Annotated in this window: 55 protein-coding genes (2 of these 55 only partly in view); 36 read left to right on the top strand and 19 right to left on the bottom strand. The window is 66.2% G+C overall.

From position 1 onward, the window contains the following. The 5 genes from ARADN35_RS0112660 to phhA all read left to right on the top strand — a co-directional run. Positions 1 to 559: the 3' portion of an esterase/lipase family protein gene (locus tag ARADN35_RS0112660; protein WP_010462662.1), read on the top strand. 383 nt of this gene lie to the left of the window's left edge; the window shows 559 of its 942 coding nt (coding positions 384–942); the start codon falls outside the window, past its left edge; its stop codon occupies positions 557 to 559. 3 nt (positions 560 to 562) lie between these two features. After that, positions 563 to 1,552 (top strand): lipase secretion chaperone, encoded by a 990-nt coding sequence (locus ARADN35_RS0112665; protein WP_010462664.1) that lies wholly within the window; start codon positions 563 to 565, stop codon positions 1,550 to 1,552. Positions 1,553 to 1,738: 186 nt separating this feature from the next. Then, positions 1,739 to 2,851: a 4-hydroxyphenylpyruvate dioxygenase gene (gene hppD, locus ARADN35_RS0112670; RefSeq protein ID WP_010462666.1), complete on the top strand. Its 1,113-nt coding sequence runs from the start codon at positions 1,739 to 1,741 to the stop codon at positions 2,849 to 2,851. A 74-nt stretch (positions 2,852 to 2,925) separates the two neighbouring features. Next, positions 2,926 to 3,894: a Bug family tripartite tricarboxylate transporter substrate binding protein gene (locus tag ARADN35_RS0112675; RefSeq protein WP_010462668.1), complete on the top strand. Its 969-nt coding sequence runs from the start codon at positions 2,926 to 2,928 to the stop codon at positions 3,892 to 3,894. 65 nt (positions 3,895 to 3,959) lie between these two features. Next, on the top strand, positions 3,960 to 4,799 hold the full coding sequence (gene phhA, locus ARADN35_RS0112680) for a phenylalanine 4-monooxygenase (protein ID WP_010462670.1): 840 nt from the start codon (positions 3,960 to 3,962) through the stop codon (positions 4,797 to 4,799). Positions 4,800 to 5,112: 313 nt separating this feature from the next. Here phhA and ARADN35_RS0112685 read toward each other — a convergent pair whose 3' ends face one another. After that, positions 5,113 to 6,009 (bottom strand): esterase/lipase family protein, encoded by an 897-nt coding sequence (locus tag ARADN35_RS0112685; RefSeq protein WP_010462673.1) that lies wholly within the window; start codon positions 6,007 to 6,009, stop codon positions 5,113 to 5,115. Positions 6,010 to 6,102: 93 nt separating this feature from the next. Here ARADN35_RS0112685 and ARADN35_RS0112690 point away from each other — a divergent pair, with 93 nt between their 5' ends. The 10 genes from ARADN35_RS0112690 (at position 6,103) to ARADN35_RS27940 (ending at position 16,858) form a co-directional block, all read left to right on the top strand. After that, the gene (locus ARADN35_RS0112690; RefSeq protein ID WP_010462675.1) at positions 6,103 to 6,843 is read left to right on the top strand and encodes an FFLEELY motif protein; all 741 of its coding nucleotides are present in this window, start codon (positions 6,103 to 6,105) and stop codon (positions 6,841 to 6,843) included. A gap of 80 nt (positions 6,844 to 6,923) precedes the next feature. Then, positions 6,924 to 8,606, top strand: a complete 1,683-nt coding sequence (locus tag ARADN35_RS0112695; RefSeq protein ID WP_010462676.1) for an AMP-binding protein — start codon at positions 6,924 to 6,926, stop codon at positions 8,604 to 8,606. A 350-nt stretch (positions 8,607 to 8,956) separates the two neighbouring features. Further along, positions 8,957 to 9,910: a sugar ABC transporter substrate-binding protein gene (locus ARADN35_RS0112700; RefSeq protein WP_010462678.1), complete on the top strand. Its 954-nt coding sequence runs from the start codon at positions 8,957 to 8,959 to the stop codon at positions 9,908 to 9,910. A 184-nt stretch (positions 9,911 to 10,094) separates the two neighbouring features. After that, on the top strand, positions 10,095 to 11,759 hold the full coding sequence (locus tag ARADN35_RS0112705; RefSeq protein WP_035197116.1) for a sugar ABC transporter ATP-binding protein: 1,665 nt from the start codon (positions 10,095 to 10,097) through the stop codon (positions 11,757 to 11,759). Then, complete coding sequence (locus ARADN35_RS0112710; RefSeq protein WP_010462683.1) at positions 11,756 to 12,751, top strand: ABC transporter permease; 996 nt, start codon at positions 11,756 to 11,758, stop codon at positions 12,749 to 12,751. Before ARADN35_RS0112705 ends, ARADN35_RS0112710 begins: the two co-directional genes overlap by 4 nt. A gap of 46 nt (positions 12,752 to 12,797) precedes the next feature. Continuing rightward, positions 12,798 to 13,847, top strand: coding sequence for a LacI family DNA-binding transcriptional regulator (locus ARADN35_RS0112715; protein ID WP_010462686.1), 1,050 nt, complete (start codon positions 12,798 to 12,800; stop codon positions 13,845 to 13,847). After that, positions 13,844 to 14,809, top strand: a complete 966-nt coding sequence (gene rbsK / locus ARADN35_RS0112720; RefSeq protein WP_010462688.1) for a ribokinase — start codon at positions 13,844 to 13,846, stop codon at positions 14,807 to 14,809. The genes ARADN35_RS0112715 and rbsK overlap by 4 nt, the downstream gene beginning before the upstream one ends. After that, positions 14,806 to 15,195, top strand: a complete 390-nt coding sequence (gene rbsD / locus ARADN35_RS0112725) for a D-ribose pyranase (RefSeq protein ID WP_010462690.1) — start codon at positions 14,806 to 14,808, stop codon at positions 15,193 to 15,195. The genes rbsK and rbsD overlap by 4 nt, the downstream gene beginning before the upstream one ends. Positions 15,196 to 15,343: 148 nt before the next feature. After that, positions 15,344 to 16,276 (top strand): MBL fold metallo-hydrolase, encoded by a 933-nt coding sequence (locus tag ARADN35_RS0112730; protein ID WP_010462692.1) that lies wholly within the window; start codon positions 15,344 to 15,346, stop codon positions 16,274 to 16,276. Between the two features lie 147 nt (positions 16,277 to 16,423). Beyond that, positions 16,424 to 16,858, top strand: a complete 435-nt coding sequence (locus ARADN35_RS27940) for a hypothetical protein (RefSeq protein WP_139019195.1) — start codon at positions 16,424 to 16,426, stop codon at positions 16,856 to 16,858. A 189-nt stretch (positions 16,859 to 17,047) separates the two neighbouring features. On the opposite strand, the gene ARADN35_RS26305 is transcribed toward ARADN35_RS27940, so the two are convergent. Further along, positions 17,048 to 17,254 (bottom strand): hypothetical protein, encoded by a 207-nt coding sequence (locus ARADN35_RS26305; protein ID WP_010462694.1) that lies wholly within the window; start codon positions 17,252 to 17,254, stop codon positions 17,048 to 17,050. A 225-nt stretch (positions 17,255 to 17,479) separates the two neighbouring features. Then, positions 17,480 to 19,465, bottom strand: coding sequence for a lytic transglycosylase domain-containing protein (locus ARADN35_RS0112745; protein ID WP_010462695.1), 1,986 nt, complete (start codon positions 19,463 to 19,465; stop codon positions 17,480 to 17,482). Positions 19,466 to 19,479: 14 nt separating this feature from the next. On the opposite strand from ARADN35_RS0112745, the gene ARADN35_RS0112750 reads away from it, so the two are divergent. The 3 genes from ARADN35_RS0112750 (at position 19,480) to ARADN35_RS0112760 (ending at position 21,193) form a co-directional block, all read left to right on the top strand. Next, positions 19,480 to 20,052 carry a 5-formyltetrahydrofolate cyclo-ligase gene (locus tag ARADN35_RS0112750; RefSeq protein ID WP_010462696.1) on the top strand — a complete coding sequence of 191 codons (573 nt, stop codon included), beginning with the start codon at positions 19,480 to 19,482 and terminating at the stop codon, positions 20,050 to 20,052. 131 nt (positions 20,053 to 20,183) lie between these two features. Next, entirely contained in the window at positions 20,184 to 20,876 is a 693-nt protein-coding gene (locus ARADN35_RS0112755) for a glutathione S-transferase family protein (protein ID WP_010462697.1), read from the top strand. Positions 20,877 to 20,884: 8 nt separating this feature from the next. Further along, complete coding sequence (locus tag ARADN35_RS0112760) at positions 20,885 to 21,193, top strand: NIPSNAP family protein (protein ID WP_010462698.1); 309 nt, start codon at positions 20,885 to 20,887, stop codon at positions 21,191 to 21,193. Positions 21,194 to 21,217: 24 nt separating this feature from the next. On the opposite strand, the gene ARADN35_RS0112765 is transcribed toward ARADN35_RS0112760, so the two are convergent. Beyond that, positions 21,218 to 21,673, bottom strand: coding sequence for a hypothetical protein (locus ARADN35_RS0112765; RefSeq protein ID WP_010462699.1), 456 nt, complete (start codon positions 21,671 to 21,673; stop codon positions 21,218 to 21,220). A gap of 45 nt (positions 21,674 to 21,718) precedes the next feature. Here ARADN35_RS0112765 and ARADN35_RS0112770 point away from each other — a divergent pair, with 45 nt between their 5' ends. Continuing rightward, on the top strand, positions 21,719 to 22,969 hold the full coding sequence (locus ARADN35_RS0112770; RefSeq protein ID WP_010462701.1) for a multifunctional CCA addition/repair protein: 1,251 nt from the start codon (positions 21,719 to 21,721) through the stop codon (positions 22,967 to 22,969). A 111-nt stretch (positions 22,970 to 23,080) separates the two neighbouring features. Beyond that, positions 23,081 to 23,572: a GNAT family N-acetyltransferase gene (locus ARADN35_RS0112775; protein ID WP_010462703.1), complete on the top strand. Its 492-nt coding sequence runs from the start codon at positions 23,081 to 23,083 to the stop codon at positions 23,570 to 23,572. A gap of 34 nt (positions 23,573 to 23,606) precedes the next feature. Here the strand turns inward: ARADN35_RS0112775 and ARADN35_RS0112780 are convergent, their stop codons facing one another. Both ARADN35_RS0112780 and ARADN35_RS0112785 read right to left on the bottom strand, forming a co-directional pair. Continuing rightward, a complete protein-coding gene (locus ARADN35_RS0112780; protein ID WP_010462705.1) occupies positions 23,607 to 24,248 on the bottom strand; it encodes an NrsF family protein in 642 nt (213 codons plus the stop codon). 1 nt (position 24,249) lies between these two features. Continuing rightward, the gene (locus ARADN35_RS0112785; protein ID WP_010462707.1) at positions 24,250 to 24,879 is read right to left on the bottom strand and encodes a sigma-70 family RNA polymerase sigma factor; all 630 of its coding nucleotides are present in this window, start codon (positions 24,877 to 24,879) and stop codon (positions 24,250 to 24,252) included. A 213-nt stretch (positions 24,880 to 25,092) separates the two neighbouring features. Between ARADN35_RS0112785 and ARADN35_RS0112790 the strand changes: the two genes are divergently transcribed. Genes ARADN35_RS0112790 through ARADN35_RS0112805 form a run of 4 tightly spaced genes read left to right on the top strand, consistent with a single transcriptional unit; the run spans position 25,093 to position 27,508 of the window. Further along, positions 25,093 to 25,380, top strand: a complete 288-nt coding sequence (locus ARADN35_RS0112790) for a BufA1 family periplasmic bufferin-type metallophore (protein ID WP_010462708.1) — start codon at positions 25,093 to 25,095, stop codon at positions 25,378 to 25,380. Positions 25,381 to 25,392: 12 nt separating this feature from the next. Then, positions 25,393 to 26,244 (top strand): MNIO family bufferin maturase, encoded by an 852-nt coding sequence (gene bufB, locus ARADN35_RS0112795; protein WP_010462710.1) that lies wholly within the window; start codon positions 25,393 to 25,395, stop codon positions 26,242 to 26,244. Further along, the gene (locus tag ARADN35_RS0112800; protein WP_010462711.1) at positions 26,235 to 27,029 is read left to right on the top strand and encodes an HvfC/BufC N-terminal domain-containing protein; all 795 of its coding nucleotides are present in this window, start codon (positions 26,235 to 26,237) and stop codon (positions 27,027 to 27,029) included. The genes bufB and ARADN35_RS0112800 overlap by 10 nt, the downstream gene beginning before the upstream one ends. Beyond that, positions 27,026 to 27,508 (top strand): DoxX family protein, encoded by a 483-nt coding sequence (locus ARADN35_RS0112805; RefSeq protein WP_010462713.1) that lies wholly within the window; start codon positions 27,026 to 27,028, stop codon positions 27,506 to 27,508. Before ARADN35_RS0112800 ends, ARADN35_RS0112805 begins: the two co-directional genes overlap by 4 nt. A gap of 10 nt (positions 27,509 to 27,518) precedes the next feature. Here the strand turns inward: ARADN35_RS0112805 and trxC are convergent, their stop codons facing one another. After that, the gene (trxC, locus tag ARADN35_RS0112810; protein WP_010462715.1) at positions 27,519 to 27,956 is read right to left on the bottom strand and encodes a thioredoxin TrxC; all 438 of its coding nucleotides are present in this window, start codon (positions 27,954 to 27,956) and stop codon (positions 27,519 to 27,521) included. A gap of 203 nt (positions 27,957 to 28,159) precedes the next feature. On the opposite strand from trxC, the gene otsB reads away from it, so the two are divergent. From otsB to otsA, 3 genes are read left to right on the top strand one after another with little or no spacing between them, the layout of a single operon-like run. Next, positions 28,160 to 28,912: a trehalose-phosphatase gene (gene otsB, locus ARADN35_RS0112815; protein ID WP_010462716.1), complete on the top strand. Its 753-nt coding sequence runs from the start codon at positions 28,160 to 28,162 to the stop codon at positions 28,910 to 28,912. After that, a complete protein-coding gene (locus ARADN35_RS0112820) occupies positions 28,909 to 30,714 on the top strand; it encodes a glycoside hydrolase family 15 protein (RefSeq protein ID WP_010462717.1) in 1,806 nt (601 codons plus the stop codon). Before otsB ends, ARADN35_RS0112820 begins: the two co-directional genes overlap by 4 nt. A gap of 48 nt (positions 30,715 to 30,762) precedes the next feature. Further along, positions 30,763 to 32,142: an alpha,alpha-trehalose-phosphate synthase (UDP-forming) gene (otsA, locus tag ARADN35_RS0112825; RefSeq protein ID WP_010462718.1), complete on the top strand. Its 1,380-nt coding sequence runs from the start codon at positions 30,763 to 30,765 to the stop codon at positions 32,140 to 32,142. A gap of 47 nt (positions 32,143 to 32,189) precedes the next feature. On the opposite strand, the gene ARADN35_RS0112830 is transcribed toward otsA, so the two are convergent. The 5 genes from ARADN35_RS0112830 to ARADN35_RS0112850 all read right to left on the bottom strand — a co-directional run bounded on the left by ARADN35_RS0112830 (position 32,190) and on the right by ARADN35_RS0112850 (position 36,486). Beyond that, positions 32,190 to 32,384, bottom strand: a complete 195-nt coding sequence (locus tag ARADN35_RS0112830; protein WP_010462719.1) for a DUF2905 family protein — start codon at positions 32,382 to 32,384, stop codon at positions 32,190 to 32,192. 127 nt (positions 32,385 to 32,511) lie between these two features. After that, complete coding sequence (locus ARADN35_RS0112835) at positions 32,512 to 33,387, bottom strand: ABC transporter permease (protein WP_010462720.1); 876 nt, start codon at positions 33,385 to 33,387, stop codon at positions 32,512 to 32,514. After that, positions 33,384 to 34,403: an ABC transporter ATP-binding protein gene (locus tag ARADN35_RS26310; protein WP_010462722.1), complete on the bottom strand. Its 1,020-nt coding sequence runs from the start codon at positions 34,401 to 34,403 to the stop codon at positions 33,384 to 33,386. The genes ARADN35_RS0112835 and ARADN35_RS26310 overlap by 4 nt, the downstream gene beginning before the upstream one ends. A gap of 14 nt (positions 34,404 to 34,417) precedes the next feature. Then, positions 34,418 to 35,473 carry an ABC transporter substrate-binding protein gene (locus ARADN35_RS0112845; RefSeq protein WP_029413988.1) on the bottom strand — a complete coding sequence of 352 codons (1,056 nt, stop codon included), beginning with the start codon at positions 35,471 to 35,473 and terminating at the stop codon, positions 34,418 to 34,420. Positions 35,474 to 35,559: 86 nt separating this feature from the next. Further along, positions 35,560 to 36,486, bottom strand: a complete 927-nt coding sequence (locus ARADN35_RS0112850; RefSeq protein ID WP_010462726.1) for a TauD/TfdA dioxygenase family protein — start codon at positions 36,484 to 36,486, stop codon at positions 35,560 to 35,562. Between the two features lie 197 nt (positions 36,487 to 36,683). Here ARADN35_RS0112850 and ARADN35_RS0112855 point away from each other — a divergent pair, with 197 nt between their 5' ends. Then, entirely contained in the window at positions 36,684 to 38,078 is a 1,395-nt protein-coding gene (locus tag ARADN35_RS0112855; RefSeq protein WP_010462728.1) for an ethanolamine ammonia-lyase subunit EutB, read from the top strand. After that, entirely contained in the window at positions 38,075 to 38,908 is an 834-nt protein-coding gene (gene eutC, locus ARADN35_RS0112860; protein ID WP_010462730.1) for an ethanolamine ammonia-lyase subunit EutC, read from the top strand. The genes ARADN35_RS0112855 and eutC overlap by 4 nt, the downstream gene beginning before the upstream one ends. On the opposite strand, the gene ARADN35_RS0112865 is transcribed toward eutC, so the two are convergent. The 3 genes from ARADN35_RS0112865 to ARADN35_RS0112875 form a co-directional block, all read right to left on the bottom strand. Then, a complete protein-coding gene (locus ARADN35_RS0112865; RefSeq protein ID WP_010462732.1) occupies positions 38,901 to 41,318 on the bottom strand; it encodes a hypothetical protein in 2,418 nt (805 codons plus the stop codon). The genes eutC and ARADN35_RS0112865 overlap by 8 nt on opposite strands. 5 nt (positions 41,319 to 41,323) lie before the next feature. Then, on the bottom strand, positions 41,324 to 42,298 hold the full coding sequence (locus tag ARADN35_RS0112870; RefSeq protein ID WP_010462734.1) for a Bug family tripartite tricarboxylate transporter substrate binding protein: 975 nt from the start codon (positions 42,296 to 42,298) through the stop codon (positions 41,324 to 41,326). A 146-nt stretch (positions 42,299 to 42,444) separates the two neighbouring features. Then, positions 42,445 to 43,563, bottom strand: coding sequence for a class I SAM-dependent methyltransferase (locus tag ARADN35_RS0112875; RefSeq protein ID WP_010462736.1), 1,119 nt, complete (start codon positions 43,561 to 43,563; stop codon positions 42,445 to 42,447). Positions 43,564 to 43,578: 15 nt separating this feature from the next. Here ARADN35_RS0112875 and ARADN35_RS0112880 point away from each other — a divergent pair, with 15 nt between their 5' ends. The 7 genes from ARADN35_RS0112880 to ARADN35_RS26315 are packed head-to-tail and all read left to right on the top strand — an operon-like array spanning position 43,579 to position 50,108. Further along, positions 43,579 to 44,364, top strand: coding sequence for an SDR family oxidoreductase (locus ARADN35_RS0112880; protein ID WP_010462738.1), 786 nt, complete (start codon positions 43,579 to 43,581; stop codon positions 44,362 to 44,364). Between the two features lie 38 nt (positions 44,365 to 44,402). Next, positions 44,403 to 44,774, top strand: a complete 372-nt coding sequence (locus ARADN35_RS0112885; RefSeq protein WP_010462740.1) for a dihydroneopterin aldolase — start codon at positions 44,403 to 44,405, stop codon at positions 44,772 to 44,774. 4 nt (positions 44,775 to 44,778) lie between these two features. Beyond that, positions 44,779 to 45,750 (top strand): tRNA 2-thiocytidine(32) synthetase TtcA, encoded by a 972-nt coding sequence (gene ttcA, locus ARADN35_RS0112890; protein WP_029413991.1) that lies wholly within the window; start codon positions 44,779 to 44,781, stop codon positions 45,748 to 45,750. Positions 45,751 to 45,805: 55 nt separating this feature from the next. Beyond that, positions 45,806 to 46,417 carry a DUF4136 domain-containing protein gene (locus ARADN35_RS0112895; protein ID WP_029413992.1) on the top strand — a complete coding sequence of 204 codons (612 nt, stop codon included), beginning with the start codon at positions 45,806 to 45,808 and terminating at the stop codon, positions 46,415 to 46,417. A gap of 30 nt (positions 46,418 to 46,447) precedes the next feature. Continuing rightward, positions 46,448 to 47,089, top strand: coding sequence for a histidine phosphatase family protein (locus ARADN35_RS0112900; RefSeq protein WP_010462747.1), 642 nt, complete (start codon positions 46,448 to 46,450; stop codon positions 47,087 to 47,089). Then, entirely contained in the window at positions 47,073 to 48,242 is a 1,170-nt protein-coding gene (locus ARADN35_RS0112905) for a DSD1 family PLP-dependent enzyme (protein ID WP_010462748.1), read from the top strand. Before ARADN35_RS0112900 ends, ARADN35_RS0112905 begins: the two co-directional genes overlap by 17 nt. A gap of 36 nt (positions 48,243 to 48,278) precedes the next feature. Then, the gene (locus ARADN35_RS26315; protein ID WP_010462751.1) at positions 48,279 to 50,108 is read left to right on the top strand and encodes a lysoplasmalogenase family protein; all 1,830 of its coding nucleotides are present in this window, start codon (positions 48,279 to 48,281) and stop codon (positions 50,106 to 50,108) included. Here the strand turns inward: ARADN35_RS26315 and ARADN35_RS0112915 are convergent. The 4 genes from ARADN35_RS0112915 to ruvA form a co-directional block, all read right to left on the bottom strand. Beyond that, positions 50,050 to 50,961 (bottom strand): hypothetical protein, encoded by a 912-nt coding sequence (locus ARADN35_RS0112915; protein ID WP_010462753.1) that lies wholly within the window; start codon positions 50,959 to 50,961, stop codon positions 50,050 to 50,052. The genes ARADN35_RS26315 and ARADN35_RS0112915 overlap by 59 nt on opposite strands. Before the next feature lie 47 nt (positions 50,962 to 51,008). Continuing rightward, positions 51,009 to 52,070, bottom strand: coding sequence for a Holliday junction branch migration DNA helicase RuvB (gene ruvB, locus ARADN35_RS0112920; RefSeq protein ID WP_010462755.1), 1,062 nt, complete (start codon positions 52,068 to 52,070; stop codon positions 51,009 to 51,011). Positions 52,071 to 52,079: 9 nt separating this feature from the next. Next, positions 52,080 to 54,002: a trypsin-like peptidase domain-containing protein gene (locus ARADN35_RS0112925; RefSeq protein ID WP_029413994.1), complete on the bottom strand. Its 1,923-nt coding sequence runs from the start codon at positions 54,000 to 54,002 to the stop codon at positions 52,080 to 52,082. Between the two features lie 71 nt (positions 54,003 to 54,073). After that, a protein-coding gene (gene ruvA, locus ARADN35_RS0112930) for a Holliday junction branch migration protein RuvA (RefSeq protein ID WP_010462759.1) crosses the window boundary here: on the bottom strand, positions 54,074 to 54,237 show its end. 412 nt of this gene lie beyond the right edge of the window; 164 of the gene's 576 nt are visible here — the last part of the coding sequence; its start codon lies off the right edge, out of view — the gene reads right to left on this strand; its stop codon occupies positions 54,074 to 54,076.

Raw genomic sequence — 54,237 nt, forward strand, 5'->3', positions numbered from 1 at the left:
GATCGCCTCGGTGACCTCGGTCGGCGGGGTCAACCGTGGATCGCGGGTGGCCGACATCATGCGCGGCGTGGCGCCCGCAGGTTCGGTCTCCGAAACCATCGCCAGCGGGGCCGCATCGGCGCTGGTCGCACTGATCAACCTGACCTCGGGCGGCTCGGGCCTGCCGCAGATGCCCACCGCAGCGCTGGACTCGCTCACCACGGTCGGCTCCGCCGCTTTCAACCGCCGCTTTCCACAAGGCGTGCCCACCTCGGGCTGCGGCAGTGGCGCAGAACTCGTCAACGGCGTGCGCTACTACTCCTGGACGGGCACCAAGACCCTGACCAACGTGCTGGATGCAAGCGACGCGCTGCTGGGCGTGCTGGGCCTGGTGTTCGGCGAAGCCAACGATGGCCTGGTGTCGGCCTGCTCCTCGCGCCTGGGAAAACACCTGGGCGACTACCGCCAGAACCACCTCGATGAAGTGAACCAGTTGCTGGGCCTGCGCGACTGGTTCTCGACAGACCCGGTGACGCTGTACCGCCAGCAGGCCAACCGCCTCAAGACGCAGGGCCTGTAAGCCGTGAAACGCGCCCGTGCCTTCGCGGCAGGAGCGGCCCTGGTCGTCGCCACGGCCGCCGTGGTCTGGTGGCTGGGTTCGCAGCAAGGCTTGCCGGGCGCGGCGGGCCTGCGCCCGGAGCCCGGCGCCGCTGCCGCGCAGGCCACCGGGGCGGGCCAGCCCCCGTCGGCACGGCCCATGGAGAGCAGCTTCTTTGCCACCCGCCGCGCCTCCGACCCCGACCGCAGTGAAGACCCCTTGCTGGTGCACGGCCTGCGCGACACGCTGGAGGCGCTGCTCACAGAAGCCCTGGAGGACGGCGCGACAGACCCCGCCGCACTCAAACAACGCCTGGCCGGGCTGGTGGGCAAGCACTTCCCCGCAGCCCTGGCCACGCGCGCATTGGCACTGGCCGAGCGCTACGTGGACTACCGCGTGGCGCTGGGCCAGCTGCGCCCTCCCCAGGACCCGAACGACCCCGGTGCCCTGCGCGAGGCGCTGGAAGCCCGCCACAAGGTACGCCAGCAGTTTTTTGACGGCCCCGAGCACGACGCCCTGTTCGCCCGCGAGGCGGAGCTCGACCGCTACACCCTGGCGCGCCTGGAAATCGAACGCAACCCCCAGCTTACCGCCGAGCAGCGCGCCCAGGCCTTCCGCGATGCAGAGAATGAATTGCCAGCAGCGCGCCGCGCCGAGCGCGCCGCCACCACCGAACACCTGAACGCCGCCGCCCAGACCGCCGCGTTCAACGCACAAAACACCGACGAGCGCACCCGCCATGCAGCACGCAGCGCGCAATACGGCGAGGCCGCTGCCCACGCCATGGCCCAGCTCGACCGGGAAGAACAACACTGGCAGCAGCGGCTTGACCAGTACAACGAGGCGCGCGGCCAACAAGGCGAAGGCCCCGCATTGCAGCAACTGCGCCAGCAGCTTTTCTCCGCCGAGGAGCAGCAACGCATCGACGCCGCCCTGGCGCTGCGGCGCCTGCCACCTGCTGCGTCAGGCTCCTGAGCTCCCCTGGCCCCACGCAAGAGACAGCCGCCACATACCGAGGTAGCGCCCTGGTCTTGCGCTGAAATTTGATCATTCACAACATTCCTGCAAATCGGAGGCCAAAGCCTCTTGATTTCGCCAGAAACATGAGGCAGGGCGCGCCTACAGTCCATGACATTCCTCAACGAATGCCGGAGACACCCCATGAACGCCGCCTTGCCGCAACAAACCGCCGCCCAGCTCGAAGCCTGGGACAACCCCATGGGCCTGATGGGGTTCGAATTCGTCGAATTCACCTCGCCCACCCCTGGCGTGCTGGAAGGTGTGTTCGAGAAGCTGGGCTTTACGCTCGTGGCCAAGCACCGCTCCAAGGATGTGGTGCTGTACCGCCAGAACGGCATCAACTTCATCCTTAACCGCGAGCCCCACAGCCAGGCCGCCTACTTTGGCGCCGAGCACGGCCCTTCGGCCTGTGGCCTGGCCTTCCGCGTGAAGGACGCCCACAAGGCCTACAACCGCGCGCTGGAGTTGGGTGCCCAGCCCATCGAGATCCCCACCGGCCCGATGGAGCTGCGCCTTCCCGCCATCAAGGGCATTGGCGGCGCACCGCTGTATTTGATTGACCGCTTTGAAGACGGCAAGTCCATCTACGACATCGACTTCGAATTCATCGAAGGCGTGGACCGCCGCCCTGTGGGCCACGGCCTGAACCTCATCGACCACCTCACGCACAACGTGTACCGCGGCCGCATGGGTTTCTGGGCCAACTTCTACGAGAAGCTGTTCAACTTCCGCGAGATCCGCTACTTCGACATTCAGGGCGAATACACGGGCCTCACGTCCAAGGCCATGACCGCGCCCGACGGCAAGATCCGCATCCCGCTGAATGAAGAATCCAAGCAGGGCGGCGGCCAGATCGAAGAATTCTTGATGCAGTTCAACGGTGAAGGCATCCAGCACATCGCGCTGATCTGCGACAACTTGCAGGACGTGGTGGACAAGCTGGGCATGGCCGGCGTCTCGCTGGCCACCGCGCCCAACGACGTCTACTACGAAATGCTGGACACCCGCCTGCCCGGCCACGGCCAGCCCGTGCCTGAACTGCAGGCGCGCGGCATTCTGCTCGACGGCACCACCGCCGATGGCACGCCGCGCCTGCTGCTGCAGATTTTCTCCACCCCCATGCTGGGGCCGGTGTTCTTTGAATTCATCCAGCGCGAAGGCGACTACCGCGACGGTTTTGGCGAAGGCAACTTCAAGGCGCTGTTCGAATCGCTGGAGCGCGACCAGATCCGCCGCGGCGTACTGAACACGTAAGACATCAGACATCCATGGGTTAACCCTGAACAGATGCCTATACTGCGCGCTCCCCGGAACTCAAAAGGATCCCGATGTCGCTCCGTAGCACCCTGTTCAGTGTTGGCCTGACCTGTGTGGCCACCATTGCCATGGCCCAAAGCCCCTCTGCCCCGCTCACCATCGTGGTGCCCTACCCCGCTGGTGGTCCGCTGGACATCTCGGCCCGCATCGTGGCCGAAGGTGCTGCAGCCCAGCTTGGCTCCATTACCGTGGAGAACAAACCGGGGGCGGGTGGTAGTACCGGCGCCGACCAGGTCGCCAAAGCCGGGAAGACCAGCAACCAGGTGCTGATGGGCGCCGTGGCCACCCACGCCGTCAACCCCTGGCTGTACAAGAACTTCCCCTACAACGCGCTCAATGACTTCAAACCCATCGCCCTTGTGGCACGCACGCCCAACGTGCTGGTGGTGAATGCCGAGCAGGCCGCCAAGCTGGGCATCAAGACGACGCCGGAGCTGGTGCAGTACCTCAAGAAGAACCCGGACCAGGCCAAGTACGGCTCGGGCGGCAACGGCAGCATCGGCCACATCTCGGCCGAGATGTTCAAGTCGCTCACCAACACCAGGATGGGCCACACGCCGTTCCAGGGCTCCAAGCCCGCACTGGCTGCGCTGGAGTCCGGCCAGGTGCTGATGGTGTTTGACAACCTGGCATCGGCGCTGCCGCAGATCCAGTCGGGCAAGCTGCTGGCGCTGGGCGTGACCACCTTGAGCCGCAATGAGGCGCTGCCCAACGTGCCGAGCATCAACGACAGCGTGCAGGGCTTCAACGTGTCGACCTGGTTCGGCCTGTTTGCGCCCGCCTCGCTGCCCGACGCCGATGCGCGCCGCTATGCCAACGCGTTCACCGCTGCCATGCATTCGCCAGCCGGCAAGGAGAAGTTCAAGAAGATGGGTATCACGCCCGAAGAGCTCACGCTCGACGGGTTTGCGCAGTTTGTGCGCTCGGAAAACAGCAAGTACGAGTTCCTGATCCGGGCCGCAAAAATCAAGATCGATTAGCAGCCGCGTGGGCTGGTGCGCACCCCCGTCGCGGTGCGCCGACCATGGCGGCAAAGGAGAAAAAAATGGGACAAGCCCCCGTCGTCTATGGCCAATCCACCCGCCCCCCGCGTGGCGACTACTCGCGTGCCAGCGAGGACTACACCTGCCCGCAGGATTACGCGAGCTACACCGCCGCCGATCACGACACGTACCGGCGCCTGTACGAACGCCAGCGCGCGCTATTGCCGGGCCTGGCCAGCCAGGCGTTCATTGACGCCCTGCCTTCCCTGGGCGCGAGTGACCGCATTCCACGGTTTGAAGAGGTGAACGAGCGCCTCTACAAAGCGACCGGCTGGGAGTTGGTGGGCGTGCCCGGGCTGATCCCGGAGGTGCCCTTCTTCACCCTGCTGGCCAACCGCAAGTTCCCGGTGACGGACTGGATCCGCAAGCCCGAGGAGTTCGAGTACATCGTCGAGCCTGACATTTTTCATGACCTGTTCGGGCATGTGCCGTTGTTGTTCAACCCGGTGTTTGCGGACTACGTGCAGCGGTATGGGCAAGGCGGGCTGAAGGCGCAGGGGCTGGGGTCTTGCGAGATGCTCTCGCGGCTTTATTGGTACACCATCGAGTTCGGGTTGATCCGCGAGGCGGGGGAGCTGCGGGCATACGGCGCGGGCATTTTGAGTTCATCGGGCGAGCTGGCGTATTCGGTCCAGAGCCCGGAGCCGCAGCGGATTCCGCTGCAGCTGGAGCGGACCATGCGCACGCGCTACAAGATCGATACGTACCAGCAGACGTATTTTGTGATCGATAGTTTTGAGCAGTTGTTTGAGATGACGGCGGCGGACTTTGCGCCGATCTATGAGCGGCTGCGGGGGTTGCCGGAGTTTGCGGCGGATGAGCGGGATGCGGTGGCGGCTTGAGTTTTTCGAATGAAATTGGCTGCTTGCGCCTGTCCATCAAGCGCTGGAAGCTATTACTTCTATAGCAAACCTTCAACCGTTCGGGCTGAGCTTGTCGAAGCCGGGGCGTGCTGGTTTGAAAGGCGTGCCTGGGTTGAGAGCGGGGGCCGGGGTGACTCCCGGCCTCCGCACTCGCCACAAGCATGCGCTTCAAACCAGCGCGCCCAGGCTTCGACAGGCTCAGCCCGAACGGTAGGCGAAAACTCGACAACTACAAAAACAATAGCTGCTAGCGCTTTATACATAAGCGCTAGAGGCCAAAACAATCAAAAAATCACCCCCGCCCCATCTCCTCAAGACAAGCCTTCATCACCCCCGGATCAAACGCCATCTGCACATGCGCCACCCCATCCACCAACCGGTTGTCCGCCCCCGGCAAACTGGCGGTACTCGCGGGAAACACAATGTTGTCGCAGTTCGAATACCAGCACGTAAACAGCGCCGCCCGCCCCGCCGGTTCGGCCCGCTGCAGCGCCACCACCCAATCCCCCGCCAGGCTCATCTGCCGCCCATTCACCGCCCGGCTGAAGCGCCCCAGCCACGTGCCTCCGTGGGGCGTGCCCAGCGTCAACACCCGATGCACCCGCCCATCGGCCTGGTGCACCCGCAGCCACGCCCGCACCGCCAGCCCGCCCATGCTGTGGCACAACAGCACCGGCGCCTGGCCCGTGGCGGCCGTCACCCGCAACACAGCGTCTTCAATGATGTCGGCGTATTCGTCAATCGAGCCCATCACCGGCTCCAGGTTCACCGCCACATGGGCATGGCCCCCAGCGCGCAGGCCCGCGAACCAGGGCAGCCACAGACCCCGGTTGCACATGAAGCCATGCACCAGCACCACACCACGCTTGCCCGTTGGCGTGGCGGGCAGCCAGTCGGGCAGTGACTGGTGGCGAAACGGCTGGCGCCAGCAGAACACCAGCAACGCCACCCACACCTCGGCCCACCAGGCGGCCAGCACCTGCGAGGGGCGCGCACGCGGCGCGGCATCGGCACGGTTGGTGTGGTGCATCAGCACAAACTCCACCGCCATCACCAAGAGGTAAATGCCCAGCGGCAACAGTGCTCCCAGCACAGCGTGCAACGGTGAATACGGCCATTGCCACACCAGCCAGGCGGCCATGGCCAGCAGGATGAACAGGAGAAGGACTCTTTGCCAGCGCGCGATCATGGTGGTGGTGGGCAGATGTTGTAATTCACCAGCCGCATTGTGGCGCCTGGGCTCCGCCCTGGCGCCTCCCGCAAGTAGAAAGGACCCAGCCCCATGGATGCCGCCCAGACCATCCGCGACTGCATTGCCGACGTGACCGCCCTGCGCCTGCACCGCACGGGCGACCCGGCGCTGGGCGCGGCGGTGGGCAGCGTGAAGACCCTGCAAGCACGGCGCTTTCGGGGCACCTATGCGGACCTGATGGGCTCGCCCTCGTTTGGCCCGGCGGCCCGGTTCTTTCTGGAAGAGCTCTACAGCGACACCGACTACACCGACCGCGATCTGCAGTTTGGCCGCATCGCAGGCACGCTGCAGACCATGTTCCCCCAGCCCGTGGTGGCCACGGCCATGGCCCTGGCCGTGCTGCATGCACAGACCGAGGGGCTGGACCAGGACATGGGCCGCGCGTGGCTGCTCCACGCCGACGCAGCCAGCGATGCCGCCCGCTACACCGCTGCCTGGCGCACCGTAGGCCAGCGCCATGCGCGCCATGAGCAGCTGCAGCGCGTGCTGGCCATGGGCACCGACCTGGCACGCCTGACCCGCACGCCGGGCCTGCGGATGATGCTGCGCATGATGCGCGGCCCCGCGAACGCTGCCGGCATGGGCGCGCTGCAGCGGTTTCTGGAGGCGGGGTTTGACACCTTCGGCCAGCTCGCGCGCCAGCGCGGCGGGGTAGAGCAGTTCCTGGCCACCATCGAAGCGCGTGAACGCAGCCTGATGGAGCAACTGTTCGACGCGGATGCTGTCACCTGCGGGACCCAACTCGCAAACACACTAGGACAAGCCCGGTAACCGATCATCCCCACCTGCTTCCACAATCTGTGCCCACCTATCAATGGCATTTGGCGAGCACAAGCGAAGGAAACAAGCGCATGGAAAAGATCTGGCTCAAGAGCTACCCCCCGGGCGTACCGCACGACGTGCAGCCCGAGCAATACCGCTCTGTGGCCCACCTGCTGGAAGAGTCCTTCCGCAAACACGCATCGAGCCCGTTTTCGGTCTGCATGGACCAGTGGATGAGCTATGGCGAACTGGAACGCCACTCGGCGGCCCTGGGTGCCTACCTGCAAAGCCTGGGCCTCGCACCCGGTGCGCGCGTGGCCATCATGCTGCCCAACATTCCGCAATTCGGCGTGACCATGGCCGCCGTGCTGCGCGCGGGCTACACCTGCGTCAACGTGAACCCGCTGTACACCGCCCGCGAGCTGGAGCACCAGCTCAAGGATTCGGGCGCCACGGCCATCGTGATCCTGGAGAACTTTGCGCACACGCTGGCCGAGGTCATTGACCACACGGCCGTCAAGCATGTGGTGATGGCGTCCATGGGCGACCTGCTGGGCTTCTGGTTCGGCAAATGGATCACCTTTGCCGTGCGCCATTTGGCCAAGATGGTGCCCGCCTACGAACTGCCACTGACGGGTGGCCGCAAGGTCGTCACGTTCAAGAAGGCGTTGTCGCTGGGCGAGCACAAGTCGCTCACCCCGAGCCAGGCCACGCTCGATTCAATTGCCTTCCTGCAGTACACCGGCGGCACCACGGGCCTGTCGAAAGGGGCGGTGCTGACCCACCGCAACATCGTGGCCGCCACGCTGCAGGCCGAGGCCTGGTTCACCCCGGCGCTGTCCAAGGTGGGTGACCTCAGTAAAGCCAACTCCATCGCCGCGCTGCCGCTGTACCACATCTTCGCGCTCACGCTGTGCCTCTTGGCCATCCGCCAGGGCTCCAGCCTCACGCTGATCCCCAACCCACGTGACATTCCAAAGTTCATTGCCGAGCTGAAGAAGCGCCCCTTCCACATGCTGCCCGCCGTGAACACGCTGTTCAACGCGCTGCTGCAGAACCCGCAGTTCAAGACACTCGACTTCTCGCACCTGTGCGTGTCGCAGGCTGGCGGCATGGCGGCCAGCGAAGGCACGGCCAAGCAGTGGCAAAAGGCCACGGGCAGCACCATGATCGAAGGCTGGGGCATGAGCGAAACCTGCGCCATCGGCACCAACAATCCCGTGACCAACACCGAGTTCAGCGGCACCATCGGCCTGCCGCTGCCGGGCATCGACATCGCCATCAAGGACGACGCAGGCAACAGCCTGGCCCAGGGCGAGTCGGGCGAGATCTGCATCCGCGGCCCCAACGTGATGACGGGCTACTACAACCAGCCCGAAGAAAATTCCAAGGCGTTCACGCCCGACGGTTTCATGCGCACGGGCGACATCGGCATCATGGATGCCCAGGGCTACACCCGCATCATCGACCGCAAGAAGGACATGATCCTGGTGAGCGGCTTCAACGTGTTCCCCAACGAGCTGGAGCAGGTCATCAGCCTGTGCCCTGGCGTGGTGGAATGCGCGGCCATCGGCATCCCCGACGAGAAACAGGGCGAGGCCATCAAGGTGTTCATCATCAAGAACGACCCCACCCTCAGCGAGGAAGACGTGGCCCGTTACTGCCAGGAAAACCTCACCGGCTACAAGCGCCCCAAGTACATCGAGTTCCGCGACGAGCTGCCCAAGAGCAATGTGGGCAAGATCTTGCGCAGGGAGCTGCGCAAGGCCTAGAGCGTTTCACCCGGTGGCTGCGCAAATCAGCGTGGCAGCCCCTCCATTGCAACCAAGGGCGCTCCGGCGCCCTTTTTCTTTGCCCGTTTCCTGTGAAAACGGGGAGACACAGCACGGTTTCGGCACGGGTGAAGGGCCACGGAGAACCCGTCCAGCAACCCCTCTCAGCTCCCGTTTGTTCGGGTTTTTACTGACTAGCAAACGTTTGCGCAAACGTTTGCTTTGGATATGATCCACTGGCGACAAGGCACCGGGTCGCGCGCATTCGTGGCTTTTCCCCGGGTTTCGCGCACCTTGCGCACCGCTGTCCGCTCGCCTTTCTCGCCCACCATTCCAACAGGAGACAACCCATGCAGTTCACCCGCCGTTCCGTTCAGACCGCCGCCGCCCTCGCCGTTGTGGGCAGCCTGCTGGCCAGCCCTGCGTTTGCGCAGGACAAGCCCAAGATCGCGCTCATCATGAAGTCGCTGGCCAACGAGTTCTTCCGCACCATGGAAGACGGCGCCAAGGCGCACCAGAAGGCGCACGCCAGCGAATACACGCTGGTGGCCAACGGCATCAAGAACGAGACCGACACCGCCGCGCAGATCAAGATGATCGAGCAGGCCATGGCGCAAAAGGTCAGTGCCATCGTGCTGGCCCCGGCCGACTCCAAGGCCCTGGTGCCCGTGGTCAAGGCCGCCATCGACAAGGGCATCATCGTGGTCAACATCGACAACCAGCTCGATACCGATGCGCTGAAGGAAAAGAACATCACCGTGCCCTTCGTGGGCCCCGACAACCGCGCGGGCGCCAAGCTGGTGGGTGACCACCTGGCCAAGACGCTGAAAGCCGGCGACAAGGTCGGCATCATCGAAGGCGTGTCGACCACCTTCAATGCACAGCAGCGCACCCTGGGCTACCAGGACGCCATGAAGGCCGCCAACATCACCGTGGTGGGCGTGCAGTCCGGCAACTGGGAGATCGAAAAAGGCAACACCGTGGCCGCCGGCATGATGCGCGAGCACCCTGACCTGGTCGCCCTGCTGGCCGGCAACGACAGCATGGCCCTGGGTGCCGTGGCCGCCGTGAAGGCCGCTGGCAAGGCCGGCAAGGTGCAGGTGGTGGGCTACGACAACATCGGCGCCATCAAGCCCATGCTGGCCGATGGCCGCGTGCTGGCCACTGCCGACCAGTACGCCGCCAAGCAGGCCGTGTTCGGCATCGAGCTGGCCCAGAAGGCGCTGGCCGCCAAGACGCCCCAGGCGCAGTTGCCTGCAGCCGTCAAGACGGATGTGGTGCTGGTGACCAAGGGCAGCAAGTAAGTAAGTAGCAACCAGCAGAGAAGCCAGAGAGCGGCGAACAAAACGCTTCTGGCGTTGTTGCCGTGTCTTGTCGTACTACCCGTACTGACTGCGACACGGTGCCTCGCCAGAATCGTTTCGCGGAGCTTTGTTCACCGCCCAAAGAATGAACGCCACCCCGCGGCCCGCCTCAGCGAACCCCACCATGCAAATCCCCTCCCCCGCTTCCCAGTCCACGCCCTTGCTCGCCATTCGGGCCATGGGCAAGGACTACACCGCCACGGTGCTCGATGGCGTGAATGTGGAGCTGTTTGCGGGCGAGGTGCTGGCGCTGACCGGCGAGAACGGCGCGGGCAAGAGCACGCTGTCCAAGATCCTGTGCGGGCTGGAGCAGCCCACGCGCGGCGGCATGTTGCTCGGCGGCCAAACCTACACGCCCACCTCGCGCCGCGATGCCGAGCGCCAAGGCGTGCGCATGGTGATGCAGGAGCTGGGCCTGGTGCCCACACTCACCGTGGCCGAGAATTTGTTGATGGGCCGCCTGCCCCACCGCCTGGGCTGGCTGCAGCGCGATGCGCTGCATACGGCTGCACGCGCGCAGCTGGCCAAGATCGGGCTTGACAGCATCGACCCCGCCACGCCCGTTTCGCAGCTGGGCATTGGCCAGCAGCAGATGGTGGAGATCGCGCGCAACCTGCAGGACGACACACGCATCCTGGTGCTCGACGAGCCCACGGCCATGCTCACGCCGCGCGAGACCAATTACCTGTTCGAGCAGATCGCGCACCTCACCGCACGCGGCGTGGCCATCGTCTATGTGTCGCACCGGCTCGAAGAGCTGCGCCGCATTGCCGACCGCGTGGCCGTGCTGCGCGACGGCCGTCTGGTGGACGTGCGCCCCATGGCCGGCATGAGCGAGGACGACCTCGTGCAGCGCATGGTGGGCCGCGTGGTGAGCGACCTGGACCACCGCCCACGCCGCCCCGTCGGCCCGGTGGTGATGAGCGCCCAGGGCCTGGGCCGAGGCAGCGCCGTGCAGGACGTGAGCCTGGAGCTGCGCGCGGGCGAGATCTTTGGCATTGCCGGGCTGGTCGGATCGGGCCGCACCGAACTGATCCGGCTGCTGTTTGGCGCGGACCGGGCAGACCGGGGCAGCGTCACACTGCACCCCGAATTTGAACAAAAACAGGCCCTGGCGCTTGATGAACAAGCGCCATCAGCTGCAAAAAACATAGCAAACAAAAACCCGAAGGCTTCCCAAGCCGCACCGCGCACGATCCCGCGTGGTTTCGCCTCCCCCCTGCAGGCCATCGCCGCAGGCGTGGGTCTGGTCACCGAAGACCGCAAATCCCAGGGCTTGCTGCTGGCGCAGCCTATTCGCATCAACGCCACGCTGTCCGACCTGTCGGCCGTCTCGCGCGGCGGCTGGCTGCAGCGTGGGCTGGAAAACCGCCTGGTGCAAGGTTTTGTGCGCACGCTGGGCATCCGCTGCCGCAGCGCCGAGCAGCCTGTGGGCCAGCTCTCGGGCGGCAACCAGCAAAAGGTGGTGTTTGCCCGCTGGCTGCACCGCGAAGGCCGCGTGCTGCTGCTCGATGAACCCACGCGCGGCGTGGACGTGGGCGCACGCGCCGAGCTGTATGGCGAGCTGGACCGCATGGCCTCCGAAGGCCGCGCGCTGCTCATGGTGTCGTCCGACCTGCGCGAGCTGATGGCCATGGCCGATCGCATCGGCGTGATGAGCGCTGGCCGCCTGGTGGCGGTGTTCGAGCGCGGTGAGTGGTCTGAACAATCCCTGCTGGCGGCGGCGTTTTCCGAGCCCGGCGGGCGCACCAACACAACCTCTTTAACCCCTTCTCCTGTCACCGCATGAACGCCCCCATCACGTCGGCTGCCGCATCCGCGCCAGCACCTTCCTCCGCCTCGGTCTGGCGCAGCCAACTGGGCACCTACCTGGGCCTGCTGGCCGTGCTGGCAGGCATGGTGGCGCTGTTCTCGTCGCTGTCCGAGTACTTTTGGAGCACCGAAACCTTCATCACCATCGCCAACGAGATCCCGGCCCTGGCCGTGATGGCCGTGGGCATGACCTTTGTGCTCATCATCGCGGGCATCGACCTGTCGGTGGGCTCAGTGATGGCGCTGGCCGCAGCCACCTCGGCCGCCGCCATCCTGCAGTGGGGCTGGACAGTGCCCGCCGCCGCCGCCCTGGCGCTGGCCACGGGCCTGGTGTGCGGCACCATCACGGGGGCCATCTCGGTGGCCTGGCGGCTGCCTTCGTTCATCGTCTCGCTGGGCATGCTCGAAGCCGTGCGCGGCAGCGCGTATGTGGTCACTGACTCGCGCACGCAGTACGTGGGCGATGCGATCTCGTGGCTGTCGGCACCCTTCTTTGGCGGCATCTCGTTCGCGTTTTTGCTGGCGGTGGTGCTGGTGGTGGTGGCGCAGCTGGTGCTGTCGCGCACGGTGTTCGGCCGCTGTGTGGTGGGCATCGGCACCAACGAGGAAGCCATGCGCCTGGCGGGTGTGGACCCGCGCCCCATCCGCATCATCGTGTTTGCCATGACTGGCCTGCTCGCGGGGCTGGCAGGGCTGATGCAGTCGGCCCGGCTCGAAGCCGCAGACCCCAACGCGGGCACGGGCATGGAGCTGCAGGTGATCGCCGCCGTGGTGATTGGCGGCACCAGCCTCATGGGCGGGCGCGGCTCGGTGATCAACACGGCCTTTGGCGTGCTCATCATCGCGGTGCTGGAGGCAGGCCTGGCCCAGGTGGGTGCCAGCGAGCCCAGCAAGCGCATCATCACGGGTTTTGTGATCGTGGCGGCCGTCATCGTGGACACGCTGCGCCAGCGCCGCGCTGCACACTGAATCACGGTCTGACACCACTCCAACCCAACGACTTCTCACTTTTCGCATGGCTACTATCAAGGACGTTGCACGCCACGCCGATGTATCGGTCACCACGGTGTCGCACGTGGTCAACGGCACACGCCACGTGAGTCCCGAGGGACGCGAGCGGGTCGAGAAAGCCATCCGCGCGCTGGGCTATGTGCCCAGCGCCATTGCGCGCAGCCTGAAGAGCAACAACACGCGCACGCTGGGCATGCTGATCCCCAACAGCTCCAATCCCTACTTTGCCGAGATCGTGCACAGCGTGGAAGACCGCTGCTTTGGCGCGGGCTACAACCTCATTCTGTGCAACACCAACGACGAGGCGCACCGTCAGGGCACGTATCTGCAGGTGCTGGCCGAGCGGCGCATCGACGGGCTGATCGTCGTCTCCACCGGGCACGACGCCACACTGCCCACACAACTGGCGGGCCTGTCCATCCCCACCGTGCTGGTGGACCGCGAGATCGAGCTGGCCGAGCAGCAGCCCTGCGACCTGGTGGAGACCGCCCACATGCAAGGCGGCCTGCTGGCCACGCGCCACCTGCTGTCGCTGGGCCACCGGCGCATCGCGTGCATCGGCGGGCCCGAGGGCATTGCGCCCAGCGAGCAGCGCATCGCCGGCTGGCGTGCCGCGCTGGCCGACGCCGGCTGCGGCACGGGTGACGGCCTGCTGTGGCACGGCAACTTCACCAGCCAGGGCGGCTACGAGGCCATGCACGCCGTGCTGCGCGCCCCCGAGCCGCCCACCGCCGTCTTCGTGTGTAACGACCTCATGGCCATGGGCGCACTGTGCGCGGCGCACGAACGCGAGCTGCGCGTGCCCGAGGCGTTGTCCATCGTGGGCTTTGACGACATTGAACTGACCGCCTTCACCAGCCCGCCGCTGACCACCGTGGCCCAGCCCAAGCAGCGCATCGGCGCGCTGGCGGTGGACATGCTGCTGGAGCGCATCGACGGGAAGCGCCAGGACGCGCGCAAGGTGATGCTGCAGCCCGAGCTGCGCGTGCGCTCTTCCACGGCCCCCGCCACCATGGTCGCCCCCGACGCCCGCCGTGGAGGGAGGCCTGCATGACCGCCGTGACTGCTGTGACCGCCAACCTCCAGACCCCCCGCATCGCCGTGGTCGGCAGCCTGAACATGGACCTGGTGCTGCAAGTGCAACATGCCCCCGGCCCCGGCGAGACCGTGCTGGCCGATGCCCTGCTCCTGGTGCCTGGCGGCAAAGGCGGCAACCAGGCCGTTGCCTGCGCCCGCCAGGGCGCCCAGGTGTTTCTGTTCGGCCGCGTGGGCGACGATGGCTACGGCCACACGCTGCGCGCCGGGCTTGACGCCGATGGCATTGACCACCGTGGCGTGCAGACCGATACCGAAGTCACCACCGGTGTGGCCGCCATCACCGTGGAAACCACGGGGCAAAACCGCATCGTGGTGGTGCCCGGCGCCAATGGCAGGTTTGTGCTGGATGCCAATGCGCTGACCGCCGCCGTGCAAGACGCAGGCGGTTTGGTGTTGCAGCTCGAAACTCCGATGCCGCAGGTGCTGGGCGCAGCCAAGGTTGCCCATACCGCCGGCTGCCCGGTGCTGCTCAACCCTTCGCCCATCCAGCCCCTGCCCGATGCGCTGTGGCCGCTGGTCAATGTCTTGATCGTCAACGAAGTGGAGGCCGCAGCATTGGCAGGCCAGAGCGTCGCCACCCCCGCAGACGCCGCGCAGGTCGCACAAGCCCTGCGCTCCAAGGGCCCCGCCCAGGTGGTGGTGACCCTGGGCGCCGCCGGCGCCGTGGCGGCGGATGCCACTGGCTGCCGCTACCACCCCGGCCTCGTCGTGCAGGCCGTGGACACCACTGCCGCAGGCGACACCTTCCTGGGCGCGCTGGCTGTGGCGCTGGCACGCGGCGAGCCGCTTGATGCCGCCGTTCGCGATGGCATCCGCGCGTCCGCGCTGTGCGTCACGCAACCCGGCGCCCAGCCCTCCATTCCCACCCGCGCAGCCGTCGCGCACAGCCCCCAACCACCCGCCTGGAGCCCCCTGTGAAACGCACCGCCTTGCTGCACGCCGAACTCTCCCACGCCATCGCCAGCCTGGGCCATGGCGACATGCTGGTGATCGGCGACGTGGGCCTGCCCATTCCGCCCGGCCCGCGCCGCATCGACCTGGCCCTCACCCCGGGCATCCCGGCCGTGGCCGACGTGCTTCGGGTGGTGCTGGAAGAAATGCAGGTTGAAAAAGCGCTGATCGCCACCGAAGCCGTGGAGCGCAACGAAGGGCAGCTGCCCGCCTGGTGCCATTTGCCGGTGGAGCCCCAGGCCGTATCGCACGAGGAGTTCAAGCGCCTCACCCAGCAGGCCCGCGCAATGGTGCGTACCGGCGAGTGCACGCCGTATGCCAACGTCATCCTGGTGGCGGGTGTGACGTTCTGATACAGGTTGGGGCTTGCGAAGCCATGGCTGCACCTTCGTTTGCGGGTTTTGGAGGACTTCGGGCAGGCACTACCTGCGGTACGCTGGACCGCAGCCCACGGCGCGGCACGGATGATGCCCGCCACCGACGCCCCGAATTCCTGCACCCATGCCCACCATCGCGCCCCACGATCTCCTGCCTCCTGAAATCACCGTCCTGGAACGCGGCTGGCTGTCTGCCAACAACATCCTTTTCATAGGCCACCACGACACCGCGCTGGTGGACACCGGCTACTGCAGCCATGCCGAGCAGACCGTGGAGCTGGTGCGCGGCACGCTGCACGGCCGCCCGCTGGACCGCGTGCTCAACACCCACCTGCACAGCGACCATTGCGGCGGCAATGCGGCGCTGCAAAAGGCCTGGCCCGGCGTGCTCACGGCTATTCCACCCGGCCAGGCCGACCATGTGCGCCAGTGGGATGCCTACGCACTGAGCTACACCCCCACAGGACAGGAATGCCCGCCCTTTCGGGCCGATACGCTGCTCATGCCCGACTCCTGCGTGCTGCTGGGCGACAAGCCCTGGCAGGTGCATGCCGCACCGGGGCACGATCCGCATTCGGTGGTGTTGTTCGAGCCCCAGGGCCGTGTGCTGATCTCGGCCGATGCGCTGTGGGAAAACGGCTTTGGTGTGGTGTTTCCCGAGCTGGAAGGCGACAGCGCCTTCGCCGAGGTGTCAGCCACGCTGGACGTGATCGAGTCACTGGCGCCCAAGGTCGTCATCCCGGGCCACGGACCGGTGTTTGCCGACGCCCTCCGCGCCATTGAGGGAGCCCGCCGCAGGCTGGACGGCTTTGTGCGCAACCCGCAGAAACACGCGCTCTATGCGGGGAAGGTGTTGCTCAAGTACAAGCTGCTCGAATGGCAGCACATCAGCATGTCCGACCTCACCGCCTGGGCCCAGGCCACGCCGTATTTCGGAATGCTGCACGAGACGCACTTTGGGGATCAGGCGGAGGATGCGTGGCTGCAGAGCCTGGCGGATGACCTGGTGCGGTCAGGGGCGGCGGTGCGGCGAGAAGACGTGCTGCACAACGTGTGATCTTGCGGCAGCGGCGAGAGCTCAGGCCGTTTCGACCCTAACTGTTGCTGCTACGATAATGGCCCGCGCCTGGATCAGTCCTTTGCATCCAGACAAACGGGTTCAATACGCGGCACAGAAGCGCCGCATGCGATCGGTCAGGCATTTATGGACAAGTCTCAAAGGTTTAGAAAATTTTTGCATTTTTTTAATGCAGTAATTTCCTTCACCTTCTTTTCTATCATCTCCATCGTCGGTCTATTTGCCATTTATATATTCTTGGTGGAGCCTGCGATATACGATTTGCCAATTAATTATACTGACGTAGTTTTTGGTTTTGGAATTCTTTCCATTGGTTTATCAGCAATTGTCGCCGCCCGTCGAAAAACCCAAGCAGCCGATTGGCTCGTCTTGGCAAATATTGCCGCATGGTTTCTTTTGCACGGCATCGTCTTCGATGTATCTCGGGGTATCGAGCCAAATCTTCGTAGCGCGGCCTCATCTGCTTTCTGTTTAATACTGCTAATCGGCTTCATATTCATGGCCCGTCGTAGCCACCTCAAAGAACGCATTTCAAAAAGGGGGCTCGATATAGGGCCGTGACTCAATGCCTGAACCTCTCCTAAGAGTTCTCATTGAACAGTCACTTCCGAAGTGCGCGATCTACGCAATTTGCATCTCGCGAAATTGGCGGGTGCGACCGTCAATGCTTGAATTGCTTGTCGCACCCTATTATTGGTTGTAACTGCTGGACTTTCTTGGCAGCTACTCCGCCCTGTTAGTCGGAGACGCCTATTTGCCCTTGTCCTCGCGGATTGAGGCGGTGCGGCCGAAGACGGCCTGCATCGTGTAGCCGTCGCGCTGGTTCTTTTGCCCAACTTCCAGCATCAGGTCTGCCTGATAGTGGATGTTGTCCACGACAGTGGCGCAGTTGAGGCCCACTTGCTTGTCATTGACCTTGCCCAGCGATTTCTGCAGTCCCTCGCCAAATTCCTGCACGTCCTTGGAAATCTTCTTGGTGCCGTCTCATCTGTAGACGGGCTGCGCCTGGACGGCGACACGGAACCACAACGTCCCCAAAGCCGCCGTAGTGGCCCCGCACAGTCTCTTCATCTCAAGCCTCTCCAATTTTTAAATCAAATTGGCCTCTAGCGCTTATCTAAAAAGCGCCAATAGCTCTAATATCTATAGCAATCGCCTCACTGCCCTGGGCCGGTCGGCGGTTCAGGGCAGATCCTTGTTCACCTCAGGCGCCGCCGCGTCGCGCGGGCCGATGGTGCCCAGGCGGCTCTTGAGCGACTGGGGCTGGCCGGTGAGCATGGCGGCGTAGTTGGTGGTGTTGGCCAGTACTTTCTTCACGTAGTCGCGCGTTTCGGCAAAGGGCACGTTTTCGGCCCAGATGGCGGCGTCGAGCACTGGGCCGTTGCGCCAGCTGCGCGGGCGGCCGGGGCCGGCGTTGTAGGCGGCAGCGGCCATGGGCATGGAGCCCGCAAAATCATCCAGCGCGAGCTTGAGGTAGGCCGTGCCGATGGTGATGTTGGTGTCGCGGTCGTTGATCTGGTCGGCGGTGAAGTTGTTCAAACCGATCTTCTTGGCCGTCCAGCGCGCGGTCGCGGGCATGACCTGCATCAGGCCCGAGGCGCCCACGTGGGAGCGTGCGTCCATGATGAAGCGGCTTTCCTGGCGAATGAGGCCGTAGACATACGCCGGGTCGAGGCCGATGCCGTTGGCGCGCTCCACCACCGCGCTGCGAAACGGCGTGGGGAAACGCTGGGTGGTATCCACCACGCTCTTGGTGCGTTCGCTGGTGTTGATGCAGCGGTCCCACACCTCGCGCTGGCAGGCGAAGTCGGCGGCGGCCAGCAGTTCACGGTCGGGCATGCCGCCGCTTTGGTGCAGGTTGGTGGTGTAGTTCCACTCGCGCACGCCTTCGCTGCGCAGGCCCAGCAGGATGGCATACAGCGCGCGGTTCAGGCCCGGGTTGGCGCGGGCGGCGGCCTTTTCTTCGGCGGTGAGGGGGGCGGGCGCGGGTGGCGTGGTGATGCGCTGGCCGAGCTCTTCCAGGGCCAGTTGCTCGTAGAAGCCGCGCGTGCTGGCGATGCCTTCGAGCAGCTGGCGGGCTTCGGCGCGTTCGGCGTCGGTCACGCGGCCTGCGAGCAGCGAGCGTGCCTTCCAGTACACCCAGGTGCTGTCCTGGCGGGCTTCGGGCCCCATGGCGTCCACAGCCTTTCCGACGGCCTTCCACTGGCCGGCGCGCAGGGCGGCGCGCACCTTCCAGCCCAGCAGGTCGTCGTTGAGGTCGCTGTCCTTGGTCACATTGGCAAAGTAACTGTGGGCGTTGCTGGCCAGCTTTTGCGCAGCGGTTTTGCCGATCACGGCCCAGGCCCAATTGCGCTCCTCGGCCGAGAGGTGCACGCTCCACTTGCTGTCGAGCTGGTAGGCCGCGCCGTCCGGGTCGCCGGTGGCCAGTTTCAACAGGGCCAGCAGCACCAGTTCCTGCTTGGCCTTGCCGGCGGCCGTGGCGCGCGACAGCAGGTATTTGCTCGGCGCATCCAGCACGTCCTTGACCTGCGGCAACGATTCGGGCGAGACGATCTCGACCGCCGCGCGCACCACGCGGGGGCGATTGGCCTCGACCCCCAGGCGGGCCTTGCGCCACACGTCCAGGGCTGAGAGTTTCTTGTAGCCATGCAGCTCGCGTGCGGCGTGGGTGCAGCCGTCGTCGCCGTCGCGCTGGGCGTACCAGTTGCTGCGCACATCCTCGGCCACGGTGGGGCTGGCGGTGCCCTTGATCTGGTCGATCAGCAGCGCGTAGCAGCGCACCTCGCGGTCGTCCGACATGCGGTAGCTGGGGTGCTGCTCGGCGAACTGGCTCCAGTCGCGGCGCTGGCCCAGTAACAAGAGCCAGTCATTGCGCAGGCGGTCTTCCTGGTAGCTGCCGGCGTAGCGCTGCAGGAAAGACTGGATCTCCTGTGGTGACGCCTCGCCCAGGCGCACCCGCAGCTCCCAGTAAGCGGCCCAGGGCTCCAGCGCATGACCACGCGCAGTGGGCAGCAGCTGCGCGAGCTTGCTACGGTCGCCTTTGCGGAAGGCCTGCTGCATCTCCAGCAGGGTATCGTCCCCACGGTTTTGCGCCATGACAAGGGGCGCGGTGGCTGCCAGCACGGTGGCGGCGACAAGGGGTGTCAGAATCGCTCTGAGAAATTGCATGGGGGAATTATCTGATGGACAAAGCAGCCCTTCGGCGCGCGTTGATAGAAGAACGCCTCAATCTGCCCGACCGCCTACAGCGGGCCGACCTGTTACAACAGGTGATGCGCATCTGGCTGGTGAACCGGCCGGATACGGTCATTGGAGCCTATTGGCCCATCAAGGGCGAATTTGACCCCCTGCCCGCGCTGCACCGCTGGAAGGAAGATGGCGAGTTGCTGGACGAACCCCAACTGCGCCGCATCGGGCTGCCGGTGGTGAACAAGCTGCACAAAACCCTCACCTTCCACGCCTGGTACCCCGGCTGCCCCATGGAGGAAGACGCCTACGGCATCCCCAAGCCCAAGGACACCGAGGTCATCGTACCCACCCTGCTGTTCGTGCCCTGCGTGGGCTACGCCCCCGGGGGCTATCGGCTGGGCTATGGCGGCGGCTTTTACGACCGCACGCTGGCCACCCTGCAGCCCAAGCCGTTCACGGTGGGCCTGGGCTTCACCAATGGCTACCTGGACGACTTCGAGCCCGAAGAGTTCGACCTGCCGCTCGATGCCATCCTGAACGACAACGGGGTGGTCTGGCCGGTCTGAACCGCTGCGCCATTGCCCGTGATGCGTGCCACGCATCATTCAGGCCGTGTTTTCGCATCGCTGGCGCGCGCCACTGCCGCTAGCATGGCGGGCTGACTTTCTTTTCTCTGTTTTCCATCGGCAGGTGCCCCATGCTCAAGCTCTATATCGGCAACAAGAACTACTCCTCCTGGTCCATGCGCCCCTGGGTGCTGCTCAAACAGGCGGGCATCGTGTTTGAAGAAGTGCGCGTGCGCTTTGACAGCTTTGACGCCGATTCAGAGTTCAAGCGCGCGATTGGCGCCGTGAACCCCACGGGCAAGGTGCCCGTGCTGGCAGATGGCGACCTGGTGGTGTGGGACACGCTGGCGATTGCCGAATACGTGGCTGAAACCCACCCTGACAAAAAGCTCTGGCCCACGGACGCCAAGGCCCGTGCGCGCGCCCGCAGCATTTGCGCCGAAATGCACAGCGGCTTCACCGCCCTGCGCAGCAACTGCCCCATGAACATCGAGGCCAACCTGGCCGACACCGGCGCCCTGATCTGGCGCGATCAGGCCGGCGTGCGCGCCGACGTGCAACGCCTGGTGGACATGTGGAGCGCGCTGCTGCAAGAACACGGCGGCCCCATGCTGTTTGGCGAGTTCACAGTGGCCGACGCCTACTTTGCCCCCGTGTGCATGCGCCTGCACACCTACGCCCTGCCCGTGCCACCCCACATCGCCGCCTATGTGCAGCGCGTGCGCGCCCTGCCCGGCGTGACCGCCTGGATCGACGAGGCCCTGGCCGAGAAGGACTTTCTGGACTTCGAAGAACCCTATCGCCTGTGCCATAAAGAAGGCTGAGCACCACCATGGCCGTCACCATCTACCTGCGCTACGTGCTCAACACCAGCAAGCTCAAGGAGTTTGAGCACTACGGAAAACTGTGGATACCGCTGGTCGAGAAGTTCGGCGGTAAACACCACGGCTATTTCATGCCCAGCGAGGGCGCGAACAACATCGCACTGGCATTGTTCACCTTTGACAGCCTGGCGGCCTACGAGGTGTACCGCCAGCAGTCGATGCAGGATGCGGAATGCCAGGCGGCGTTCCGCTATGCCGAGGAGACGGGGTGCATCGCGAGCTACGAGCGGAGTTTTTTCAGGCCGGTGTTTGGCTGAAGGGGCACGGGCAGCCCGGCCACGCTACCGAAACTGCTTGCGCAAAAACGGCTTGTGCCGCGCGATGTGCGCCAACTGGGCGGGGGCCACGGTGCCGCCCAGGTCTTCCTCTTCTGCGTTGAGCACCTGGTTGGCATAGGCCAGCGCACGCGCCACCACCTCTTCCTCGCTCACCCCCTGCTGCGCGGCCAGGTCCAGCGCCACGCGCTTCATGGCGCGCTGCGACAGCATCCACATGGCGCCAAAGGCATCCCACGCGGCCATCGCTTCCTTGAACTTGTCGCGATCGGCCAGGATTTCGTTCAGCGGCTTGGCCAGGATCTCCTGCAGGTCGTCCACCTTGGCTTTCAAAGCTTCGAACTGCGCCTCGCGCTGCAGGGCTTCCGCTGCAGCGTTGGCGGCTGCGTCGGGCGCCGTGGGCACGGGCACGCTGCCGTCGGGGTTGAGCTGGGCGATGGTGAGGTCGGACGAGAGGGACATGGTGGGCTGGAATATACGGCCGGGGGCCCGGCCTAAACTACACCGATGCAAATCTACATGGTGGGCGGCGCCGTCCGCGACAAGCTGCTGGGCCGGCCCGTGAACGACCACGACTGGGTGGTCGTGGGCGCGACGCCCGAGCAGATGCTGGAACTGGGCTATCTGCCCGTGGGGCGCGACTTCCCCGTCTTTTTGCACCCCGACACGCGCGAGGAGTACGCACTGGCCCGCACCGAGCGCAAGAGCGGGCGCGGCTACCGGGGCTTTGTGGTGGAAAGCTCGCCCGATGTGACGCTGGAAGAAGACCTTTCGCGCCGCGACCTTACTATCAACGCAATAGCTACCAGCGCTTATGGGATAAGCGCTGGAGACATTTTTGACCCCTATTTTGGTGCCAAAGACATCGAGGCGCGGGTGCTGCGGCATGTGACCGACGCCTTCCGCGAAGACCCGGTGCGCATCCTGCGTGTGGCGCGGTTTGCGGCGCGATTCACCGACTTCACGGTGGCGCCCGAGACGATGCAGCTGATGCGCGAGATGGTGCAGCACGGCGAGGCGGACCATCTGGTGGCCGAGCGCGTGTGGCAGGAGCTGGCGCGCGGGCTGATGGAAGAAAAGCCCTCGCGCATGTTCGAGGTGCTGCGCGAGTGCGGCGCGCTGCAGGTGCTGCTGCCCGAGGTGGCGCGCCTGTGGGGCGTGCCCCAGCGGGCGGAGTACCACCCCGAGGTGGACACGGGCGTGCACCTGATGATGGTGCTGGACATGGCCGCGCGGCTGCAGGCGCCACTCACTGTGCGGTTTGCCTGTCTGGCGCACGACCTGGGCAAGGGCACCACGGCCGCCGACGTGCTGCCACGCCACATCGGGCACGAGGAGCGCAGTGCCGAGCTGCTGAAGGACATGGCCGAGCGCCTGCGCGTGCCGGTGGACTGCCGTGAGACAGCCGATGTGGTGGCCCGTGAACACGGCCACATCCACCGCAGCCACGAACTGTCGGCCGCCGCCCTGGTGCGGCTGCTGGAGCGCTGCGATGCCATTCGCAAGCCCGAGCGTTTTGCCGACATCCTGTTGGCATGCGAATGCGACGCGCGCGGGCGGCTGGGATTTGAAGAGTCGGCCTACCCACAGCGCCAACGGCTGGCCGCCGTGCTGGCGGTGGTGCAGTCCGTGGTCACGCGCGACATTGCAGCGCGGGCAGCGGCCAAGGGTGTGAGCGGGCCGCAGGTGGGCACGCTGATCCACCAGGCCCGGGTGGAAGCGGTGGCGCAGTGGACAGGCAACAACAACACCACCTGACCCAGGGCCGCGGAAAACAAGGCACACCCCTCAAAAACGAGGGCAAAACTTCCTACAATCCGCGTCCGCTTGCGCCCCGCCCCGGGGTGCACCTTTGCAAGTTCCTGGCGCATGCTCGCGCCCTACAGCCATTCCAACGCCTTCATGACCGCAGTGCACATCCGCCCCGCCGCCCCGGCCGACGCCGACACCATCGCGCCGCTGTTTGATGCCTACCGGCAGTTCTACGAGCAGGCGCCAGACCTCGCTGGAGCCCGGACATTCATCGCACAGCGGCTGGAGCGCGGGGAGTCCGTGGTGCTGCTGGCACTGGATGCATCGGGAGCAGCGATAGGTTTTTGCCAGCTTTACCCAACCTTCTGCTCGGTGGAGGCAGCGCCCATCTACACGCTGTACGACCTGTTCGTGGCCCCCGCAGCACGCAAGACCGGCGCCGGGCGCAGCTTGCTGATGGCCGCCGAAGCCACGGCCCGCGCGCACGGCAAGGTGCGCATGGATCTGACCACGGCACACACCAACACCACGGCGCAGTCGCTCTACGAATCGCTGGGCTGGACGCTGGACACCGTCTTTCGCGCCTACAACAAGCGGGTAGCGGCCTGACCTGACCGCCACCGCGCCGCTGCCCAGATAGCAATTACCAGCGCAGCAGGCGCGGCCCCAGCACGGCCCCCAGCGCCGTCGGGATGGCCATGCCCGCCAGGTACCAGACCGCCAGGAACGGCGTGGCCATCTCGGGGCAATGCAGGGCATACACCAAAGCGCCCAACGCACCCGCCAGCAACCCGGCCCCCGCACCCGCCCAGGCCAGGCGCGTAGGCGCAGCCCCCTTCAGGGCCCAGAAACCCGCCACCAACGCAGGCACCGACAGCGCCGCGATATTGAACGGACAGGTGCGCCAGGTGCTGCCCAGGATCAGCGGCACACGCTCTACCGCAGTCACCTGCGACAACGCCCACAATGCCATGGCCCACAACACCAGCGGCGGCACTGCCAGCAGCAGCGCCGCAGGCCCCACCGCCATGCCGGGGCGGGCCATGCGGCGCAGCAGCGCCAGCCCGGCTGCGGCCAGTGCAGCGGCAAACACCAGCTTGCCCCAGAACATGGGCAGCGCCATGGTCGCCAGCAGGTCGGGGCGCAGGCCGAACAGGGCCAGCATCAGCACCCCGGCACCGGCAATGCCCACTGCGGCGGCCACGGCAAACCGTTGCTCTATTGCGTTGTGCTGCACCGGCCGGTCATCGGCGGCGAGCAGGTGGATCAATTCATCGGTTTTCATGCTATTTCCCCTGGGACTTACGCACATCAGAATGCAACAACGACCGGCCTTCTGTACCCGGCGGCTTCCCTGACCCCTGTTGCGCGTAAGTCATGTCCCTGATCTTGGCGGCCAGGGCCTTTAGCCCCCGGTGCACGCCGACTTTGACGGCCGACTCCGACAGCCCCGTGAGGCGCGCCGTCTCGACCACCGACAAACCTTCCAGCTTCACGCACTCGATCGGCAGGCGCTGCTTGTCGGGCAAGGTGCGCAACAACTGCCCCAGGTCGCGCCGGGCTTCGGCGGCCTCGCTGTCGCTGCTGGCAAACAACTCGTCGGCATCGTCCAGCGGGTCGTTGCGCCCTTCCTTCACGGCGTGCGAGCGCAGCCAATCGATGAGCTTGTAGCGCGCAATCGCATGCGCCCAGGCCGTCACCGGCATCTCGGGCCGATAAGTGTGGCGCTGGTTGTGCACCGCCAGCAGCGTCTCCTGTACCAGGTCCTCCACCTCGTCGGGCCGCTGCATCAGGCGGCGGCGCAAAAACGCACGCAGGTGTGCGCTCAGCTCTTTCAAAAAGCGCTGGTAGGCGGCTGCGTCGGCGTCCAGCCCTTGCAGCAGCAAACCGCGCAGGCGCTCTTCCACTATCTCCATGGTGTCTCCCTGCAAGGAATTCGTACTTCGAGGCCAATGGGTTACAGGCAACAGAAAAAATATTTACGCCATGCCGCCACGATTTTTTTGCGCAGCGCTGTAACCCGCCTGCTGCACAGCGCGAATTACAACGCAGATCGGGCCATTCAACGCGACCTCTGTGTCGCAACCCGGTCGGATTCAACCACTACCCAACCCTTGGAGAACCGTACCATGACCACTCGCACCCTCAGCCTCGGCGCACTCGCCCTCATTGCCCTGACTTCTGGCGCCGCCATGGCCCAGACCGCCCCCATGGAAGGCGCCAAGCCCGCCATGGAGAAGTGCTACGGCGTCTCGATGGCTGGCAAGAACGACTGCGCAGCAGGCCCCGGCACCACCTGCGCCGGCACCTCCAAGATGGACTACCAGGGCAACGCCTGGAAGTTCGTGCCCGCAGGCACCTGCGCGTCGATCAAGACGCCCAAGGGCATGGGTTCGCTGGCACCCGCCAAGGCCTAAGAGGCTGATGCCATGACTCCGCGCCCCCTCACCACTGGTCTGGGCCTCAAGCCCCAGCACTACGGCGAGGCGCTGCAGTGCACCGCCCCCGGCCTGTGGTGGGAGGTGCACCCCGAGAACTACCTGGCCGATGGCGGCCCGCGCCTGGCGTATCTGGATGCGATCCGCGCACGCCACCCCATGGCGCTGCACGGCGTGTCCCTGTCCCTTGCGGCCGATGCACCGCCCGATGCGGCGCACCTGGGCCGCCTGGCGGCACTGGCGCGGCGCGTGGAGCCTGTGATCGTCTCGGAGCACCTGGCGTGGTCCACCTGGCGCGGGCAGTATCTGCCCGACCTGCTGCCGTTTCCCCGCACGCACGCGGCGCTACACCGCATTGCAAGCAACATCGCCCGCACACAGGATGTGCTGCAACGGCCCATCGCCATCGAGAACCCCACGCACTATCTGCACATCGATGGCCACGCATGGGCCGAGACCGACTTTCTGGCCGAATTGGTGCGGCGCACCGGTTGTGCGCTGCTGCTGGACGTGAACAACGTCCATATCAGCGCGAACAACCTGGGCTTTTGCGCGCAGGCGTACCTGGATGCGTTTCCCCTGCACGCCGTGGCCGAGATCCACCTGGCGGGCCACCATGCCGACCCGGTGCATGGCAACGCCTTGCTCATCGACAGCCACGACGCCCCGGTGGCGCCCGCCGTGTGGGCGCTGTACCAACGCGTGATCGAGCGCGCAGGTCCCATCCCCACCCTTATCGAGCGTGATGACAACCTGCCCGACTTCTGTGAACTGCTGGGCGAGCGTGACCAGGCTCACCATGTACTCATGGCTGCGCACACCGAGGAGGCCGCATGCAGCTGACCGACTTTCAGGATGGTTTCTCGGCCGCTCTGCTCGGCGCGGGCCATGCCCCAACCACTGCGTGGCTAGTGGCCCTGGAGGCCCAGCCCGGCTTTGCCGTGTACCGCAACACCGTGCTCAAGGGCTGTGTCGATGCCCTGCAGGCCAGCTACCCCACGGTATGCCAGCTGGTGGGCGAAGGCTGGTTCCGCGCCGCCGCAGCGGTGTATGCGCGCCAGCAACCGCCTTGTGACGGACTGCTGGTGGACTACGGCGCTGGGTTTGGCGACTTTCTGGCCGGGTTTGAACCTGCGGCCGGGTTGCCCTACCTGCCCGCCATAGCGCGCCTGGACCGCGGCTGGACCGAGTGCCATCTGGCAGCCGACGCTACCGCCGTGGACCGAGCCTGGTGGGCCCGGCAAGCGCCAGAAACGCTGCCCGCCTTGCAACTGCATCCCCACCCCGCTGCGCACTGGACCTGGTGCAATGGGCATCCGGCTTATCGCCTGTGGCAGAGCCACCGTGAAGGTTTGGCCCTGCCCGAATCGCTGGCCTGGGCGGGTGATGGAGGCCTGCTCACCCGGACACACGCGGAAGTGACCTGGCGCCCGCTTTCGCGTGCAGGGGTTGTTTTTTTGGACGCGTGCGCAGAAGGCCAGACTCTGGAGGCCGCCGCCACCCGCGCCTTAGACACCGATCCCGCCACTGACTTTGCCGCGCTCATGGGCACCCTGCTGGACGCGGGGGCCCTGGTCCCACCCCATTCACATCCACATTCACATCCACAGGCTGAGGAGGCCCCATGACCACCCACACCCAATCCCCCCACTTCCCCACAGCACCCACCAAAGGCCCCCGCGTTCTGCTGGCCCGCCTGGCCGATGCCGCTGCCTGGCTCACCCCCCACAGCCTGCTGGCCCTGGTCAACCGCGTGGCCATCGCGGGCATCTTCTGGCTGTCTGCCCGCACCAAGGTCGATGGCCGGTTCACGATCTCCGACAGCGCCTACGCGCTGTTCCGCGAAGAATACAAACTGCCCTTGTTGCCGCCTGAACTGGCGGCGCAGATGGCCACCGTGGCCGAACATGTGTTTCCCATCCTGCTCGTGCTGGGCCTGTTCACGCGCCTGTCGGCTGTGGCCTTGTTGGGCATGACACTGGTCATTCAGGTTTTTGTGTATCCGGATGCCTGGCCCACGCACCTGTCGTGGGCGGGGCTGATGCTGTACCTGGCAGGGCGCGGTGCGGGCAATGTGTCGCTGGACCGCGTGCTGGGAATTCGCTGAAACCCTTGCATCAGCCCGCGGCTGTCTGCACCCAGCGCACGATGTCCGCAGCACCCAGCGCGCCCGAGATACGCGCCACCTCACGCCCCTGCTGAAAAAGGACCATGGTCGGAATGCTGCGGATGGCATAACGCGCCGCGATGGCCTGGTGTTCTTCGGTATTGAGCTTGGCCAGGCGCACACGCGGCTCCAGCTCACGGGCCGCCTGGGCAAAGGCGGGCGCCATCTGGCGGCACGGCCCACACCAGGGCGCCCAGAAATCCACCAGCACCGGAATGTGGCTGCGCCCCACATGTTTGTCAAAACTCGCCCCATCCAGTTCTAGCGGGGCGCCCACAAAAAGCCCCTGGTGGCACTTTCCGCAATCGGGTGCATGGGCCAGATCGGCGCTTTGCACGCGATTGGTGGTGTGGCAGTGCGGGCAGACGATGTGCAGGGCTTCGGTCATGGGGTGAGATCAGGTTCAAGCAAGAGCAAGAGCGGGGTTTTTACACATTGCGGCAGAAGCTTTGCGTTTCAAGGGTGGTCCTGCCAGACCAATGGCAATGGCGGCCCGATGTTGCAATGGGTCGCACACCTTGCGCGCGTTTACCAACGCTGAATCACCCTTTACCCCCGGTCCGTTTCACGGCGTCTGCTAAGGTTTGACCCATGCAGCTGCTCCCCCTACTGACAACTGCCCATGCGCTTTTTCTGGACTTCGATGGCACGCTCACCGAGCTGGCACCACGCCCCGAGGCGGTGCGCGTCGCCTCCGGGCTGGTCCCAACGCTGCTATCGCTGTACACCCACCTGGGGGGTGCGCTGGCCATCGTGACCGGGCGGCCCGAAGCCGACATCGACGGATTCCTGGCCCCGCTGCGCCTGCCGCTGGCGAGTGAGCATGGTGCCCAATACCGCCTGGCCGACACTTCGCTTCCGGCCGTTCTACCGCCGGATCTAGAGCCCGTTCTTCGGGCTGCGTACGACCTTGCAGCGCGCAACCCCGGGCTGCTGGTGGAGCCCAAGCGCGTCAGCGTGGCCCTGCACTACCGCCAGGCCCCCCAACTGGCCGCGTTGTGCCACGACACCCTGGTACGCGCCATGCGCCATGTGGAGGGCGTGGAACTGTTGCATGGCAAATGCGTCTTTGAAGTGAAGCCCCGTGGCGTCGACAAGGGCCAGGCCATTGCTGATTTCATGACCCAGGCACCCTTTGCAGGACGTATGCCAGTCTTCGTGGGCGATGACGTCACCGACGAAGCTGGCTTTGCCGCCGTGCAGGCGCTGGGCGGCTGGGGCATCAAGGTGGGCGAAGGGCCGACCATGGCACAACACCGCTGCATGACACCCGCCGCATTGCGTGGCTGGCTGTCGGCCACGCGAACCCATTGGAACCACCTGAACCCGGAGCGCGAACCATGAACACAGCCGCCAACGACCCCCAAGCGGGATCGCTCAACCTGGGGATGATCGGCAATTGCGCCATCAGCGCACTGATCGACAACCACGCCCGCATGGTGTGGTGCTGCCTGCCGCGTTTTGATGGAGACCCGGTGTTCAACGCCCTGCTGCAGCCCGGCGACGAAGGCAGCCACTTCGCGATCGAACTCGAAGACCTCGCCTCGGCCCACCAGTGGTATGAGCCCAATACCGCCATCCTGCGCACGCAGCTGTTTGACAAGGCAGGCCATGGGGTGGAGATCACCGACTTTGCGCCGCGCTTTTACAGCCGCTCGCGCTACTTCCGGCCCATGACGCTGGTACGCCGGGTGCGCCCCATCCAGGGCGCGCCGCGCATCCGCGTGGCGCTCAAGGTGCGCTACGACTGGGGCCAGACCACGCCCGAAATCACGCGCGGCAGCAATCACATCCGCTATGTGGGCGAGGGCATGACGCTGCGCCTGTCCACCGATGCACCGGTCTCGCACGTGTTGTCAGGCCAGGCGTTTGTACTCACGCGCGAACACAACTTTCTGCTGGGGGCCGACGAAACGCTGGTGGAGGGCATTGCCGACACCGCGCGCCTGTTCGAGCAGGAGACCACGGCCTACTGGCGCAGCTGGACCCGCGCCCTGGCCGTGCCGCTGGAGTGGCAAGAAGCCGTCATCCGTGCGGCCATCACGCTCAAGCTCTCACTGTACGAGGACACCGGTGCCATCGTGGCCGCCATGACCACCAGCATCCCCGAGTCCGCCCACAGCGGCCGCAACTGGGACTACCGCTACTGCTGGCTGCGCGACGCGTTCTTCGTGGTGCGCGCGCTCAACAGCATCTCCGAAGTGGGCACCATGGAGGACTACCTGCGCTGGCTCAGCAACGTGGTGGTCGAAGGCGGCGATGGCCACATCCAGCCGCTGTACGGCATTGGCCTGGAGCAAGAACTTCCCGAGAGCCTTGTGCCCCAGCTGGCGGGCTACCGGGGCATGGGCCCCGTGCGCGTGGGCAACCAGGCGGCAGAGCATTTCCAGCATGACGTGTACGGCAACATCGTGCTGGGCGCGGCCCAGGCCTTTCACGACCACCGCTTGCTGCACCGCGCGGGCCTGGCCGAATTCACGCGGCTGGAACAGGTGGGCGAGAACGCGGTGCGTGTCTACGGCCAGCCCGATGCAGGCATGTGGGAGCTGCGCACACGTGCCCGGGTGCACACGTCGTCCGCCCTGATGAGCTGGGCCGCCTGCGACCGGCTGGCCAAGATCGCCGCCACCCTGCAGCTGGCCGACCGCGCCAGCCACTGGCAGCAACATGCCGACCGCATGCGCGCCGAGATCCTGGACAAATCGTGGTGCGAAGAACGCCAGGCGTTTGCCGAGAGTTTTGGCGGCCATGAGCTGGATGCCAGCGTGCTGCTGATGGCCGAGGTGGGCCTGATCGACCCCAAGGACCCACGCTTCGTGAGCACCGTGGAGGCCATGGAAAAGAGTCTGTGCGACGGCCCCTACATGCGCCGCTACGAGGCGGCCGACGACTTCGGCAAGCCCGAAACAGCCTTCAACATCTGCACCTTCTGGCGCATCGATGCCCTGGCGCGCATTGGCCGCAAGGCCGAGGCGCGCGCCATCTTCGAGACCATGCTGGCCGCCCGCAACCCGCTGGGCCTGCTGTCCGAAGACACGCACCCCGAAACGCGCGAGATGTGGGGCAACTTCCCGCAGACCTATTCGATGGTGGGCGTGATCAACGCTGCCGTGCGCCTGTCAGCCCCCTGGGACAGCGTGATTTGAGGCCCTGTCCGACAACGGCCTGGGGCGATCCACAACGATGATCGACCCATGAGCCGCCTTGTCGTCATCTCCAACCGCCTCGCCGATCCCCGCAAACCCGCTGCTGGGGGCCTCGCCGTCGCCCTCGGAGAGGCCCTGAACCAGACAGGCGGGCTGTGGTTTGGCTGGAGCGGCAACGTGGTCGAAGGCGGGACACCCGGCGAGGGTGAACTGCACACGCGGCAGGCGGGTGCCGTCACCCTGGCCACCGTGGACCTGTGCCGCGAAGACCATGACAGCTACTACCATGGCTACAGCAACAGCGTGCTGTGGCCGGTGTTTCACTACCGCCTGGACCTGGCCGACTTCAATGCCAGCTACATCGCGGGCTACCGGCGCGTGAACCAGATGTTTGCGCGCAAGCTGCTGCCGCTCTTGCGCGAAGATGACATCCTCTGGGTGCACGACTACCACCTGATTCCGCTGGCCGCCGAGCTGCGTGCCATGGGCTGCAAGCAGCGCATCGGTTTTTTTCTGCACATTCCGATGCCGCCGCCGCTCATCATGGCGGCCATTCCGCAGCACGAGTGGTTGATGCGTTCGCTGTTCGCCTACGACCTGGTGGGCCTGCAGAGCGAGGCCGACGTGTCGCATTTCACACGCTACGTGCGCAACGAAGGCAGCGCCGAGGAGGTGGACGCCCAGCGGCTTCGCGCGTTCGGCGGCACGGTGCAGGTGCAGGCCTTTCCCATCGGCATCGACGTGGACGAATTCACGCGCCTTACGCACGCCCCCGATGCGGTCGAAACGTACGAGAACATGCGCGACGAGTATTCACGCAGGCGCCTGCTGCTGGGCATTGACCGGCTCGACTATTCCAAGGGCATCCCGCATCGTGTGCGCGCGTTCCGCGAGCTGCTGGACCGTTACCCGGAAAACCGCGACAGCGCCACACTCATCATGATCGCCTCGCCCACGCGCGACGACGTCAACGCCTATGCCGACCTGCGCCAGGAGCTGGAGGGCCTGTGCGGCGCGGTGAACGGCGACTATGGCGAACTCGACTGGATGCCGGTGCGCTACATCCACCGGATGGTGGCGCGCAAGCGGGTGCCAGGTTTGTGCCGCGCCGCCGCCGTGGGCTTGGTCACGCCACTGCGCGATGGCATGAACCTGGTGGCCAAAGAGTATGTGGTGGCGCAAGACCCAGACGACCCGGGCGTGCTCGTGTTGTCCCGCTTCGCGGGTGCGGCCGAGCAACTGAAAGAAGCGCTGCTGGTGAACCCCTACGACACCCAAGGCATGGCCGACAGCATCCAGCAGGCGCTGCAAATGCCACTGGCCGAGCGGCAGGCACGCCACCAGAAACTCATGGCTCGCCTGCGCGAGCACGACGTGCACTGGTGGCGAAAGTCGTTCCTGAACGCACTCCAGACGGCAGACGACTGACGACCTCCACGTGCCGCCTGGCTAGCCCCGTCGCGCGCAGCGAAGGCTCAGAGCAACTTCGTCAGCAGGCTCAACACAAAGCTCAGAAGCAGCGTCGAAGCCAAAGGCACGTCCCAGTCCCGGCCCAGCCAGCGAAAGCGCAGGTCGCCAGGCAAGCGGCCAAACCCCATGCGCCGAAGCAAGGGCGAGAGCCAGCTCAGCAACATCAGAGCCAGAAAGACGACGAGAAGCCAGCGGATCATGCCCACAGTGTAGGGCGGCAGGTCCTTTCAGCGCCTCTCGACGCACATGCAGGCGCAGCGCTGCCGCACTGGGGTCTTCCCCCTCCAGGAAGGAAGCCCCACAAGCGACTCAGGGGCCTTCGTTCTTTCAGCGCTGAACGCCCCAGCGCCGCACCGTCAGCCGCTCCAGCGTATGGAACCCCAGGCTCTCCACCGCCAGGCCGATCAAAATCACCAGCACCAGTCCCGCGAACACCTTGTCGGTATAGAGCTCATTGCGGTTCTGGAAGATGTACCAGCCCAGGCCGCCCTTGCCCGACGAGGCGCCGAACACCAGCTCTGCCGCGATCAGTGTGCGCCAGGCAAAGGCCCAGCCGATCTTCAGACCCGACAGGATGGACGGCAGCGCGGCCGGCACCAGGATCTGCAGCACGTAGCGGATGCCGGTGAGGCCGTAGTTGCGGCCGGCCATGCGCAGCGTCTCGGGCACGGACTGGAAACCCGCGTAGGTGTTGAGCGCCAGCGGCCACAGCACCGAGTGGATCAGCACGAACACCAGGCTGCCCTGCCCCAGGCCGAACCACAAGAGCGCCAGCGGCAGCAGCGCGATGGCCGGCAGTGGGTTGAACATGGAGGTCAGCGTGGACAGCAGGTCGCGCCCGAACTGGGTGGACACGGCCAGCGTGGTGAGCACGAAGGCCCCGAAGATGCCCGCGAGATAGCCCTTGAGCAGCACCGACAGCGAGATCGCCGTCTTGGCGATCAGCTCGCCCGAGGCCAGGCCCTCCACCAGCGCCTTGGCCGTTTGCAGGAAGGTGGGCAGCAGCAGGTCGTTGTCCTGCCAGCGCGCCACCACCTCCCACAGCACGGCCAGCACCGCCAGGATCACGAGCTTGCGCACCCAGGCCTGCTGCCAGATGCGCGCGGCCAGGGGCAGCGGCTGCACGGGCGCAATACCGCACAACGGCTCCAGGCTGCGCTCGAACTCGGGGCGCACGGGAGGGGTCAGCAGGGAGGCACTCATACGGAAATCTGGAAAGGCAGCGAACCCGCGGGCCGCTGGGGATTGACGAGCGGCACTCCGCCCTGGCGACCGGGCGCCAGGGCTTCGGCATCGGCCTGCACCGATCCCGGCACGGCACCGGCGGCGGGTTCGTCGAACAGCAGGCGGTGGATGCGCTGGGCCGTGGCCTGGAACTCGGTGCCGCCCAGGCTGTGCAGCCCGAACTGGTGGCTGTTGACCTCGGCGCGCAGCCGCCCCGGATGCGGCGACAGGATGGCGATGCGGTTGCCCACCACCAGCGCCTCCTCGATGGAATGGGTGACGAAGATCAGCGTGAAGCGGAACTCGTCCCACAGCGAGAGCAGTTCTTCCTGCATGCGCCGGCGCGTGAGGGCGTCGAGCGCGGCAAAGGGTTCGTCCATCAGCAGCACCTGGGGCTGCATGACCAGCGCGCGCGCAATGGCCACGCGCTGCTTCATGCCGCCCGAGAGCTGGTGCGGGTGCACGTCGGCGAACTTCGTGAGACCCACCTTGTCGATGTAGAGCGCCGCACGTTCGGCGGCCTCCTTGCGGCCCACGCTGCGCGAGGCCAGCAGCGGGAACATCACGTTGTCGCGCACCGTCTTCCACGGCGGCAACTGGTCGAACTCCTGGAACACCACCACCCGGTCGGGCCCGGGCCGCGTGACGGCGTGGCCGTTCAGCAGGATCTGGCCCTCGCTGGGCGCGATGAAACCGGCAATCGATTTGAGCAAGGTGGACTTGCCGCAGCCCGAGGCCCCGAGCAGCACGAAGCGGTCGCCCGCATGCACATCGAAACCCACGCGGTGCGTGGCACGCACCACGCGCTCGCGCGTGCGGTAGTCGATGCTCACCCCCTGCACCTGCAGCAACGCGGCGCCTGGCTGGGTGGACACGGCGGCGGCACGGCCCCCGCCCGCAGCCAGGCCCAGCGCCTGCGCCTCGGCCTCCAGCGCCGTGCGTTCGCTCTGCAGCGGGGGTGAAAAGGGCCCCAGGCGGATGGTGTGCTCGCTCATGCCAGGAGGCCCACTCAGTTGCCAGACGCCGTGAGCGCGTCTTCAAAGAAGTAGTCCTTGAGCGCGGTCGGCTGGTTCTTGATGGCGCCCACGCGGTGCAGGAACTGGCCCATGCCCAGCGTGTTCTCGGGGCGCACCTTGAACTGCACCTCGGGGTTCTGGATGATCTTGAGCAGCAGGCCCCGGTCGGTGTTGCCGCCCGACACCTTGAGGTAGATGTCGGCCGCCTTCTCGGGGTTGGCGGCGACGAACTTGGCAGCCTCGTCGAGCGCATCGACGAAGGCCTTGTAGGTCTTGGGGCTCTCGGCGCGGAATTTCTCGGTGGCATAGAGCACGGTGGCCGATGCCGGGCCGCCCAGCACGTCGTACGAGTTGAGGACGATCTTCGCCTTGGGGTTGCCGGCCAGCTCCTGCTCCTGGAAAGGCGGGTTGCCGAAGTGGCCGGTGATCTCGGTACCGCCCTTGATGATGGCCGCCGCCGCGTCGGGGTGCGGCAAGGCCACCTGGTTCTTGTCCAGGCGGTTGAACTCCTTGTCGCCCCAGAGCTTGGCCGAGGCCATCTGCAGCACGCGCGACTGCACCGAGACACCGACGGCCGGCAGCGCGATGCGGTCCTTGTCGGTGAAGTCGGCAATGGTCTTCACGGCCGGGTTGTTGCTCACCAGGTAGTAGGGGAAGTTGCCCAGCGAGGCCACGCCCTTGACGTTCTGGCGGCCCTTGGTGCGGTCCCACAGCGTGAACAGCGGGCCCACGCCGGCACCGGCGATGTCGATGTTGCCCGACAGCAGCGCGTCGTTGACGGCCGAACCGCCTGACAGCTGCAGGAACTCGACCTTGATGTCCACGCCCGCGGCCTTGCCATGCTTCTCGATGAGCTTGTTCTCCTGCGCCACGTTGAGCAGCAGGTAGACGATGCCGAACTGCTGTGCGATGCGCAGCTGCCCTTCGGCCGCGTAGGCCGGGGCAGAAAGACCGAGGCTTGTCAGCACAAGGCCCGTGGCCGTGAGCCATCCGGCGGTCTTGCGGCCCAAGGTCCTGCGGTCAAAAAAGTGGCGGGTTGGAGAGGTCATGACAATCTTTCAGATCAAAAATCAAGCAAAAAATGGCCCCAGCGCTTATTTGAAAAGCGCTTTAAGCTATCAAAAACAGAGCAAACTCAGAAAGGCAGGTCGCCTTCGATGGTGGTGCGATAGAGCTTTCGGCGTTCGCTGTCAGGCGTGCCCGCCGCCAGGTGGGTCACCGAGCGGTTGTCCCAGAACACCAGGTCGTGCGGCTGCCACTGGTGGCGGTAGGTGAACTCGGGGCGCACGCTGGCAGCGAACAGCTCGGCCAGCAAGGCTTGGCTCTCGTCCTCGGGCAGGCCCACGATGCGGGTGGTGAAGTGCTCGCTCACGAACAGCGCCTTGCGCCCCGTCTCAGGATGGATGCGCACCACGGGGTGGATGGAAGGCGCCACCTCGTCGATCTGCGCCTGGGTCAGCTTGGGGCGCCAGGGGCTGCGCGCGCGCAGCTCCTCGTACTTGGCCAAGTAGCTGTGCTCGGCCTTGAGCGGCGCGATGCGCGCCTTGAGCCCTTCGGGCAGGGCGTCGTACGCGGCATGTTGATCAGCGAACAGAGTGTCACCGCCTTCGCCCGGCAGCTCCTGCGCGTGCAGCAGCGAGCCGAGGCTGGGTTTGTCCTTGTACGACAGGTCAGAATGCCAGTAGTGGCCCGCATCGCCCAGGCCAATGGGCTGGCCCGCAGCGTCCTTGATGTTGGAGACGATCAATATCTCGGGGTGGCCCGCGAGCTGGAAGTTCTTGAGCACGTGGATCTGCAGCGGCCCGAACAGGCGACTGAAGTCGATGTGCTGCTGCGGCGTGATGCGCTGGTCGCGGAACACCAGCACGTGGTGGTCCAGGTGCACGCGGTGGATGCGGGCGAAGTCCTCGCGGCCCAGCGGGCGCGACAGATCGAGCCCCAGCACCTCAGCGCCCAGCGGGCCGGCAGCGCCTGCCACGGGGCGGATCACCAAGCCTTGCGGCGGCGCGTCGCCATCGGTGGCTGTGGCGGTAGGGGGCGGAGAAGACAGAACGGCCGACATGGGAACCTCGTGGGGAAATGGGGGCAGGTGTGCTCCGAGGTCTGCACTCTAGGCCGCGTTGCTTATTCAGGGAACGAAGGTTTTCTCAGTTGTTAACAACCAAAACAGCTAACACCTGCCACAGGGACCCACTCGCTCTGGCGCTCTGCGGTTCGCACATGCCATCATCGCCACTGGGCCCACTTCCATCCTTGCCGATGCCTGCGACCTACCACCACACCGTCAGCGGCCAGCGCTGGTCGTTCTGCGACCTGCGCGAGGTGATGGCCAAGGCCACGCCCGCACGCTCGGGCGACACACTGGCTGGCATCGCGGCCGGCTCGGCGGTGGAGCGCATGGCGGCGCGCATGTGTCTGGCCGATGTGCCGCTGGCGCGCTTCCTGAACGAGGCGCTGGTGCCCTACGAGGTCGATGAGGTCACGCGCCTCATCATCGACACACACGACGCGATGGCGTTTGCGCCCATCGCCCACCTCACCGTGGGCGGGCTGCGTGACTGGCTATTGGCCGCAGACACGGCCGCCCTGACCGCCGTGGCACCGGGCCTCACGCCCGAGATGGCGGCCGCCGTGAGCAAGCTCATGCGCAACCAGGACCTGATTGCCGTGACGCGCAACTGCCGCGTGGTCACGCGCTTTCGCAACACCCTCGGTCTGCCCGGCCACCTGGCCGTGCGCCTGCAGCCCAACCACCCCACGGACGACCTGCGCGGCATCGCGGCGTCGATGGTCGATGGCCTGCTGTACGGCGCGGGCGACGCGGTGATCGGCATCAACCCGGCCACGGACAGCATTGCTGCCCTCACGGGGCTGGTGCACATGCTGGACGAAGTCATCACCAAGCTGCAGATCCCCACGCAGTCGTGTGTGCTGACCCACGTGACGAACACGGTGCAGATGATTGAGCAGGGCGCGCCGGTGGACCTGGTGTTCCAGTCCATCGCCGGCACCGAAAAAGCCAACGCCGGCTTCGGCGTGAACCTGGCCTTGTTGCACGAGGCGCGCCAGGCCGCCCTGTCCCTGAAGCGCGGCACGCTGGGCAACAACGTGATGTATTTCGAGACCGGCCAGGGCAGCGCGCTGTCGGCCAACGCCCACCATGGCGTGGACCAGCAGACCTGCGAGGCCCGGGCCTACGGAGTGGCGCGCGCCTTCTCGCCGCTGCTCACCAACACGGTGGTCGGCTTCATCGGGCCCGAGTATTTGTACGACGGCAAGCAGATCATCCGCGCCGGCCTGGAAGACCATTTCTGCGGCAAGCTGCTGGGCGTGCCGCTGGGCTGCGACGTCTGCTACACCAACCATGCCGAGGCCGATTCGGACGACATGGACACGCTGATGACGCTGCTGGGCGTGGCGGGACTGACCTTCATCATGGGCGTGCCGGGCGCCGACGACATCATGCTCAACTACCAGAGCACCTCCTTCCACGACGCGCTGTACCTGCGCGAGGTGCTGGGCCTCCAGCGCGCGCCCGAATTCGAGGCCTGGCTGCAGCGCATGCACCTGGCCGATGGCACGGGCCGGCTGCTGCCCGCCGTGCAGCAGCAGGCCGCCATTGCGCAGCTGCGGCAGATCGGGATGCAGAGATGAGCGAGTCAACCCCTATCACCGGCCCTTTACCCGACCCCTGGGATGACCTGCGCGCCCACACCGCCGCGCGGCTGGCGCTGGGCCGCGCGGGCACGGCCGTCCCCACGCGCGAGCTGCTCAGCTTTGGCCTGGCCCACGCCCAGGCGCGCGATGCCGTGCATCTGCAGCTCGACGCGGACGCGTTGGCGGCGCAACTCAGGGAGTTGGGCTGCAGCACGCTGCAAGTGGCCAGCGCCGCGCCCGACCGCGCCACCTACCTGCTGCGGCCCGACCTCGGCCGACGGCTTGGCGATGCGGACGCGGAGCGGCTGCGCGGTCTGGGGGATGGCCACACACACTGCGACCTGCTTTTGGTCGTGGCCGACGGGCTCTCGTCCCTGGCCGTCGAACGCAACGCCGTGCCCCTTGTGGAAACCATCGTGCGCACTGCGCCGCAGGGCTGGCAGATCGGCCCAGTGGTCGTCGCCACCCAGGCCCGCGTGGCACTGGGCGACGAGGTGGGCGCGCTGCTGGGCGCGCGCATGGTGGCGGTGCTGATCGGCGAACGCCCGGGCCTGAGCTCGCCCGACAGCCTGGGCATCTACCTCACCTGGCACCCGCAGGTGGGCCGCAGCGACGCCGAGCGCAACTGCATCTCCAACGTGCGGGCCGAGGGGCTGGCGCCGTCGGCTGCCGCGGCACGCCTATGGTGGCTGTGTCAGGAGGCCCGGCGCCTTGCGCTGACGGGCGTGGGCCTGAAAGACCGCAGTGATGCGGTGACGATCCCGGCAGCGGGCGTTCCTGGCGCGCTGGGCGCACCGGGCGACCAGGGCAGCGATCCGGTTACGTGAAGTGGATGAAATGCGCCGATGACCACGCCTTGCTGTCGTCGCGCTGGCGCCCGTGGAAGTACACCGGCCGAAAGCCAAAGGCGGCGTTGTCGGGCGACACCGGCACCACCCCCTCCACCGACTGCGGTAAGGGCACGTCGGTCAGGCGCTCCAGCGCCACAAAGAGTTCCGTGCCGCCCAGGTCGAGCTGCAGGCGCCCGGCTTGCACCAGCTCGGCCCCCGAAACCTCCCAGTGGAAGTCCGGGCGGTGCACGAACGGGTTGCGCTGCAGCGGATCACCCACCTTGATGAAGCTGTCGATGGTGCCGCTCACGACGATGCGCAGGTCCGCCAGCTGGCTGACCTCGATCTCGATGCTGTCGGCGTCGCCATAGGTGTCGCTGCGAAAACCCAGTTCCGTGGGCCCTGCGCGCCAGGCCGATTCTTCGGCATGCTCGAAGCCGTGGCTGCGAAAGCCCAGCACCGTGCCGCCCAGCACCTGAATGCGCCCCTGCCATGCGGCCCAGCGGTAGCGGTCGGGGATGCGTGCACCGCCCCAGCGCAGGCGGATGCGCCGCTCCGAGTAGCCCAGTTCGCGGTGCAGGTCGCGCTCCCAGATGCGGCCCGTGTGGTCGTAGGCGGCCAGGTATTCCCAGCCGCTCTGGCCTAAAAACTGGTATTGCACCGGCGCCTCGCCCTGCCAGTCGAACGCATCGCCCTGGCGGTGCGGCCCCACGCGGGTGATGACCGCAGCATGCTCGCCCGTGGTGGCCCAGGTGTGGCGCGCGCGCAGGGCACGGCCCACGCTGGCGCGGTCGAGCCAGTCGGCCAGCACGCCGGTGAGCCCGCCGTGCACGCCAAACACCTGCACCCCCGGCGCCCCACCGCCGGGGCGCCCCCGGTGTTCATCGCTGCTGGCGGCCACGCCCAGCTGGTAGCCGCGCCGGATCACGTCCTGGTAGAGCCAGCCGAAATGCCCCCAGGTGGAGGCGATTTCCACCAGGCGCTCCAGGCCCGGGTGGTGCCAGTCAGGGATGTAGCGGCGCCCGCCCACGTGCGGCATGACGAGGTGGTTCTCGGCATCGTCCGCGTATGCGGCCCACAGCTCCTGCACCGGCCAGCGCCCCAGGCTCACACCCGTGCCTTTCATGTCCTCGTTCCATACGAAGGTGCGGTTGTGCTCGCCGCGTTCGTTGTGCGGAAAGCCGGGCGTGGCATCGCCCAGGAACACCACGTTGTGGTCGCCCCCAGCCGTGGAACTGCCGCACCATTCCTGCACCGCATAGGCCACGAACTCGCCCGGCACGTTGGCGGCCTGCACGGCCTCCAGACCCACACGCCAGTTGTGGTCGGTGATCTGAAAATCGTTGGCCGTGTAGCCAAAGATATCCACGCCGCCGATCTCGCGGGCGTAGGCCGCGTTGTAGCCCGGGCTGTTGGTGCCCACGGTGTCGTGGGCATGCACGTGCAGGTCGGCATAAAAAGGCCGGGCGGTGGGGAAGGCGGCCGACACATCCACCGCAAACCGCGCGGGCGGCACCTGGGGTGCGCCGGACAGTTGCGCCTCGATCTCGTAGCGCCCCTCGGGCAGGCGCAGGGCCTGCTCGCCCGCCAGCCCGGTGCTGGCCCAGCCGTCGGCGGCAAAGGCCAGGTTCACCTCCTGCACCGGTGCACCGGCCTGCAGCACCCGCACCTGCAGGGGCTGCAGCCAGTCGCGCACGATGTTGCCCCAGCGGTCGAGTGCCGACACGCGCAGCGGCAGCGGCTGGCCCGGCTGCGCATAACGCGGCGCATTCAAAAAGAGCTGCGACGCGGGGCCGTGCGCAACCCGCAGCACCACGTCGTCGGGCACCGCCACAAACCGCGAGGTGCCCAGCGGGTCCACGTAGAAACGCACATGGAAAGCGTCCTCCACAAAGGTCTGCACCCGCGTTCCGGGGCCACCCCGGCGCCGGTCGCCCAGGCGAATGATGATGTGGTCCCCAGCGTTGAGGTAGCCGTCCACCACGTCCACGATCACGGCCTTCTGGTAGGGCCGCTCATGGCCTTTCTGGTCAAACCGCACGGCCAGGGACTGCACCGACGCGGGGCTCTGGCCCGGCAGCAGAGGGCCGGCCTGGTATTCGGCGCTGATGAAGTTGGCGCCGGTGGGGTCGCTGGTCTGGAACAAGGCCCAGTCCGAATAGAACTTGAACGTGGCCTTGATACATGCGCCGTCGGCCACGCCGGAGGCGCCGACCTCGAAGTCCAGGATGATTTCCTGCCAGCTGCCCGCCTCGACGGCCGTGGTGTGGCAGGTGACGCGGCCGATGAACGGCTGCGCCTTGCTGTGGGCATACAGGCCAGCGGGCGCATGGTGCAACCCGGCGGCGGGGATCGCGGGGTCGTGCTGCAGGGAAGGAAAGGGGTGGACAGGAAGCAACGCACTCATGCCAGTTACTCCACCCGGATGCCGGCGGACTTGACCAGCGCGACGTACTTGCGCGTCTCCTGGCCCACAAACGCCGTGAAGCGGCCCTGCGCGTAGCCGGTGGCCCGGATGCCCTGTGCGGCCAGATCGCTGCGCACCTTGGGCTCGGCCAGCACACGGGCCACCTCGGCGCCCATGGCTTCCAGCAGGGCGGGCGGTGTGGCTGCGGGGGCAAACAGCCCGAACCAGGTTCCAGCGCGCAGGCCGGGGTAGGTTTCCTCCAGGGTCGGCACGGCCGGCAGCAGCGGGTGGCGGGCCTCCCCGCCGCTGGCCAGGGCTACCAGGCGCCCCGCCTGCACATGCGCCAGCGCGGGGCCCACGGCGATGAACATCACGTCCACCTGCCCCGCCACCACGTCGGCCAGGCCCACGGGGCCACCGCGGTAGGGAATGTGGGTGACGTAGATGCCGGCCTGCTGCTTGAGCAGCTCGGCCGCAAAGTGCTGAGGACTGCCGTTACCCGCAGAGGCGTAGTTGTACTGGCCCGGGCGGGCCTTGGCGGCGCGCACCAGGTCGGCCACGGTCTTGAAGCCTGTCCTGGGGTGGGCCACCAGCAAAAAGTCCGTCTCGCCCAGGGACACCACGGGCACGAGATCACGTCGGGGGTCGTAGGGCAGGCTGGCCGAGAGCGTGGGCAGGATGGTGATGGGGCCATCGGCCCCTGCGAGCAGGGTGTAGCCGTCGGGTGCCGCCTTGGCCACGGCATCCACGGCAATCACGCCGCCCGCACCAGCGCGGTTGTCCACCACCACCGGCTGGCCGAGGTTTTCTGCCAGGCGGGCGCCCACACGCCGCGTCACCACATCGAGGGCACTGCCCGGCGTGTTGTGCACCAGCACGCGGATGGGTTTGTTGGGGTAGCCATCGGCGTAGGCCGATGTGAAAACCACGGTGCTGGCCAGCAGGCACAGCGGCAGGAGGGGGCGGAACAAAGCGCGCATGGCGGACGCCGGTGGAGCACCGGCTGTGGAAGCAAGAAGCCACCGAGCGTAGGCAGCACCCCGCTGTCCACCAACGAAGTTTCTCGCAGACCCTTATGCGCCGAACAGATATGGCAGGACAACGCGGCGTGGCGCACGCCTGGCGGCTACAGCCGGTGCGACCGGTCCCCGTGCACAAACCCCACAGGTTCCCACGCCTCGCCCGCGCCCAGGGCCAGCACCTTGAAAAGCTCGCCCATTTCATGTTCCATGATCAATTTGGCCGCTGTCGCTCGCTGTGCTTGCGGAAGCAGCTCCATTTTTGATAGCAAACCGCAGTTGATGAGAAAGTGCGCCTGCGTGGTGTAGCCCAGCACCTGCAGCCCCGCATCCTGCGCGGCCAGCGCCATGGCGGTGAAGTTGACGTGGGCCGTGATGTCCTTCAAGCCCACCGCCACCAGCGGGTCGCCGTCAGCCAGGTGGCCCTGGTGGCACATCACGGTGCCCATGTGGCGCTGGGGGTGGTAGTACTCGCTTTCGCCAAAACCGTAGTCCAGCAAAAAGGCCGCGCCACGCGTGAGCCGGTCGGCCAGCGTGCGGATGAAGCCCTCGCCCTGGGCGTGGATCTCGGTCAGGTAGTCCTGCGGGCCTTCGATGTCCACGGACGGACGCAGGCCGGTGGGGCGGTCGGCCCAGGCAAAGCGGCCGTCGCCATCCACCACCACGCCACGCTCATGCCACACGCCGCCCTGCTGACCACCGTGGCGCGCGAGCAGTTGCACGGGCATCGCGTCGAGCACTTCGTTGCCCACCACCACACCGCTAAATTTTTCGGGCAGTGCGTCCACCCAGCGCAGCTTGTGGGCATGCGCCACCAGCTTGGCCTGCTGGCGCGCGCGCAGGCTGCCCGACAGATCGACGATGGTGTAGCGCTGCACCTGGTCGCCCAGGGCGTCCAGCAGTTGCAGCGCCAGCGCGCCCGAGCCCGCACCAAACTCCCACACCTCATTGGTACCGGTGTGCGCCAGGGCCTCGCCCACCTGCACGGCCAGCGTCTGGCCGAACAACGGTGTCATCTCAGGTGCGGTCACAAAGTCGCTGCCAGACTCGGGCATGGCGCCGAATTTGGTGGAATCGTTGGCGTAGTAGCCGAGGCCGGGCGTGTACAGGGCCAAGGCCATGAAGCGGTCAAAACCCAGCCATCCGCCCTCGGCGGCAATGGCCTGGGCAATGTGCTGGTGCAGGGCGGTCGTTAAACTGTCGGGTCTTTGGGTCACGGCCCGCATTGTCTCCCACCCCACATGTCTGCCCCCTCCCATCCACGCACCGTTCTGGTCACAGGCGCCGCCAAGCGCCTGGGCCGCAGCATTGCGCTGGCCCTGGCCGCGGGCGGCTGGCAGGTGGCGGTGCACTATCGCTCATCGCAGCAGGATGCTATCGATACCGTAGCTGCTTGCGCACGAATGACAGGCGCCAGCGCCCATTTTGATGCTGATTTTGACGACGAAGCTGCCGTGCGTGGACTGTTGCCCCGCGTGGTGGCGCACTTTGGCCGTGTGGATGCGGTGGTCAACAGCGCTTCGCTGTTTGAGCACGACAACGCCGCCACCTTTGGTTTTGCCGCGCTCGAAAAGCACCTGCGCAGCAACACCGCCGCCCCCGTGCTGCTGGCCCAGGCCCTGCACCAGCATGTGGCCGACCGCGCCACAGCGGGCGAGGCCGATGCGCAAGGCGCCGTGGTCAACCTGCTGGACCAGAAGCTCTGGAACCAGAACCCCGATTTTGTGAGCTACACGCTCTCCAAGGCCGCGCTCGAAGCCGCTGGCACCATGCTGGCCCTGGCCCTGGCGCCGCGGGTGCGTGTGGTGGGCGTGGCGCCCGGCCTCACGCTGACCAGCCACATGCTCAGCGACGACAAGTTTGCCCAGCTGCACGCCCTCTCCCCGCTGGGCCGCTCGTCCACCGCCGAGGATGTGGCCGCCACCGTGAAGTTTGCGCTGGAAAATCGGTCCATCACCGGCACCACGCTGCTGGTGGATGGCGGCCAGCACCTGATGAAGTTTGACCGCGATTTCTCGTTGATGTGAGCGCACGCACACACGTTCACTCAATCCAGGACCTATTCATGACCCCCGCTGCAGGCACCCAGATCCTCACGCTCACCGGTTTGCGCTTTGACGCCAACCTGGGCATCCTCGACCACGAAAAAACCGCGCCGCAGCCCATTCAGGTCGATGCCGAACTGAGCCTGGGCGTGCAGCCGCTGGCCCCGCGCGACGACGACATCGGCCATGTGCTGGACTACCGGCGTGTGCGCCAGATCATCATTGACGAATGCACCGCCGAGCATGTGAACCTTCTGGAGAGCCTGATCGGCAAGCTGGCCAACCGCCTGATGCAGCTGCCCGGCGTGCTGGGCGTGCGGGTGAAGATTGCCAAACTCGAAATTTTTGACGACTGCGAAGTGGCCATTCGCATCGAGACAGGACAGTGGTGACCCCATGAGCGCAGTATTGAACGAAGCCCCCACCTCCGCACCTTCCTCCGGCTGGGCCGATGAGCCTGCAGAAGCCGCAGCGAGCGGCGCCGCCCGCATGAAGATCGAGCGCGAAACCCACAAGCTCGAAAAACGCCTGTGCCGCGAGGTTGGCAAGGCCATCGTCGACTTCAACATGATTGAAGAAGGCGACAAGGTCATGGTGTGCATGTCGGGCGGCAAGGACAGCTACGCGCTGCTCGACATCCTGCTCAAGCTCAAGGCCCGCGCCCCCATCCACTTCGATCTGGTGGCGGTGAACCTGGACCAGAAGCAACCCGGTTTCCCCGAGCATGTGCTGCCCGAGTACCTGGCCAGCACCGGCGTACCCTTCCACATCGAGAACGAAGACACCTACAGCATCGTCAAGAAGCTGATCCCCGAGGGCAAGACCACCTGCAGCCTGTGCAGCCGCCTGCGCCGGGGCATTCTGTACCGCGTGGCCGACGAGCTGGGCTGCACCAAGATTGCGCTGGGCCACCACCGCGACGACATCCTGCAGACATTGCTGCTCAACATGTTCTTTGGCGGCAAGATGAAGAGCATGCCACCCAAACTGGTGAGCGACGACGGCAAGCATGTGGTGATCCGCCCGCTGGCCTACGTGGCCGAGAAGGACACCACCCGCTGGGCTGCACACCGCAACTTCCCCATCATTCCCTGCAACCTGTGTGGCAGCCAGGAGAACCTGCAGCGCAAGCAGGTGGGCGAGATGCTGCGCGAGTGGGAAAAGCGCTTCCCGGGCCGGGTCGAGAACATGTTCAATGCCCTGCAGAATGTGGTGCCCTCGCACCTGCTGGACGGCAGCCTCTACGACTTCAAGAACGCCAAGGCCACGGGCATTGCCAACGAAGACGGCGACAAGGCGTTTGACAAGGAAGAGTTCGTGGCGCCTTCGCCATCGCTGCCGGGCGTACAGGTGGTGCAGCTGTCGTGAACCCTGGCGGGCTTCGGCACTCTCACAGAGATCTCATTTTCTGGAGCCTCTGACCATGACGCAACGCCGATGGATTCCCGTCCTTTTGTTGGGCCTTGCCGAAGCCCTGCTCGCGGGCTGCAGCAACACGCGCCTGGTGGACGGCCAGGTGCAAAGCTTCTCGACACTGACTGCCGTGCCCGCGCCAGCCACCTACCGCATCGAACGCCTGCCATCGCAGCAGACCCCCTCGTTTGACGCCATCGCCACGCTGGCAGAACAGTCGCTGGCGCGCGCCGGCCTGCAGCGCGACGATGCCGCGCCCCGCCTGCTGGTGCAACTGGGCGTCCAGGCCGATGCCGTGCCACGCTATGCCCCCTTCCGGCCATACGGCGCATACGGCCCGGGCCCCTGGGGCTTTGGCGGCTGGGCGGGCCGGGGCTGGGGCGTGCATGGAATGTGGCGTTTTGGCGAGCCCACGCCCCTGCACCGCCGCGCGGTCAGCATCGTGATGCGCGACGCCAGCACCCAGGCCGTGGTGTACGAGACTTCTGCCGTGCACGAGGATGTGTGGGTGAGCGACCCGGCCGTCTACGGCGTGCTGTTCGACGCCGCGCTCAATGGCTTCCCGAAGCCGCCCCAGGGACCCCGGCAAGTGCGCCTGCCGCTGGTGCATGCCGCTCCCTGACATCGCCCCACTCCCCTTTTCATCACCTGCATGCACGCCACCCGCATCGTTGCCATCCGCCACGGCGAAACCGCCTGGAACGTGGACACCCGCATCCAGGGCCACCTGGACATCCCGCTCAACAACACCGGCCTGTGGCAGGCCAATCAGGTGGCACAGGCCCTGGCGGGTGAGCCGATTGCCGCCATCTACACCAGCGACCTGCAACGCGCGCACGCCACGGCCCAGGCCGTGGCCCGCACCACGGGCGCGCCTTTGGTGACCAATACCGGCCTGCGCGAGCGCAGTTTTGGCCACTTTCAAGGCCGCACGTTTGCCGAGATCGAAGCCGAACTGCCCGAAGACGCGCTGCGCTGGCGCAAGCGCGATCCGCACTACACACCCGAAGGCGGAGAGTCGCTCGTCACACTGCGCGAGCGCATCGAACACACGGTGACCGCCCTGGCGCAACAGCATGTGGGCGAGCAGGTGGTAATGGTGGCGCACGGCGGCGTGCTCGACGTGCTGTACCGCCTGGCCACGCGCCAGGACATCCAGGCGCCGCGCACCTGGCAACTCTCCAACGCCGCCATCAACCGCCTGCTGTGGACACCCGACGGCCTGACCCTGGTCGGCTGGGCTGACACCCAGCACCTTGACAACAACGCCCTCCGCGATGAAACCCATTCCTGAAGCACTCCAGGCCTGCATCGGCCAACGTGTGGACCTGATCGACACCCCGGCCCTCGTGGTGGACCTGGACGCCATGGACCGCAACATCCAGCGCATGGCCGAATTTGCGCGCAAGCACCAGGTGCGCTGGCGCCCCCACGCCAAACTGCACAAAAGCGCCGAACTCGCGCTGCTGCAGCAGCGCTCTGGCGCCCAGGGCGTGTGTGTGCAGAAGGTCTCCGAGGCCGAGGCACTGGCGGCCGGCGGGGTGGATGACATCACCATCACCAACCAGGTCATCGCCATGCCCAAGCTGCACCGCGTGGCCCGGCTGGCTGCCCAGCTCGCGGCGCGGGGTGGGCGCCTGGGCGTGGCCGTGGACCACGCGGAGGGCATCGAGCGTCTGGCCGAGGCGATGGCGCAAACCGGCAGCGATGCCGGCATCGATGTGCTGGTGGAGATCGACGTGGGCCAGGGCCGCTGCGGCGTGCCTCCCGGCGAGGCCGCAGTGCCACTGGCGCTGGCCGTGGCGCGCAGCCCCCGCCTGCGGTTTGCGGGGATCCAGGCCTACCATGGCCGCGCGCAGCACATGGCCAGCACCGTGGGCCGCAAGGAAGCCATCGCGCAGGTCGTGCGTGCGGCCAGCCACACGCGGCAGCTGATCGAGGCGGCGGGGGTGCCCGTGCCGCTGATCACAGGCTCGGGCACCGGCACGCTGGTGCACGAGGCCGCCAGCGGCATCTTTGGCGAGTTGCAGGCAGGCTCGTTTTTGTTCATGGACGCGGATTACGCACGCAACGAACGCGAACCGGCGCAACCTGCCTTTGAACACGCGCTGTTCGTCAAGACCCAGGTGGTGTCGGTGCGCGAGAGCCATGCCGTGTGCGACGCGGGCCACAAAAGCCACGCCATCGACTCCGGCCTGCCCACCGTGGCCCTGCTGCCAGCCGACCGCGCCCTGCGCTTTGCCAACGGCGGCGACGAACACGGCCTGATCTACGCCGACGGCCCCAAGGCCCGCCTGCCCACCCTGGGCCGCATGCTGTGGCTCATCCCTGGCCACTGCGACCCCACTGTGAACCTGCACGACTTCCTCATCGGAGTGCGCGGGGGGCTGGCCCTGGGCACGGTGGAACGCATCATCAGGGTTGATGCCAGAGGCGCGCTGACCTGATCGGGGCAAGAATTGGCGGACATTTTGGTGTCCCCCATGAGCCCCAGCCAGATCATCGTCCTTGTCACACCCGTCTTCTTCGTCCTGATCGCCATCGAACTGGCGGTCGGCTACCAGCGCCGGCGCAACACCTACCGGCTGGCCGACGCGGTCAGCAGCATCAGCCTGGGGATGCTGAGCCAGACCAGCGCGGTGTTCACGCGGCTGTTGCGCATCGGCATCTACACCGCGTTGTTCGAACACGTGGCCCTGTGGCGCAGCGATGCGTTCTGGACCAGCCTGCCGGGTTGGCTGCTGGCGCTGGTGTTCTACGACTTTTGCTACTACTGGCTGCACCGCATGGGGCACGAGTCGGCGGTGCTGTGGGCGGCGCATGCGGTGCACCACCAGAGTCAGGACTACAACCTGTCCACCGCGCTGCGCCAGACCAGCTCGGGCGCGCTGCTGGGCTGGGTGTTCTATGTGCCCATGGCGCTGGCGGGCGTGCCACCGCTGGTGTTTGCGGTGGTGGCGCTGGTCGATCTGCTCTACCAGTTCTGGGTGCACACTGAGCAGGTGGGCAAGCTCGGCTGGTTCGACCGCTGGTTCTGCAGCCCCAGCAACCACCGCGCGCACCATGCCGTGAACGACGCCTACCTGGACAAGAACTACGGCGGCATCCTCATCGTGTGGGACCGGATGTTCGGCACCTTCCAGGAAGAGGACGACCAGGACCGCTGCGTGTACGGCACGCGCGGCCTGCTCAACAGCTGGGACCCGCTGTGGGCCAACGCCCAGGTGTACGCGGGCCTGGCGCACGACAGCTGGCATGCGCGCAGCTGGGCCGACAAGCTCCGGGTGTGGATCAAGCCCCCGGGCTGGCGGCCGGCCGATGTGGCAGCGCGCTTTCCGAAGCCCGCGTTCAGCATGGCGCAGATGGTGCCCTACCACCCGCCGATGTCGCGCGCGGTGCAGTGGTTTGCGCTGGTGCAGTTCGCGCTGATGCTCGCGGGTGTGGCGGCCTTTTTGTGGCGGGCCGATAGCGCGCCGCTGGCCGAGAACGCGGTGTGGTTTGCCACGCTGCTGGTTGCGCAGTGGGCGCTGGGTGCGGTGATGCAGGGGCGTATCGGCATGCTGATGGCGCTGGTGCTGCAAAGCGGCGCGCTGGCCACTGCCACCAGTGCGCTGGGGTTTGTGCAGTGGCACTGGGTGTTCAAGCCGCTCACCATGGTGATTGCTATTATTTTGGTAGCTGCTAGCGCTTATCAGTTGAGCGGTAGATTCCGATTTGACTCCAAAACCTGGGTGCTGCTGGGCGCCGCGCTGGTGGGGTCGTTGGCGGGGGATGTGTTTTTGATGGTCGAGGGGTTCTTCATCCCGGGGCTCGTGAGTTTCTTGATCGCCCACTTGTTCTACGTGGCACTGTTCAAGACCGGCCAGCGGTGGTTTCCGCACCGCGGGGCGCTGGCGGCGACGCTGGGTGTGGGCGTGGCGATGTACGCCTTCTTGTGGACGGGCGGCCTGCCGGCCGCGCTGCGAGGGCCGGTGGCAGCCTATGTGCTGGTGATTGCGCTGATGGCCGCGCAGGCCATCGGGCGGGCCAGCGTGCTGCGCGACAGGGCGGCGGTGCTGGTGGCGGTGGGGGCGGCGTTCTTCATGCTCAGCGACTCGCTGCTGGCCACGCACCGCTTCGTGTCGCCCCTGCCGTGGTCGCAGGTGTGGGTGTTGGGCACCTACTACGCGGCGCAGGCCTGCATCGTGGCGGGGGTGCTGAAGGCGGCAACGGCGCCTGATGGCCTGCCGGTCGTTGCGCCTGTTTCTGCCGTGGCTAATGTGACCACGTGCGGGCCAGCGCTGCGGACGGAACATACACCGCACCCGCAATGAACAGAACGCCCGCCAGGGTGAAAAATCCCCCGCTGAGCAGCCACAGTAGCGTGTCGGCGTTGTACCAGCCGGGCCGCGCCTTCAGCAGGGCGACCATGAGTGGTTCCTGCACCGCGATCAAGCCCCGCCCTGCGGTGTAGTGGTACAGGGCGCCGCCCAGGGCCCAGAACCCGGTCAGCACGCACGCCAGGCCATAGAACGCATACCCGGTGCGCCAGCGCTTGGTGCTGCCCGCCGTACACCACACGCCCAGACAGCCCGCCAGCACCGCAGCGGCCACCGACAAACCCTGAATCCGGTCGCTGGCCACCGGCAGCAGCCAGTGCCAGGCCCAGGGCAAGGGCGTCAGCAGCCATTCCGATGGGGCCGCCAGCCCCGGCCAGCGCTGTGGGGGCAGGTCCATGGAGAAGCGCGGTCGGTCCACCATGGCCAGCACGAATGTCACCGGCACCAGCACGGCGAACAGGATGTACGCACTGGCGCGGCCCACCAACAGGCGGTGCGCCCACGCGGTGGTCGCCCCGCCCTGCCTGTGGCCGCCGATCAGGTGCGATGCCAGGCCCGCCGCCAACGCGGCTTCGGCGATCGCGCCGCACACGGCCACGCGGCCGCGCAGGTCGGCAAAGCCTTCCAACACAAACACCGAGAGCTGGCCATAGACGAGCGCGCCCAGCGCATGGAAGGCCACCGTGCCCGCCAGCAAGGCCACGGCACAGGACCGCAGGAACTGTTGCTCGGGCACGGTCACGCGCCCGTCCGACCCGGCCCCGCCGCGCGCGGCGCGTGCGCGGGCCTCGGCGCGCAGCTGGCGGCGGCGGTCGTTCTTCTTGGACGGTTTGCGCGGTGGGGCCATGGCGGTGCTGCGTGGCCTGAGCGGCAACGGGCGTGGAGAAAGGGTTCTCAGGCCCCGAAAAGCCCTGGCGCTCCGGCGCTGGGCGGCGTCACGCCCAGGTGCCGGAACGCCGCCAGCGTGGCGATGCGCCCACGCGGGGTCCGCTGCAAAAAGCCCTGCTGGATGAGATAGGGCTCGATCACGTCCTCAATGGTGCCGGCCTCTTCGCCGATGCTGGCAGCGATGTTGTCCAGCCCCACGGGGCCGCCGTCAAAGCGGTGGATCACGGCTTCGAGCAGCTTGCGGTCCATCACGTCAAAGCCCTGCGGGTCCACGTCCAGCATGGCGAGCGCCTTGTCGGCGATGGTTTTGGTGATGCGGCCGTCTCCCTTGACCTCGGCATAGTCGCGCACGCGGCGCAGCAGCCGGTTGGCAATGCGCGGCGTGCCGCGTGAGCGGCGGGCGATCTCGAAGCCGCCTTCATCGTCCATGGGTGCGTTGAGCAAACCGGCGCTTCGCTTGACGATGCGCGCCAGCTCTTCGGAAGTGTAGAACTCCAGCCGCGCCACGATGCCGAAACGGTCGCGCAGCGGGTTGGTCAGCATGCCGGCGCGCGTGGTGGCACCCACCAGAGTAAAGGGCTGCAGGTCGAGCTTGATGCTGCGCGCAGCCGGCCCTTCGCCAATCATGATGTCGATCTGGTAGTCCTCCAGCGCGGGGTAGAGGATTTCCTCCACCACAGGCGACAGGCGGTGGATCTCGTCAATGAAAAGAACATCGTTCTTTTCGAGGTTGGTCAGCAGCGCCGCCAGATCCTTGGGCTTTTCGAGCACAGGGCCACTGGTCTGGCGCAGGTTGACCCCCAGCTCAGCCGCAATGATGTGACTGAGCGTGGTCTTTCCCAGGCCGGGCGGGCCAAACAGCAGCACATGGTCCAGCGCCTCGCCCCGTTTGCGTGCCGCGCCAATGAATATCTCCAGCTGCTCGCGCGCCTTCACCTGGCCCACGTACTCCTGCAGCAGTTTGGGGCGCAGCGCGCGCTCGATCGCCTCCTCCTGGGGCGATGCGGGCACGGCGGAGATGACGCGTTTGGCGGGGGCGGGGGCGAAGTCGTCGGTCTGGATGGTCATGCAGCCCCGTTATTTGTCCGCCCAGACATAAAAGCCAATGCCTTGCTCAAGATACTGCTGGCCCAGATTGGCATTGATGTAGTTGCGCTCTGCCGCACTGGTTGTATAGAAGTAGGTTCCCGTATTGCGGTTGAGGTAGCGGTAGACGGGCATGGCTCCATTGCCCGGCGCAGCCTGCCCCCACCATGCCGTACCTTCCAGAGCCACGGATGGGAACGTCTGGCGCATCGCATCGCGCTCCACTGGGCTGGCCGTATAGAGATGCATCTTGCGTGCCAGATCCACCAGTCGATACACCGGGAACAGGTTAGAGCCCTCAATGGGGTACGCGTAGAAGATCGCGCCTTCATAGACGAAGTTCGATGCAAACTGATTGATCAGGAGGTCCCGCTCGCCCACGTTGCTGGTGTAGAAGTGCTCCAGCCCTGCCATGTTGTAGAAGCGATAGACAGGCACCCGGCCCGTGGGGCCGGAGGGCGGCGTGGCGGACGACAACCAGTTCTTCAGCGCAGCGTTGTACGCCACGTCAAAACGGCCATAGAAATCGGGGGATGCAATCGCCGAGCAGCTGGAGCTGCCGCCGTAGAGCGTACCGATCACGTATGCACCGTCCTTGAACAGGGCGGAGCCACTGCTGCCGCCTTCGGTGGTGCCCTCGCTCCAGCTCACTCGGTAAAAATTGCCCGACGAACCGCTGCACTGGAACTCGGTGCCACTGGTGGCCGTGCAGGAAGTCAGACTCGTCAACGAGCCCAGGCTCACCTTGAGCAAATCGCCCCGGGGATGGTGCAGGCCCACCACCGACGAGCTCAGTGCCTGGGTGCCGGCATCCCAGCCGGCGAAGACGGCGCCCGATGGAGGCGTGTCGTTGAGCCGCAGGAAGGATGTGTCCGTACCCGCCGAAGCGTAGAGCAGCGAAGCGCCATTGACGCGCTTGGTGGTCGTGCTCGACAGGGTCCGGCTGTTGCACACAGGGGCGCGGTAGAACCAGTCGGTCTGCAGCGAGGAGGCTTCGGCCTGCTTGGAGATGCAATGGTTGGCCGTCAGAAAATACGGCGTGCCCGACGACTGGCTGTCATTGAGCAGTGTGCCGGTGCAAAGAAAGGAGTTGGCTCCGGACGTGAAGATCATGCGGGCCACGGCATTGCGCTGGTTCGCGTAGGCTTCGTAGCAGCTGGCGTCCAAGTGGCAGGATGCCGATTCGTTGATCTTGGTGGAAAGCTCTTCCTCGGTGGGAATAGACAGGTTCTCGAAGATGTGCGAGACGCGCGGCACCGAAAGGTCTACCGTGCCGGGGTTAGCACCCGCAGGCAGCTCCAGCTCCAGCGTGGCCTCGTTCGACCCCACGTCTGGCGTCCACCAGGTCTGACCGTCCAGGGTGGTGTCGCCAGCCTGCGCATTGCGCTGAATGCGCTGCAGCACTTCCTGGCCGGAAATCTGGAACACCGTGGTCGTATCCGCCTGGCTGTAGACACGCAGCACGGCCCCCGGGGGCAGCGCGCGGGCCACCACGCCCAGGCGCAACCCATGCGCCCCTTCGGCAGAAAAACTGATGGCAGCCACCTGGCCGCCGCTGGGGGTCGGCTTCCACTGCAACTGCTGCAGTGTCTGCTCCACAGTACGTGTGGCCGCCACATCGCGCGCCATCCCCACCTGGCGTGGCCCAATGCCACCGCCAAGCGATGCGGTCTTGGACTCTTCCAAGGCACCCAGACTCACCTTCGAAGGCGTGGGCGCCGCGACGAGCGCGCTGCGGGACTTGACGTTCGACACGCCCTGGTCCACGCTGGCGGGCTGCACCCAGCCATCCACCATCAGCACAGAGGCGGCTTTCTGCGCGCTTCCTTCTGTCCCGCCTCCGCCGCACCCCGCCAGCAAAGCAATCGCCGCACTCCAGGCGACACCCATGCGCAACATCACTCTAAATTTCATTTCTTTCCCCCACTCCGGTCAAAACCGCCATTGAACACGAAAACAACTGCTACAACAAACCCGCGTACGCCTTACTTGGCCAACGCCTTCAGTGCCAATTTGATGCCATCGCTCACGCCCACCTCTGAGGGCAAGGCCTTGAGGGCCGCAGCGGCCTCCTTGTCGTTGTAGCCCAAAGCCAACAGTGCCTGCAGAATGTCGGCCTGCGCATCGCTGGCGGCGGGGCCGTGGGCAG

The organism is Acidovorax radicis N35 (genome assembly GCF_000204195.1).
Classification (GTDB): domain Bacteria; phylum Pseudomonadota; class Gammaproteobacteria; order Burkholderiales; family Burkholderiaceae_C; genus Acidovorax; species Acidovorax radicis.

What these genes read in the sequence shown, in the direction of transcription:
- ARADN35_RS0112925 (WP_029413994.1), bottom strand. Translation starts at nt 54,002, where the DNA reads ATGAAATTTAGAGTGATGTTGCGCATGGGTGTCGCCTGGAGTGCGGCG.
- ARADN35_RS0112845 (WP_029413988.1), bottom strand. Translation starts at nt 35,473, where the DNA reads ATGACCTCTCCAACCCGCCACTTTTTTGACCGCAGGACCTTGGGCCGC.
- eutC (WP_010462730.1), top strand. Translation starts at nt 38,075, where the DNA reads ATGAGCGAGTCAACCCCTATCACCGGCCCTTTACCCGACCCCTGGGAT.
- ARADN35_RS0112710 (WP_010462683.1), top strand. Translation starts at nt 11,756, where the DNA reads ATGAACGCCCCCATCACGTCGGCTGCCGCATCCGCGCCAGCACCTTCC.
- ARADN35_RS0112805 (WP_010462713.1), top strand. Translation starts at nt 27,026, where the DNA reads ATGACCACCCACACCCAATCCCCCCACTTCCCCACAGCACCCACCAAA.
- ARADN35_RS0112770 (WP_010462701.1), top strand. Translation starts at nt 21,719, where the DNA reads ATGCAAATCTACATGGTGGGCGGCGCCGTCCGCGACAAGCTGCTGGGC.
- rbsK (WP_010462688.1), top strand. Translation starts at nt 13,844, where the DNA reads ATGACCGCCGTGACTGCTGTGACCGCCAACCTCCAGACCCCCCGCATC.
- bufB (WP_010462710.1), top strand. Translation starts at nt 25,393, where the DNA reads ATGACTCCGCGCCCCCTCACCACTGGTCTGGGCCTCAAGCCCCAGCAC.
- ARADN35_RS0112800 (WP_010462711.1), top strand. Translation starts at nt 26,235, where the DNA reads ATGCAGCTGACCGACTTTCAGGATGGTTTCTCGGCCGCTCTGCTCGGC.
- ARADN35_RS0112885 (WP_010462740.1), top strand. Translation starts at nt 44,403, where the DNA reads ATGACCCCCGCTGCAGGCACCCAGATCCTCACGCTCACCGGTTTGCGC.
- ARADN35_RS0112835 (WP_010462720.1), bottom strand. Translation starts at nt 33,387, where the DNA reads ATGAGTGCCTCCCTGCTGACCCCTCCCGTGCGCCCCGAGTTCGAGCGC.
- ARADN35_RS0112915 (WP_010462753.1), bottom strand. Translation starts at nt 50,961, where the DNA reads ATGGCCCCACCGCGCAAACCGTCCAAGAAGAACGACCGCCGCCGCCAG.
- ARADN35_RS0112820 (WP_010462717.1), top strand. Translation starts at nt 28,909, where the DNA reads ATGAACACAGCCGCCAACGACCCCCAAGCGGGATCGCTCAACCTGGGG.
- ARADN35_RS0112700 (WP_010462678.1), top strand. Translation starts at nt 8,957, where the DNA reads ATGCAGTTCACCCGCCGTTCCGTTCAGACCGCCGCCGCCCTCGCCGTT.
- otsA (WP_010462718.1), top strand. Translation starts at nt 30,763, where the DNA reads ATGAGCCGCCTTGTCGTCATCTCCAACCGCCTCGCCGATCCCCGCAAA.
- ARADN35_RS0112785 (WP_010462707.1), bottom strand. Translation starts at nt 24,879, where the DNA reads ATGGAGATAGTGGAAGAGCGCCTGCGCGGTTTGCTGCTGCAAGGGCTG.
- ARADN35_RS0112675 (WP_010462668.1), top strand. Translation starts at nt 2,926, where the DNA reads ATGTCGCTCCGTAGCACCCTGTTCAGTGTTGGCCTGACCTGTGTGGCC.
- ARADN35_RS0112730 (WP_010462692.1), top strand. Translation starts at nt 15,344, where the DNA reads ATGCCCACCATCGCGCCCCACGATCTCCTGCCTCCTGAAATCACCGTC.
- ARADN35_RS0112790 (WP_010462708.1), top strand. Translation starts at nt 25,093, where the DNA reads ATGACCACTCGCACCCTCAGCCTCGGCGCACTCGCCCTCATTGCCCTG.
- ARADN35_RS0112875 (WP_010462736.1), bottom strand. Translation starts at nt 43,563, where the DNA reads ATGCGGGCCGTGACCCAAAGACCCGACAGTTTAACGACCGCCCTGCAC.
- ARADN35_RS0112755 (WP_010462697.1), top strand. Translation starts at nt 20,184, where the DNA reads ATGCTCAAGCTCTATATCGGCAACAAGAACTACTCCTCCTGGTCCATG.
- ARADN35_RS27940 (WP_139019195.1), top strand. Translation starts at nt 16,424, where the DNA reads ATGGACAAGTCTCAAAGGTTTAGAAAATTTTTGCATTTTTTTAATGCA.
- trxC (WP_010462715.1), bottom strand. Translation starts at nt 27,956, where the DNA reads ATGACCGAAGCCCTGCACATCGTCTGCCCGCACTGCCACACCACCAAT.
- ARADN35_RS0112895 (WP_029413992.1), top strand. Translation starts at nt 45,806, where the DNA reads ATGACGCAACGCCGATGGATTCCCGTCCTTTTGTTGGGCCTTGCCGAA.
- ARADN35_RS0112865 (WP_010462732.1), bottom strand. Translation starts at nt 41,318, where the DNA reads ATGAGTGCGTTGCTTCCTGTCCACCCCTTTCCTTCCCTGCAGCACGAC.
- ARADN35_RS0112855 (WP_010462728.1), top strand. Translation starts at nt 36,684, where the DNA reads ATGCCTGCGACCTACCACCACACCGTCAGCGGCCAGCGCTGGTCGTTC.
- ARADN35_RS0112695 (WP_010462676.1), top strand. Translation starts at nt 6,924, where the DNA reads ATGGAAAAGATCTGGCTCAAGAGCTACCCCCCGGGCGTACCGCACGAC.
- ARADN35_RS0112715 (WP_010462686.1), top strand. Translation starts at nt 12,798, where the DNA reads ATGGCTACTATCAAGGACGTTGCACGCCACGCCGATGTATCGGTCACC.
- ARADN35_RS0112750 (WP_010462696.1), top strand. Translation starts at nt 19,480, where the DNA reads ATGGACAAAGCAGCCCTTCGGCGCGCGTTGATAGAAGAACGCCTCAAT.
- ARADN35_RS0112880 (WP_010462738.1), top strand. Translation starts at nt 43,579, where the DNA reads ATGTCTGCCCCCTCCCATCCACGCACCGTTCTGGTCACAGGCGCCGCC.
- ARADN35_RS26310 (WP_010462722.1), bottom strand. Translation starts at nt 34,403, where the DNA reads ATGAGCGAGCACACCATCCGCCTGGGGCCCTTTTCACCCCCGCTGCAG.
- ARADN35_RS0112905 (WP_010462748.1), top strand. Translation starts at nt 47,073, where the DNA reads ATGAAACCCATTCCTGAAGCACTCCAGGCCTGCATCGGCCAACGTGTG.
- ARADN35_RS0112765 (WP_010462699.1), bottom strand. Translation starts at nt 21,673, where the DNA reads ATGTCCCTCTCGTCCGACCTCACCATCGCCCAGCTCAACCCCGACGGC.
- ARADN35_RS0112870 (WP_010462734.1), bottom strand. Translation starts at nt 42,298, where the DNA reads ATGCGCGCTTTGTTCCGCCCCCTCCTGCCGCTGTGCCTGCTGGCCAGC.
- ARADN35_RS0112850 (WP_010462726.1), bottom strand. Translation starts at nt 36,486, where the DNA reads ATGTCGGCCGTTCTGTCTTCTCCGCCCCCTACCGCCACAGCCACCGAT.
- ruvB (WP_010462755.1), bottom strand. Translation starts at nt 52,070, where the DNA reads ATGACCATCCAGACCGACGACTTCGCCCCCGCCCCCGCCAAACGCGTC.
- ARADN35_RS0112690 (WP_010462675.1), top strand. Translation starts at nt 6,103, where the DNA reads ATGGATGCCGCCCAGACCATCCGCGACTGCATTGCCGACGTGACCGCC.
- ARADN35_RS0112775 (WP_010462703.1), top strand. Translation starts at nt 23,081, where the DNA reads ATGCTCGCGCCCTACAGCCATTCCAACGCCTTCATGACCGCAGTGCAC.
- ARADN35_RS0112705 (WP_035197116.1), top strand. Translation starts at nt 10,095, where the DNA reads ATGCAAATCCCCTCCCCCGCTTCCCAGTCCACGCCCTTGCTCGCCATT.
- ARADN35_RS0112760 (WP_010462698.1), top strand. Translation starts at nt 20,885, where the DNA reads ATGGCCGTCACCATCTACCTGCGCTACGTGCTCAACACCAGCAAGCTC.
- ttcA (WP_029413991.1), top strand. Translation starts at nt 44,779, where the DNA reads ATGAGCGCAGTATTGAACGAAGCCCCCACCTCCGCACCTTCCTCCGGC.
- ARADN35_RS0112685 (WP_010462673.1), bottom strand. Translation starts at nt 6,009, where the DNA reads ATGATCGCGCGCTGGCAAAGAGTCCTTCTCCTGTTCATCCTGCTGGCC.
- ARADN35_RS0112830 (WP_010462719.1), bottom strand. Translation starts at nt 32,384, where the DNA reads ATGATCCGCTGGCTTCTCGTCGTCTTTCTGGCTCTGATGTTGCTGAGC.
- phhA (WP_010462670.1), top strand. Translation starts at nt 3,960, where the DNA reads ATGGGACAAGCCCCCGTCGTCTATGGCCAATCCACCCGCCCCCCGCGT.
- hppD (WP_010462666.1), top strand. Translation starts at nt 1,739, where the DNA reads ATGAACGCCGCCTTGCCGCAACAAACCGCCGCCCAGCTCGAAGCCTGG.
- ARADN35_RS26315 (WP_010462751.1), top strand. Translation starts at nt 48,279, where the DNA reads ATGAGCCCCAGCCAGATCATCGTCCTTGTCACACCCGTCTTCTTCGTC.
- ARADN35_RS0112745 (WP_010462695.1), bottom strand. Translation starts at nt 19,465, where the DNA reads ATGCAATTTCTCAGAGCGATTCTGACACCCCTTGTCGCCGCCACCGTG.
- ARADN35_RS0112780 (WP_010462705.1), bottom strand. Translation starts at nt 24,248, where the DNA reads ATGAAAACCGATGAATTGATCCACCTGCTCGCCGCCGATGACCGGCCG.
- otsB (WP_010462716.1), top strand. Translation starts at nt 28,160, where the DNA reads ATGCAGCTGCTCCCCCTACTGACAACTGCCCATGCGCTTTTTCTGGAC.
- ARADN35_RS0112900 (WP_010462747.1), top strand. Translation starts at nt 46,448, where the DNA reads ATGCACGCCACCCGCATCGTTGCCATCCGCCACGGCGAAACCGCCTGG.